The organism is Rahnella woolbedingensis (assembly GCF_003602095.1).
In the GTDB taxonomy this organism is placed as follows: domain Bacteria; phylum Pseudomonadota; class Gammaproteobacteria; order Enterobacterales; family Enterobacteriaceae; genus Rahnella; species Rahnella woolbedingensis.
The window spans coordinates 1-57,671 of the sequence record NZ_RAHH01000013.1 but is presented as its reverse complement, the minus strand read 5'-3'; the positions used below and the strand labels follow the sequence as shown (position 1 = coordinate 57,671).

Sequence of the window (57,671 nt, the reverse complement as noted above, 5' to 3'; positions counted from 1 at the left end):
ACTGAACCGCCAGCGCGGTGGCGTAACCTTCGGTAATTACGATGTCGGTATTACCTTCACTGGCAGGCAAAACAATAAAACTACCCTTCAGCCGCGAACCGGGCAGAAAACGCTTATCACCTGTGGGGCTGATAAGCTGTGCTCCGGTCATATTGCCTTCGCTATCCTGAATCGTTAACACCGATGAACCTGGCCCAAAGGTGGCATCGGCAATATGGATGGGTTCCCCCTCAGTCAGTATGTTTTCGCTTCGAGAATAGCCTTTATCCCGCAAATAAGGTGACTGACCGATGACACAGCGAGACAGCAATGCTGCAACCTTCGCCCTGATATCTGGCAGTGATGATTGCACCTTTTCTCTGGCTGGCGATGTGGCCTGCCTATCTCCCACCGATGCGACCAGCTTTGCAGCCTCCGTCAGGGAATGCCTATGCACTTTCGCCACCAAATCCAGACCATCACCGGCTCCACACTTATTGCAGAACCAAGTGCCCCGACCTTCAAGGTCATCGAAACGAAAGCGATCTTTTCCACCACAAATAGGACAAGGACCATGGCGATGGTGAGCTGGTAAACGAACATCCAGTGCCGAAAGAATAGCCGACCAGTGATAGCGCGCCCTGAGGGATATATCGGTAACAAACGTGCCCGTCATTACGCCACCCCCTTGCTATACACCTGCCGAATGTAACGACCTCGACCATCACCATGACCTAAATCCATAGAAACCAGCGCGCAGGCATCTTTAGGGCTGAATCCACGTTGCTGGTAATGACGAAGTGCATCCTGCGCCCACGCATAACGCAGACTATGCGGTGAGTATTGCCCTTTCAGCCCAGCCAATGTGGTTTGGGAATGCCAGCGATTCATAGCGGTTTTAAGGTCTGGTTTGTCAATCAGGCGACCATTGCACGTAGCAGCAATCGCTAACGCTTCGTGGACAATCTCGGTTACGGCCTCCCGGTTCAACACTATAGTCTGACGTGGACGCCCGCCCTTAGTGCCGTAAATAACAGGCAGGCGTTCATCTCCTCTCGCCAATGCGGCGGCCCAACAGGATAACGATTGTGAACATTGCACCGCTTCCTGTGAGCGCAAACCCATCAGTCGGGCCAGTTGTAGCGTGACGGCCAGCCCGGCATCTTTCTGCCGCAGGGTACTCAGGACGGCCTGATAATGTTCAGAGGTAATGGCAACACGCGTACCAGCCCGACTGGCACCACTCAATCCCAACGCTTTGTTACTTATCCTGCTGGACTCGGCCAACTTTTCCCGCCCGGCCTCGCGCAAAATAACTCGCACGGCCGCCATCTCATTGTGCAAAGTGCGCAGAGATATTCCCTGTATAAGGCGGTCAGTGATGTAACTCTCAATATGTTTGCCTTTCAGGTGCTGCACGGAACGCACCTGAATATTTAGCGACAGCAAATGACGGCTGATTCTCTCGGCCATTTTCAGCCGATCATGAATGGTCTTGTAACTTCCTGCGGCCTGTCGGGCCAATTTCTGCATCTCACGGCTTAACTGTGACATAGCGTTAACCTCAGTCTCCGGCGCGCGGTTGCCCACAGCACAGGACTATCCTGTGCTGGGCTGAACAATACCTGTGCGCCGAAGTTTCTGGAGTTTAGGTATTACGGGAACCGGTAATGCACTCAATGCAACCGCCTGCGTCAGCAGGAAGTTCCCCAGGCTAAAAGCCTGCCTCAGGTATTAGTTCAGTCCTCATTAGTTGAATAGGTTGATAAGCGTTGACGCAGAAAACAGAGCGTCAGATGACAGGTCGCGCAGGAAAACAAGGCACCACAAGGGCTGGCGCGGTGGCTGGGGCAACGTCACTTCGAGCCGCGTCGCGGACGAAGTGACGTTGCTGCCTCATGTACAGTTACGTTGTGGCAGTAAAAGACCATGACGAGGCAATTGCGCCAGTACCAAATGGTTGGGAAAAGCAGACATGCAGCAAGGATGACGTAACGTTAAGAGAGAGCGGGACGCACGATTTCGGGCTGACGAAAGCCGCAAGTGCGCGAAGAACATAAACAGAAATGCAGTCTGCTGGCGCAGTGAGATAAGAGAGCTACCACCGCAGAAGCGGTCACCCGCACTGCCAGTAGCGTCAGCGGGTTAGGTGTTGACCACACAGGTTATACCTATGCGTTGCCTGGAAGGTCGTGGCAACATGGGAGTGCTGCTTACAGCAGCGGTGTAACAACGATAATTTACTGCGCTAAAATCCGTATATCAAGCGGCTAACGCGCTTCGCTTGTTGGCTCCTGAACGGATTTCCATTCCATAGAAATCCATTCAGGAGCGTCGGAATCTACATGCAGCGTGATAAAGAATTTTGTAAATTTCAGCCGAATTTGTTTTCAATCCCCCTTTATTTGCCCTGCCTACTCCCGGGTTACCAATTTCACTCCAACCTTGTTTTTCCAAGACTCCTGAAATGTCCGCTCAATGCCAACGTCAGGAGAGAGGGAAAACATCACCATATTGTTATTCAGGAAGAGTATACACACTGCCTTTGTCATCCCGCTTCAGCAGCTTCCAGCAGGCGCGGTGTTGCTTACCGTACTTATCCTCAAAGGCTGGCATCTTCTGCCCTTCGCGGGTCTGGATGTATTCAGTTGTGCCATTAACAATAGAGGCCCATTGCCCGGCATAGGGCGCTGTTTCGTCGGTCCAGCGGGTGATGCGTACCGGTTCGTAGGATTTCCCGATGTCCTCTTTATCCAGCAGGGCGCTGGCTTCGTCGAAGCGGGCAAACCATTTCATTGAGGATTCTTCGTCAAACTGAAGGTTTTCGTATTCAGAGTAAAAATGCAGGCCATTATGGCCATCGTAGCGCACAGGGCGAATAATCTGGTTCACCTTGACCAACAAAGGCGGCAAGCCCTCGGTTTGCATCTCGCCCAGTGCAGGCGGCAGTTCCCCGGCTTTAAGGATCACCCCGTTATTATAGGGAAACGGGCTGATTTCGGGCGTTTTCGCTAAACGATGTTTTAACTTTTCTGCACCCCCCAGCTTTTCCAGCCACGGCGTACCCAGAATGGTGTACCAGCAGGCACCTTTCAGGCCTTCAACGGCTTCCCCACCTTCAAGTGTTCCGAGAGAATCCACCATCACACCGGAAAAACGCTGGGCTAGTGCAAACTCGTAAGGAAATAAACGATAAAACTCCTGCGGTAATGCAAAGGAAAGTCCTGCATATCCACTTTCCACAGGAAAGGTATCGCTCAGCCATAACAACCAGTTCTGAAAACGAACTTTACCAGCAGGTTCTTTCAGCAAAGAGAATGGAAAAGTCAGCTTGACTACTGATCTATCGTTTTCGTTATGGAAAACTCGCTGTCCTATTAATGCGATTTCATAATCTGGAGCAATAAATTTCTCTGCCGCACTGGTTAAATACCAATCAATGACCTCTTCAGGCCCAGAGTCCAAAATCTCTTGTCGATACTTTTTATAGTTATTTTCCGTAATACCAACCCAATTATCTGTAATTTGTTTCTTCAGGTGTGGCTTAAATTCTGTATAGAAGCGATCCACGCACTCCACCATCTTGCGGCGGACTTCCGGCGTATGTCCGTCCTTAAAAAACACCGTGATAATCAGACCGAGATTAACCGCCGGACTGCCATCTTTGTACTTAACAGAGGCTTCCGGTAACCATTTCTCGATGTAGTTCAGCTCAAAATCCTGCAATTCCATATCTGCTCCTGTTTAACCGGCTACCAGCGCCGCCGTACCTGTCCCTGCACCGAGAATGGTTGCAAGGGTTCCCCAGGCGCTTATCGCCAAACGAACAATCAGTAAAAATGCCCCAATAATGGCTTCCGGGATACCCAACATCACGACAAGTGCGCCAATACCCACGGCAACCAGAATAACGCCCACCGTTTTGGCAATATTGGTCAGCACCTGCACCCAGTCCACCTGTTTCAGCATATCAAGCGTCATATCCGTGGCTTTTTGTATTTCCGCCCACGCAGCCTTAATCTGTTCATTAGTCCAGGACTTCACATACTTACCGGTTTTACTGGCCCATGCCCAGGCCTGATCACCCTTCTGGTAAACCCATTCGCCGCTGTCGTTAAGCCAGCCCGCAGCTGAGTTCAGGACCATCTGCGTCTCTTTCGATAACGCATTCCAGCCTTCAGCAACGCCACGCACAGCACCTTCACTGAGATCGGCCACGGCTTTACCCATATGCGTCCAAGGCTCGACCTTGGCGGCAACAGGCGTGGAAGGTGGACGAGGCATAAAAATGGGTGGGTAGAGGACAAGTGGCCAGTACTTCGCCTCACTGGTTTTCCACGCTTTCATCGTCACATTCACCACCTGATCCACCCACTGCTGCTCTTCCGGGCGGCAGTCGTGGATCTCCAGAATGGTCATCCTGGCTCGGTTTCTGCCGACAATACGCATATAGTCACCATATTGTCCCCCTTTGAAGGAGTCTTCTGGAAATTTCACTTCCACCAGGCGGGCCAGATTGTCGCCATGCATATTGCCTTCGGTATCCGGCCCCGCCAGTCCCGGCCAGCGATCCTGCTTGTTCTTGACAATAATCACGTCAGGGCGGCGGTAAATGCCCTTGCCGGGCACCGGGAAGGGATTAAGCGTATGACGGCGGCCTGCACCATTTTTCAGCAATGAACTGCTGAGAAATGGGCGCGGTGGTGTAGTTCGCATATCAAACGCCACCTCCGCCTTGTAATACCAATAATAATCGCGGGCAATTTCATCAGCACGGATCAACCCACTCATCATCAACTGCTTGAGACTCATCTGATACGAGCGGCCTTCACGCCGAATTTCGGCAGACAGGCGAGGGAAACGCATGGCGTATTCCACCTTGATATGCAGATACTGGCGGCTTTCCGTGGTGGGTAGGCGCGACTGCTTCTCAACCATCTCCACACCTGTCGTGGTACAGTCCCACGGCTGGTTGTTCGCCCCGGTGGAGATATCAGGTGTGCCTGTCGGTAAATCGGGCATTTCCATTATGATTTTACCTCCCTGAGTTCGGTTTCCAGTTGGTGGGTATCGGTTTCGCCAATAAACCACATAGTCTCTTCTGGTTGCGGTGTTTTTTGCAGGATATGCAGCGCCACATCCTCCTGCTGACGGGTATAAACCGGTACGGAATGGCCTTGATTATCGCTGTAACCCGTTGCCGTCTGGCCTGATGGGGTGATAAGGCGATAAGGCGTGTTAGCCAGGATGTTGCCGTGTGGGTCCTGAAGTTGATAAATAGCCGAGTAAATATACGGTGTGCCCATGCGGGGCATGTTCATCGGCATAGACTGCGGGGCAGCGGTTGCAGTGCGTTTTACACGACGGAGATACTGGCCCAGTGTGCCATATTCGACTTTTCCTTGTTCAAGCTTCAGGTAGGTGCCGCCACCAATCAGCACGATGCGTTTCTTGCCGGTAAACGAGATATCTTCGGGGGAGGTGATAGTCAGTTTTTTCTCCGCAAACAGCCGCAGATTGCCGTTCTGCGCCTGCATCTCTATTGGGCCTTCGCCGGATTTCAGGCTCAGTTGTCCGGTTCTGGCAAACAGGCCGAGTTTGTCACCCGTCAGCGCGGTCATATTGCCCATCACGCCCATGCTGATATCGCCTCCGGCATTGATGGCGGCGTTCTTCGTTGCGGTCATTTGCAGATGTTCACCGCTGGTGAAGGCCATGCCCTGCGGGGCTGAGAAGTGCAGGACTTCATTCAGCGGTTTTAGCCGTTGCTCAAACATCGCTATCTGACTGTCGATATCCGCTTTTAGCGCCTGCGCCTGTTCGGCGGCCATTTCCAGTTGCCGGAGCTGTTGTTGCAGCTGGTCGATTTCCTTCAGCGCCGCAGCCATATCCAGCACTTCACCCTGCGCTTTGGACTGTTCGTCAACGCTGATAAACAGCCCTTTTCCGGCACGGATGGTGCCCCACTCATCAGTGCGCAGTTCGGTACCGGTACCGCGTGGTTTGCCCTGCGCGTCCACCAGATGGCCGCTGTTGAGCTGGGTTTTTCCGTATTCCGTGGCGAGCTTGATATGCTCCTCGCTGCGCTTGTCTTCCATGCGGAGTTTGGAATTGGCAGGCGTTCTGAGAATATTACGTGTGTGATTATCGCGATTTACGTGGTCCGGGTGTTTGGAGTCATGCAGTGCATAGGCGATATACGGCAGGTCAATATCGCCATTGCTGTAGGCTATCGCCACTTCCGTGCCATCAATCAGTGGGGTGTGCCAGCCGAACTGCTCGCCGCTGTACGGTTTCGCCATGCGCAGCCACAGATAGCCGTAGCCTGGCTCTGTCCCTTCGCGGTCAAAATCCAGCTTCACCCGATAGCGGCCTGTTTCATCGAGGTACGCGTAGGTATCGTGCTTCTCCCGGCTCTCGATTCTGGCCGGGAGCGTACCGTGGATTTCCGGGCGCAATATTTCAGGTGGGCGGAAACTGTACGCCTCACGGTACGGCATCCCCCAGACCGAGACGTGCAGCCGGGAATCGCGGGAGCCAATAAATGAGGCGAAAGTGATAATCACACCGTCGCTCAAGTCCTGCAAGTTAACGCCCTTGGGGTCAATCACCATCCCTGGCGTTAACCAGAAGGCATTGCTGAACAGATGCACACGGGCAGATTTATTTAGCTCTCGCTCATGGTGCAGACGGGCATAGAAGGCACCGCTTTCGGTTTCCGGCTCAGAGGTCGTATCGTCTCCGGCCTCGCGGTATGGTTTGGCGTAACAGTAATGCTCGCCGGTAGTGGCGGCAGGAGAACGCACGGAAACGACGGTGTCCATGGGTTCAGAAGCGGTGCGATAGTTGTAATCGCGGGTCGATACTTTTCCCGTTACTGTACTATGCCAGGTGCGCACCCCCCAGCAGCACAGCTCTGCACCGTCATACAGGCCAGACGGCTCGTGATAGGGCAACGCCCCCTTGAAGATATAGTGAAGCTGGCTGTCGCCAAACACGGTGACATCCAGCCCCGTGACGTCATTCATCTCCTGCCGAAACCAGATACCCACCTCAGACAAAATGCGCTGAATAAATTCCAGGTCAGTCTCTCGCCACTGGGTAATCAACTCGCGAACCGGATACTGCCGCGACAGCGTAAACTCGAAGTCAGCACCCTCCATACCATGAGCACGCAGCACCAGCTCCACCACGTCCGGTACGGAGAGGCCCTGATAAATGGCACAGCGGCGAGTATAGGAAAGAAGAGCCAGACGGGATTCGAGGATGACACTGTAGTGGGATTCATCGGCATTGGTGGAGAGCCATTCCAGACGGGTGAGAATACCGTGAACCACTTTGCCGTTACGCATCGTGAAACTGGCATATTTCATCAACACCTGTTCAGGGCGAATATTGCTCTGTGGGGTAGTGAATTCAATTCGCCAGCTAAAAGGTTTGCTTAATGCTTCAGTACCCCGAAAACGCAGCACATCGGGGATAACTGGACTGTCATTAATGTCGAGCGTATAGACGTTACCTGTTACTGCTGTTACATCCGTCAGCATAGTATCATCCTGAATGTGATTATCCGGTCATATCCGACAGGAAAAGACTTTTCATTTCATCCGAGTATTGTCCTCATATTGAACAATATTAATATAGTTTTTTTACATTCTTATTAACCCAAAGGGGTAGTACATCGGGTAGTAAACTGCCGCAACCACAGACAAAATCATACTAATAAACTAATTTTTAATACCTTTTATTTATATTCAATAAACAGATTCAGAATATCGAGTAAAGTTTCACTGCGTCTCGATGCATAACAAAACCCCTTTAAAGCCCGTAATTTACGGGCTTTCTTTATCTCATCACATCACATATCATCCTATGAAATTTCACTAAAACCGTGTACCAAAACATGTACCAATCAGCTCTTTGGTACAGTTGAATTTGGTACATAGTGGGTATTAGCGAGCTCAAATGGGAAAATTAACAGATTTACAGATCAAAGCATGGCTAAAAGCTGGAGAACGCTTTGAAGGACGCTCTGATGGTGGTGGGTTATATCTCTGCCATAGAGAAAGCTTTGCTGTACCAAAATGGCGTTTTCGTTACCGCTTCGCGGGGAAAGCGAGGGCTATGTGGATCGGATCATATGCAGAGCTATCGCTTGCTAAGGCTCGCGAAACGGTTAAATTGCTATCCGCCCGCGTTTCTTTGGGATATGACGTCGCTGGAGAGAAGCAAGAACGTAAAGCAGATGCTCTGGCAAAAATGGAATCTGATAGAAATGCGTTGCGGGTCTCCAATCTGGCAACCGAATATTTTGAACGGCAAATACTGGGGCGCTGGAAGCATCCTGAAATCCTCCGCCGCCGGATTGATAAAGACATCAATCCGAACATTGGCCATCTTAAGGCCGATGAAGTTAAACCCCGTCATATTGACGATATGTTGCAGAGTATCCTCGCCAGAGGCGCGCCGACTGTAGCCAATGATGTACTGCGTTGGACAAGACGAATATTTAATTACGGTATTAAACGCCATGCACTTGAAGTAAATCCCACTGCTGCCTTTGATTTATCTGATGCAGGAGGGCAGGAGAAAACCAGAGAACGTTATTTAGATACAGAGGAGCTTAAGCAGCTATTTACCGCAATGAAGCGAGCTAAGGGCTTTAGCATTCAAAATGAATTAACAATGAAGCTGCTCTTGTTGCTCTGCTGTCGAAAAATGGAGCTATGTGCAGCCAGATGGGAAGACATTGATTTTGAAACTGCCGTTTGGCATCTAACAGGTACCAAAAATGGCGATCCTATAGATATCCCTCTACCGCCGGTGGGCATCGAGTGGCTCCTTCAGCTTAAAAATATGTCATTGAACAGTGAATGGGTTCTACCTGCACGCAAAATGCAAAACCGCATGATCCCACATATCGTTGAAAGCACCCTGCCGGTTGCCTTAGCAAAAGTAAAAGCTGAGATGCCCGACGTCAATAATTTCACAGTACATGATTTCAGACGAACCGCACGTACTCACCTCGCATCTTTAGGCGTTGACCCTATCGTTGCAGAACGGTGTTTAAATCATAGAATCAGAGGAGTAGAAGGGATTTACAATAGGCATCAATATTTTGATGAACGCAAAAAAGCCTTAAATTTATGGGCAGAAAGATTAACAGATTTAGAATCAAAGGATTGAGGAATTAAATGAAAAGCTTCCAAAGAATGAACGAATTTGAGAGGTTAACTACTCTCCCGTCAATCACAATCGATGAACTAGCTAAATGCCTTGTTGGCATATCCCCCACGATGGCTAAAAAATATATTATTAAAGAAAAACTTGAAATAATTACACATATTCACATGCGAATGACTAGAACATTAGAAGAAATATTTAAGTCGAATAGCATCCCGAGAACAACACGGTACGGGCAATTTAGAACAACCAATCATCCTGTCAACTCTGATGAAAGAATTATTACTGACATAATTTGTGCCACAGGGTTTAATTGTACGGATGATGAATTCACGCCACCATCTATTTTAGAAAGGTGTAGAGTTGCAGTAAGTAATATTGCAATGAACAATAAAACACGCCCCCTCCTTGCTTTCGTCGGTGGGGAAGCAGAAGAGCTAGGGAAGACACTCATATCTGATAATCGCGGACTTTACAAGAAAGACGAAGAGATTATTAACATCAATAAACTATTAGGCATAACAGTTAGTTTATTAGCACTAGAGAAAAACAAAAAAAATCCATCTAAATGGATAAAGAAGGACAACATTGTATGTGTAGAACATATTAAAGAAATCATAGATGAATATATCGAAAAAAACGATCTTTCAAATGATGGCCTGAAATCATCATCGTTAAGAGCGAAGCTATCCTCTGCGTTAAACGCAATTTATGATTGACCCCATAAGAAACCGTTAGAGGAAATTTAAAGTATCACAGGAACAGAGATCTATTTCATTTCTTATAGACCCTTTAAAGGGTCTATAAGCTTACCTGACCACTTCCTAGCCCTAAATAGCCCTGCATAGCACCATACTGCACAAGAAAATGAGACTCTATTCTCATAAATCAACAAGTTAAGCATAATCTCGAACTATATTTTTTGATGGAACTTACTTTTTCTTGATGGAAAATCTACTTATTTGATGGAATTCCATTCTTACTGGAACTGTATATCTATAAACAATAATATAGTCATCTCACAACATATCAGGTAGTTAGATGAATAATAACATTAGTGAAACATACGGTTTGTTGCCTAAAACTGGATTTGTTAGACAGAGAACATTGATGCCTTGTCTGCCATTTTCACACGCTACACTATGGAGGAGAGTTTCTGCAGGAACCTTTCCTAAGCCTGTAAAAATATCGGCAAAAATTACTGCATGGCGAGCAGAAGACATTAGAGATTGGATGAATGAACAGAACAGTTTCTATTTAAATTAATAAGTGCGGCCAACTAAGCTAGCCGCAAAAAAAATTGATATTACTCAACCTCTTGGCTCAATCCCTCGGCGTTTTAATTCTTGCCGTGCGAGATCTTTTATCCAATTTGCAAGGCTAACGTTATCTTTACCGGCCTCGGCCTCTAATTGCTCTTTCAGCTCAGGAGTAATTCGCATTTTAAACTGTGGGGATTGACCGCTCCCTTTAGGACTACGATCTCTGGTTGTAACTGTTGACAAGTGGCCACCTATTGAATTACTGTTAACTCGTTAGGTGGCCACCTTAACACGGTATCCCCTAAAAAAAAAGCAGCCCCAATCGGTATTCGAAGTACCAATTGAGGCCTCACCATAAGCGAAACAGAGAGTAACTCTATGGCTACAACAAAGTGTACCTATATCTTTGCCGCAATCAACCGTACGCAACATGGAATTCGCCCGCAGATGCTGCGTATCACAGCATGCAATGAGAAAATTGCCCGTCAGCAGCTAATAAGTGATTACATTTTACTTTTCGCAGGTCGTGTACCAGTTATGGAGGTTCGGAATGCATAATCATTCAGAAGACTCCACCTTATCCTTTGATGATAATAAAAAAACAGAAAAGACACTCAGCCTTGAAGCATTTCGCAAGCTTAACCGCTCACAGGAGCTGACCTATTTTTTAGGATGTGATTTAAGAAAAAGAGAAATCGACGGGCTGACGCCATTTTACCTGCCTCATATTCTCAGCTATGTGGACGAAGATTTGTCCTTTGTATTGGCAGAACTAAAAGAGAAAGGGATGTGCGGGAATTTTTAAAAAATCAACGCCTCTACTCTTTCTTTAAAGGTATTTATTATGTCAATTAAAAAACTCACGGACGCTACATATCTTGTAGATATTCGGCCACAAGGCTGCGACGGAAAACGTATACGCCGCAAATTTAATACCAAAGGCGAGGCACAGATTTTCGAGCGCTATATTATTGCCCGTTATCAGGATAAAGCGTGGTTAGATAAAAGCGCTGACAGACGAAAACTGACCGAACTTCTCAGCCTCTGGTGGGTATATCACGGCAAGCATCATGTGCGGGGAGAGATTGACCGGAGCCGCCTGCACAGCATCGTCAATCATTTGTCAGAAATGGGTGTAACACGCGCAGACCAGCTTACCCATAAAGCGATCATTGATTACCGGATTATGATGCTGGATTTGGGGCTCAAACCCGCCAGCGTTAACCGGCATCAGGCCATTCTGAGCGGCATGTTCACCAAGTTAATCAGTGCCGGTGAGTACCACAATGCGCATCCTTTCAGGGAGGTCAAAAAACTCAGGGAAGGAACAACGGAGATGGCGTATTTAACCACGGATGAGATTAAGGCACTGCTGCAAACGCTTGAGGGCGATAATCTTAAAGTGGCTCAGTTATGTCTGGCCACCGGTGGCCGCTGGGGAGAAGTCTCTAACCTCAAAGGTGAGCATATTATCAAGAATGTCATCACGTTCATGAAAACTAAAAACGGCAAACGCAGGTCAGTCCCTGTTTCGGATGAATTAGTGCGCAATATAAAAACAAAAGCCAGCGGGCGACTTTTTGTTTCAAATTACAATACGGTTCGGATGACATTAAGAAAGGTAAAGCCCGATCTGCCAAAGGGACAGGCTGCGCACGTATTACGTCATACGTTTGCCACTCATTTTATGATGAACGGCGGGAATATTATTACGCTTCAGCGCGTATTAGGGCATGCCACTATCCAGCAAACGATGACCTACGCGCATTTTGCCCCCGGATATCTTCAGGATGCCATTACATTCAACCCGTTAAATTCCATCACGGTTTAAAGACTCATTAAGCTCCGGTAGCCCCGTTGAATAAACGGCTATTACTGATGCGCGAAAGCGCAGGGTCGCTTACATCTGAGGTATATGTTTATGAATATGCACGTCTCCGGCACATTAAAAAATGCCTGCGGAAACTGGCCTTTTATTTTGCCAGCGTTAGGGATAAATGTTCCTGAAAATAACAAACATGGAACCTGCCCTAAATGCGGTGGTAAAGACCGGTTTCGCTTCGACGATAAAGACGGACGCGGCACATGGTTTTGTAATCAGTGCGGGAACGGTGACGGTCTGGATTTACTCTGCCTGATATCAGGAAAGAATAAGTCAGCCGCGGCCGCTGAAATAGAAAAACTGCTGGCCGGTAAAGTGGTCACTGCCCCCGCGCCTGCCAAGAAAAAGGCCTCTGACGCACAAAAAAGGGCTCAGCTGATAAAAACATATCAGGCTCTTTCTGCTCAGTCCTCTCAGGGGGAAAGCCTTTATCTCAAAGGTAAGGGACTCATCGGTCATCAATATCCGCTGACCGCTCACCCTGTTTCACTGGCGGGAATGACCTTTGCGGAAGGCTCTCTCCTGCTGCCGCTGGTCACGCTGGATAACCAGACCACCGGCGCACAGCTCATCAGCCCTACGGGCGATAAATGCCTGCTCTCTGGCTCAAAAATGTCGGGGGCTTTTCTGGCCGTCACGCCCGTACCGGATGACTATCCTGAACGGGTCATTATTACCGAAGGTTTTGCCACGGCTATCACCGTCTCAGGCCTCAGTGAAGGCTGGTGCATCGCCGCCGTATCGGCAAACAATCTGCTCAACGTGGCCAAGGCGGTGAGGGAAAAGTGGCCTGACACCCGTCTGGTGATCGCCGGTGATAATGACTTTGCCGACGGGAAAGATAATCCCGGTCGGGAGAAAGCATTTCAGGCCGCACAGGCCGTCAACGGGTGGGTAACCATCCCCTTTGGCCAGTTTAAAGCGGACTGGGATGATTTCCGGCGTGAATTTGGCGTCCAGCGAGCCCGTGACGCCTTTACCGATGAAATGGTGAATCCTAACGACACTGAAACCCGTCTGCCTCACGGCTTTCGCCTGACAAAGGATTTTCTGTGGTTCGATAAGCCGGTCAACGACGACGGCGACAGCGGTCAGGTCAGGCAAATCAAAATTTGCAGCCCGCTGCGGGTGACGGCCATCAGCTGTGATGCCGACGGCGGAAAGTTTGGCCGCCTGCTGGAATGGGAAGACTCAAACGGGATTAATCATCAGTGGGCAATGCCCATGACCGTATTGGCCGGTAGCGGTCAGGAGCTGCGGGAGGTGCTGCTGGAAAACGGCCTGCACTTTATCAGCGTGAACGGTTCAGCGCGGGGCTATCTGATGGAATATATCTCCACCTGCCGCCCCGTGCGTAAGGTCACCTGCGTGAACAAAACCGGCTGGCACGGCTCCGTGTATGTTTTGCAGGATGAGGTCATAGGCAGCGGTGCCGAGTCCGTGATTTTACAGTCGGCCTATTCTTCCAAGAACGATTTCAGAACGGCGGGCACCACGGCGGAATGGATCGAACAGATAGGCCGTTACTGTATTCATAACTCACGCCTGACCTTTTGCGTCAGCCTCGCACTGGCGGCGCCGCTGCTCCACTTAATCGGCGCGGGCGGCGGTGGCTATCACCTGAAAGGCGAGTCTACCGACGGGAAAACCACCACCATGAAGGTTGCCGCTTCACTGTGCGGCAGTCCCGACTTCTGGAAGACGTGGCGCGCCACCGGTAACGCGCTGGAAGGTATCGCCCTGCGGCGCAATGATGCCGCCCTGATGCTCGATGAGATCAGCGAAGTAGACGGCAAAGAGGCCAGCCGGATTGCTTACATGCTGGGTAACGGTCAGGGTAAGGCGCGCGGTCGCGTCGATGGCAGCGTACGTGATCCGGTGACGTGGTCGATGCTCTACATGTCTACTGGCGAAGTCTCCATTATGGAGCATGCCGCAGAGGCAGGCGAAAAACGCACCGGCGCGGGCGTGGGGGTGCGCATGGTGCAAATCCCCAGTGATACCGGCGTACACGGTGCCTTTGAAAACCTGCACGGCTTCGACAGCGGTAAGGATTTTGCGGAACATCTTGAACAAGCCAGCAAGCAGTACCACGGCGCGCCTTTTCGCGACTGGATACGCTACCTGACCGCGAACCTTCAGGACGTCACGCACCGCGCCAAGACGCTGAAAAAAGAGTATGAACGAACCCTGCTTCCTGCCGAATCGGGTAAACAAGTGGGGCGCATCGTAGATCGCTTTGCCCTGCTGGCCGTGGCGGGCGAGCTGGCCTCGCTCACAGGCATTACCGGATGGCCATCAGGCGAGGCGCTTCGCGCCGCACAGGCCTGTCTTGATGCGTGGCTGAAAGACCGTGGCCACTCAGCCAATCAGGAAGAAGCGGATGCGCTGGAGCGGATAAGGCGTTTCATCACGGCCAATCAGTTCACCCGTTTTGCAGACTGGAATGATGATAAAAACCGGCCTGCCAATATGGTGGGATATCGCAGAGTGGTAAGGGGTGATAATGCCAGTGACGCAGTGACCACTTTTTACGTATTGCCAAGCGGCTGGAAAGAGATTTGCGGCACATCAGACCAGAAGAAAACCGCCCTGCTGTGCCGTGAAAATGGCTGGATCACGGAAACCAGCGAAAACCGGATACAAAAGCAAATTCGCCTGCCAGAAATAGGGCCGAAGTTTGTTTACGTGCTCAATCAGGAGGTCATCGGCTGAGGTCAGTGCCTCGCGTATCTTATATTATTATTAATCCATGTAGTACATGTCGTACACCGCGTACAAGCGCTGATATTTAAAGGGTTTTTCATGTACTACATCGGCAACACCGTGTAGTACATGTCGTACACGGCTGATTTGTCATTACATGTCCCCAACTGTACTACATGTACGCGGTGTAAATGTGGCATGTAGTACAGTATTTTACATTGCAAATCATAGGTGTACGCACCTGTACTACATGTACGCGCCGAGAATTACTGAATAATACAGAAACCCGAAGCGTTTATTTCTGGCAGGCGTTTTTTTCATCGTCCGACGGGTAACAAATACCCTCAACAGTTTGTCAGCGTGTCCTTCGCGCCTGAAGAGTAATTTACCGGCTTATTCACAGACTGCGGCTGAGAGGAAAGAGTCAAATCCCCAAGATGTAGCGCATTCCTGCCCGCGCCGGCAGGGTCTTTGATTGCTAACATCATGCCTTCAATTAACCGCATGGCATCACGCTGAGTGAGTGTGATTTGCTGGGTGCCGAGTTTGAGTGTGAGCATTGATATTTCCCCTTTCTTTTCTGAAGTTATTAGCGATATGCTTAGATTACAGCATTGAAAAATATGCGTTAGCTTCCGCCGTTCTGCCGTCTACAGTACGTCCTGCCTCAATAGAAACGCTCTCCGGTCAGGCTCATAATTATTGATATTAACCGACCCAACGTGAGAGCCATTTATGAAACCCAATACGCCTGAGTCAGAATTATCGCCTGCCGTTCAGCAGGCTATTTCGCGTTATCTCGATACCAAGCAGACCCAGCAGGGGAATGTGAATAAAATGGAGGAGATAATTGCCGACATGACCCGCTGCAAAAATCAAAAAGAGGAAATAGATAATCTCAGTGAGCAGTCCGGTGGCCAGTGGCGCGAGGCCTTTTTGAAAATGCGCGGTCAGGTCAGTGACGAAATGAAAGCGCAGCAACTGCAACGTCTGGCAAATCAGGAAATGTCACGCGAGCTGGGACACCTGCTTCTCAGTTTGGACATTGAAAAAGACCGTCAGGAAATTACCTGTTCAGGCTCTGGCAAAGCGCTTTTAGACAGCCATGAAAGTGCGTTAATGGCCTATGCAGAACAGGAACTAAAAAAGGCGCTGTCAGCAGGCCTTGAGACGCTTATCCGGGCAGTATCATTGAAACGTACAGCCTTAAGATACCAGCAGGCTACCGTAACGCTGGGCGGCAGGCTGAGCGACTACGAAGTCAGTCCGGACGCCGTCATTTTTGAAGAAATTAATCAGTATCTGAAAGATGAAATGACGCGCTACAGATTCGACATGGCTCAGGAACCCGTTTTAGCACAACTTGGCGTTCACCGGCCTGAGACGAAGTTTTTCAGCGCGAAACTTGCCAGCGGCGGCGGTCGTTCAATGGCTTTTGCAGCCGTCAAGCGTAAGGAGGAACAGCTCAGCGTAACGGAGAAATAACCTCCCAAATTCCCAATCACATAAATGGGTATCTCGGCGCAATGACTCCTGCGAGATACTCATTTTTACTGAAAAACCTGCCACTTTCTTTGTTCTTGCACTGTGTTGCCTCCCTTCAAAAATTCACCATAAAAACCGATTAAATCATTGATTTTATAAAAATGTGTGGTGCATTCTTACTGCATGCTTTTGCATTTTAAAATGAGTATTTTTCAATACCTTCCAAGCCTGTACTGGCGCGCTCTGAGAGCGACCATGCACATGCATTAAAAGCGATATGAAAAGCGGGCAGGCGTGGCGGGGATAGCATTGCGCACAAGGGGTAATTAATAATAATTAAGCAAGCTTCCTCACAAAAACTATCTTCACCCTCTACAATCCTTGCAGGGAGATGGCCGGTTTGAGTAGGATGAATTACAGAACCTTAATTTTGAATACTAGGGAGTGGTTATGATTGGTACTGCAGGATTAACTAAACTATCAGAAATGATATGTGGTGATGATCCTTTTTCTTTTTTTCCTTACCGTAGCTCATCATACCTTACAAGATTCTTTATAGATATTGACCTAGAATATGTTCACGATGGCTCCACTCGTAGACATTGGGTTAATGACGTTCTTAAAGAGTTAAACCAGAGAAAACCGACCTCTAATGGTCTACCTTCTAAAGAAATGATAAAAGTAATCGAGTACTTACTCCATCCTGATCATTTCTTATTTAATGAAAACGTTGATAGACCTAAAGCTCTTGAATCTGTAAAGAAATGCTTGAAGAGCTATAATCTATCTATAGCTGAATCACCTTCTGGTTTGATAAGGGTCTGCCAAGTACATGGCGAGTTTATATCTACAGATCATCAAGAGATACCCACCGAAAGGTTGATAACATTTAAACCATCTGTTTTCCAAATACCGCAAAAACCATTAAACTCTCGATTAGTTTCAGTAATGATGCCATTTAACTCATCTTTCTCGGGCACATATACAGCTATAAAAAATGTGACTGATTATATGAAAATAGAATGTTTTCGAGCCGATGATTTATGGGATAACTCAACATTCATACAAGATATTTTTGATTTGATATACTGTTCAAAGGTGGTTATTGTAGATTACACAGGTAGAAATCCGAATGTAATGTATGAAACGGGCATTGCTCATACTTTAGGTAAAATAGTCATTCCTATAACACAGTCCATAAATGATATACCCTCTGACCTAGGACATCATCGAGCATTAATATATTTAGCTAACTCTCAAGGACTTAAAGACTTAAGTGGAGATCTCTACAAAAGGTTAAAACAAGTTTTAATTAGTTAAAAATTAACTCTGGTGGAATACTCAGTATGAAAATAAATGCGTTAGTAAAGATCAATAATAGTGAACCCCCTATGGAAGCAGACCTAGATCCGGACTCAGATTCAGAGCTAGTTATTGGATTAGTTGGAGCAGTAGGCACTGATTTAGAAATAATAAAAACTTCTATAAAGGAAAGGTTAGTTGCCTTTGGTTATAAAACAGAAGAAATAAGAATATCCACTGATATAATTTCTGCGTTAAGGGACATTCCAGATATTCAAGACAACTATGAAAAAATAAATAACCTTATGAGTGAAGGGAATAACCTAAGGCGAATCAGTGAAGATAATTCAATATTAGCCCTTGCTGCAGCAGCAAAAATAAACCAAAAGCGATCTAAAATAGATGATACCCCCGTCCCTTCACCCAAAAAAGCATACATAATTAGTTCGCTTAAGCACCCGGATGAAGTCAATACCTTACGTAAAATTTATACCAATGGATTTTATCTTATTGGTGTTTATGCAGATGAAAAAAGACGTTTGGATTTTTTAAGAAAAAATAAATTCATCAGTGAAGATAACGCGAAGCTACTTATTGAACGAGATTCAGAGGAAGAAGATAAATGGGGTCAGCACACAAGAGACACTTATGAACTATCAGATTTCTTTATAAATCACACAGGAAGCATTGATAGGATTAACAATGACTTATGGAGGGTATTAGACCTAATATTTGGTAATCCATATGTTACGCCAACCTTTGATGAATATTCTATGTTTATGGCATTTTCGGCATCATTAAGATCTGGCGACCTTTCAAGGCAAGTTGGGGCAGTATTAACTAAAAATAAAAACATTATATCTACTGGCGCTAATGATGTCCCCAAATTTGGTGGGGGATTATACTGGCCAGAATACAAAGATGGAGAAATAATAGATGCAGAACTTGGCAGGGATTATAAAGTTGGAGTAGATTCGAATGTAAAAGAAAAAAATATTATAATAGAAGATATCTTGAAAAATGTTGAAGAAGAGAATAGAGATGAACTAAGGAAGCATTTATCCAAAAGCAAAATAAAATACATCACTGAATATGGTAGGGTTGTACATGCAGAAATGGAAGCAATTCTTGCATGTGCACGGAGCAATATTAGTACATATGATGGCATCCTATATTGTACGACATTCCCATGTCATAACTGTGCAAAGCATATTGTCGCGAGTGGCATTAAAAGAGTAGTTTATATTGAACCTTATCCAAAAAGTAAGGCTTTTGATTTTCATCCGGATTCGATATCAACACCAGAACAAGCTCAAGCTAGCGAACATGTTATCTTTGAACCGTTTGTAGGCGTAGGCCCACGATGCTTCTTCAATCTATTTTCAATCAGTCTCGGAATTGGCTATAAAGTTAAACGAAAAGATAATGACGGTAACGTTGTAGAATGGGAGAGGAAATCTGGCAAACTTAGAATGCAGATGCTACCATCTTCCTATATCGAGCGAGAATCTGTGTCAGCAGGAATCGTTGCTAAATTGGTGGAGAAATTACAAAATGACGAATAAAGAAGAATTTCTTGCTTATCTGAAAGAGGCAAGCGAACAGGTTAATAAATGGCCAACTTGGAAAAAATCTGGGTTAAGTGATACCGGCTCTGCGCGCTCCTCATCTCCTTCTGTTGTACAAGGGCGTAGCTCTGCAAAAAGCGGAAAAACACGCTTAGCTTGAACCATGTTAGTAATTTTATAAAACAGAGGAGCGAGGTTTCTTCTGTTTTTTTAGCCTAAATTATTGTACCAAAACATGTACCAATAAAATTCATAATCGAAAAATAACATTTAATATCAATGAATTAGTTTAAATCCCATAGACAGATCCAGAATATTGAGTAAAGTTTCAAAGCGTAATATTAAGCCGCGCTAACATTGGAAAGTCCGCATACTGGCGGGCTTTTTTTTATTCTCAGGAGTTATCATGAAGGCGCCTTAAAACGCGCCAGCCATTCCCATGTTCTGGCCAGCAGTATCTGCAATATGGAGATTGGAATGAACGAACACCACCAGCCTTTTGAAGACCTTCGTCTGAACAGCGAAGATGGAAGTGAGTATTAGTCAGCAAGAGAGCTGGCTCCTTTACTGGATTATAAAGACTGGAGGAGTTTTCAGAAGGTTTTATCCAGAGCCATGCAAGCCTGTGAGACAAGTAACCAGGAGATCGCAGACCATTTCGTTGACGCCACCAAAATGGTGACTCTGGGTTCCGCAGCTTTGCGTGAATTAGATGACGTTCATCTGTCGAGATACGCATGTTATCTGGTTGTCCAAAATGGTGATCCCAGCAAACCCGTGATCGCTGCCGGACAGACTTACTTTGCTCTGCAAACCAGACGAATAGCAGCACAGGTTCAGTTTCTCCGCATAATAAAAAACGCCTCAGGTCATCACAACCGGAGGCGTTTTTTTAGGCTTCAACGCAGAAGAAAATTAGTTTTCCCAGCGTTTCAGCAGTACGCAGGCGTTCACGCCACCGAAACCGAAGCCGTTTGACAGAGCATACGTAATGGCATGTTTCTGCGCGATATTGCCGACAATGTTGAGATCTGCAGCCGCTTCATCTTTGTTTTCCAGATTCAGCGTCGGAGGAACTATCTGATCACGCACGGCCAGAATAGTGAAGATGGTTTCCAGACCGCCAGCCGCGCCCAGCAGATGGCCGGTCGCAGATTTAGTGGACGTCACCGCCAGCTTACCGTCAGTGCCGAACAGGGTTTTAATCGCATTGATTTCACCCAGATCACCCACCGGCGTGGAAGTAGCATGAGCATTCAGGTGCTGAACATCTGAAGGCTGGATACCCGCCTGACGCAGAGCGATTTTCATCGCGCGACCGGCACCGTTACCATCTTCCGCACCAGAAGTCATGTGGTAAGCGTCGCCGCTGGTACCGTAACCGACAATCTCAGCCAGGATTTTGGCACCACGGGCTTTCGCGTGTTCCAGTTCTTCGATGACCAGCATGCCCGCGCCTTCGCCCATGACGAAGCCATCACGCGCGCTGTCGAACGGGCGGGATGCTTTTTCCGGATGATCTTCATGACCGGTGGACATCGCTTTCGCCGCAGCAAAACCACCCAGGCTGACGGTATCGATAGCGGCTTCAGCACCACCACAAAGTGCAACATCCGCCTCGTCATTACGAATCAGACGTACTGCATCACCAATTGCCTGAACACCCGCCGCGCAAGCCGTTACCGGTGCGCCGATTGGGCCCTTAAACTGATGCTTAATGGAAACCTGACCAGACGCCAGATTCACCAAGAACGAAGGAATAGTGAAAGGGGAAAGACGCTTAGCACCACGGCTGTCATTGGTGCGCACAGCATGCGCGATCGCCGGGAAACCACCGATACCAGAACCGATGACGGTTGCAGTACGTTCTTGTTGTTCCTGCGTTTCTGCTTTCCAGCCCGCATCCGCAACAGCCATATCCGCAGCAGCCATTGCGAAAAGAATGAAACGGTCCATTTTTTTCTGGTCTTTCGGCACCACAAACTGGTCCGGATCGAATCCTGATTCAGGGTCCTGTTCTTTGGTTTGTACCTGACCACCAATTTTCACGGTCAGGGTTTCAACAATTTCTTCCGGCAAAACACGGATACCGGACTGACCGGCGAGCAGACGCTTCCAGATCGTTTCGATATCACAGCCCAGAGGACTCACAGCCCCCATGCCGGTTATAACTACTCGACGATGAGTCATAAAACATTCCTTTCTGTCTATTTAGGACTTAAGTTTCTGCGGGTGCTTTTATGAACCGGCCAGAAACGGGTTTCTGAAAATATGGCTGACAGTATGTGACGAATTACGATTTTGCAAACCCGTAACAAAAAATTTCGTTATGGCTATTTTGCCAGACTACGCAAAACCAGACTGGTGATGGCCTGAACACGTTCTTCCAGCTGTTCCGGCGTTTTTTGCTCCAGCAACAACGGGTGCGAGAACGGCGTCATTACGCTGGTAATCGCCATGCAAACCTCATCCAATGGCGTTTTACGCTCAAACTCACCGGATTCGCGCCCGTCGGTGACCACTTTTTCAACAATGCTGTACATCATAGCCCGGTGATTCAGGGTCGATTTCCACTGCTGAGCCGAAGCTGTGGCAGCCAGGTCATGCAATTTTCTGTCCTGGAAGAAGAGATCCAGACTACGGGTCAGCAGCGTTTTAAAAATAGAGCGCAGGCGCAGAGTCGCACTTTGATCAGTTTGTGCAATCAGCATCAAAGCCTCATCTATTTGCCCGACACGTTGCGAGCAAATCGCTTCACCAATGGCCTGTTTCGATTCGAAAAACTTGTAAATATAGGCACCTGAAACACCTATTGATTTAGCCAGATCGGCTACTGACGTCTTGGCGTACCCATACAGACGGAAGTGCTCGAATGCCGCATCAATAATCTGTTCACGCCGTTCATGCTCGGCAGGTCCACGTTGTGTTAACGCAACCGGAATATCGGGCTTCATACACTCCTCCGGGCAGATAAAACAATTAAGCTGAGCGTCAGTGAGTGACGATTTCAATTAATCGTAACCTATAAACAAAAAAAATTCACTTCTGAAAAGAAAGCGGGGGATTACATAAAGAGAAAGAGGAAAGCTAAAGTAACGAGCAATTACGATTTTTCTAATCTAAAATAACCCGGCATTCATACTCACCCTTATGCACAGGCTAGTTTCAGGGGTGACCGCATTAGATTTAGTTATTTCAAAATCAATGCAAAAGAAAAACTCAGTCGAGAAGCAAGGGGAAACTCCTTACTCTACGCGGCTACCGTTTTCTCATTACTGATTCGTCTGGCGCACATCGATGTTACTCACTGTTCTTTATATTATTGGGATCACCGCAGAGGCCATGACCGGTGCTCTTGCTGCCGGACGTCGCAAAATGGACTCCTTTGGCGTCATTATTATTGCATCTGCGACGGCTATTGGCGGCGGCTCTGTCCGCGACATGCTGTTGGGGCACTATCCTTTGGGATGGGTCAAGCATCCGGAATACATTGTCATTGTGGCCGTTGCCGCACTCATGACCACCTGGCTGGCACCGCTGATGCAACACCTGCGCCGTCTCTTTTTAGTACTCGATGCGTTGGGGCTGGTAGTGTTTTCTATTATTGGGACACAAGTGGCACTCGATATGGGACATGGTCCTATAATCGCTTCCGTTTGCGCAGTTATTACCGGCGTTTTCGGTGGTGTCCTGCGGGATATGATGTGTAATCAGATCCCGCTGGTCTTCCAGAAAGAAATTTACGCAGGCGTTTCTTTTGCCTCTGCCTGGGTCTACATCGGGCTGCAATATTTCTCGTTGCCGCACAATCTGGTGGTGATCATCACCCTGCTGGTCGGCTTTATTGCCCGCCTGATAGCGCTGCGGTTCCGTCTTGGATTGCCCGTCTTCAATTATCCGCATTCAGATCATTAGCCCGCTTTTGATACCTCACTGAAAGGCAGGCAGATGCACCTGCCTTAATGCCCCGACGATAGCGATCACTTGCGGGTGATGAATAAATTCAAAAATCTGATCCGCTCGCGTCTTCCCTATCCCTGCGGTCGCTTCCCACTCCGGCGAGGTCAATGCTTTCAGCTGATCCCAGGTATGCTGATTCTCTGCAAATTTCAGTGCAGATGATGGAAAGCCCATTGCTGAGAGCCAGTGGCGAAAATCTTTTTGACGCGCCAAAGAAATCTGGGCCACCAGTTTCTGAGCCTGTTTTGCGCCGATCCCCGGAACCGCCGCCATCTCTTTTTCGGTGATATTTATCCAGCTTATCAGCGAATCAGCTGGAAGAGCATCGAGCAATTTTTGCCAGGTTGCCCCGCCAAATCCGGCCATATCTAAAGCCTCAGGCCCGCTTAGCCAGATCAGACGGGACATGAACTGCTGCGTACAACCAAGCTCAGGGGTGAAACAGGAAAAGGCATTGTAAAGCTGCGGATCTGGCAGTTGCAGGATTTGGCGCTCACTGACGCGCCATACCACTTCGTCAAGACGCGGTATCCCCTGCCCGGCCAGTGTAATGGCCACCTGATCGCCGGGGAGCACATCCCATTCCCTGAAACGACTGACGGATCCCACGCTCACCTTATTCACCCATTTGTCATCCAGCCTGAGGCTTTTCAGATTCAGAATGACGGTGACTTTCCCACTTCGCCCGATAGTCGTCGTGATACCCGCGACTTCTGTAAGCTGTCTTGCCGGAGGATATTTCCAGGCTACAGCCCAGCTTGCCGGCTTATTTTTCCAATATTTACCCGCAGGTTCTTCTTCCTGGCGGATGACTACGCCATCGGTTGCAAAAGGCAAAGGCTGGAGAAACCAGGCATCCCGCCATTTTTCCACATCATCTACAGAACTCACGGGCAGAGTGTATTGAGAAACAGCAGGAAAACCGAACTGACTGAGTTTCTCAAGGTGAGAGGCCATACTGATGGGCCCATCCGGCCACGACCAGATAAAAATACCCAGCTGATTCAATATGTCAGAGGCAGCAGTGCGCATCATTGCTCCCGCGACTTTCGATCGTGCATTCACGCCGCCATCCGCACTTTGCTGATGACCGGTCATCTTCAGATAAAGTTCGCCCTGTAATACCAGTTCAGGACTGATGTCCGCGATAGTGAGCGGGATAGCCGGGATCAATGCCGCTTTTGCCGTCCAGCTTTGCCCTTTTTCACCATCACCGCGGCTTAACAACGCTGCCAGTTGTCCGTATCGATATACCAGTGACACGGCTACGCCATCTATTTTGGGCTGCACCCAAAGGTTTTTACGCCCCTGCATCCAGTTAGCAACAGCCTGCTTGTCTCTCATTTTATTCAGCCCGGTGTGAGAAACCGGATGAACGGAAATGGCATCATCTGCACGGGGGATCACGGGTGCGGGAAGCGCCTGACCGGCACATTGCAGCCAGAAACTTTGTTTCTGACGCAAACTGTCATACACCGAATCCTCTACCGGGCTGATGCCAGACTGATGATAAGCAGTGTCCCATTGCGCGAGTTGTAACGTGAGTTTAAGCGTTTCCATTTCCAGATGTGTTGCTGGCCAGTCTGGACATACGCCATCAGGTAACTCTGCGCAAAGAGAAGAAAAATGGATAAATAACAGGCTGATAATCATTAACTGGCGCATTAGCACCTCCTTGTGGGTGCCAGTAAGCGCCGCGGGGATGTCCTGCGCCAGTCTCATTTTCGATTCCTGCGAGATGCTTTCACAGATATTTTGCGGGTTGCTGTAAAGAAAAGAAATTTTGGAAGACGGCACGTAAATCTACAAAGAAAGGCTATTTTCCCGTGCGAAGTTGCGATGAAATACGTCTGGGCGCTGCACCGAATGCGGCGAGCGTGTATACTGTGCGAGAGATCACTCTTCGCATACTTCCTATCAACCCATTCAGTTGAAACGTCATCATGGTTCAAGGCACGCTATATATTGTCTCCGCCCCAAGTGGAGCAGGTAAATCAAGTCTGATTCAGGCTTTACTTAAAACACAACCGCTCTACGACACACAGGTTTCTATTTCTCATACCACCCGTTCAATGCGACCGGGCGAGAAAGACAGCGAACATTACTTCTTTGTGTCTAAAGAAGAGTTTCGCGAGATGATTGGACGTGATGACTTTTTAGAACACGCAGAAGTTTTCGGTAATTACTACGGCACTTCACGTGAAACCATTGAGCAGGTTTTAGCTTCTGGTGTGGATGTTTTCCTGGATATCGACTGGCAAGGTGCTCAGCAAATCCGGAAAAAAATGCCTCAGGCACGCAGTATCTTTGTATTGCCGCCATCAAAAGATGAGCTTGACCGTCGCCTGCGTGGCCGTGGTCAGGACAGCGAAGAAGTTATCGCAAAACGTATGGCGCAGGCTGTTGCAGAAATGACGCACTTTGCCGAATACGACTATTTAATTGTGAATGATGATTTTGATCTGGCGTTATCGGATTTAAAAACCATTATTCGCGCCGAACGTCTGCGTCTGAGCCGTCAGCGGCTCCGTCATGACGGATTAATCACCAAACTATTGGCAGACTGAAGTCACTTTCAGTATTATGCCCAGTCTTTCGTCACCCTGTGGAGTAGCACATATATGGCACGCGTAACTGTTCAAGACGCTGTTGAGAAAATTGGTAACCGTTTTGACCTGGTGTTGGTGGCTGCTCGTCGCGCACGCCAGCTGCAATCTGGTGGTAAAGATCCACTGGTCGCTGAAGAAAACGATAAATTCACCGTTATTGCCCTGCGCGAAATTGAAGAAGGCCTGATCACTAATCAGATCCTCGACGTTCGTGACCGTCAGGAGCAACAGGAGCAGGAAGCCGCAGAGATTCAGGCAGTGACTGCCATCGCTGAAGGCCGTCGTTAATTAACGAAACGGATCTCACTTGTATATCTTTGAAAGCCTGAATCAACTGATTCAAAAATACCTGCCGGAGGAGCAAATTAAGCGCCTCGTGCAGGCTTACCTCGTTGCGCGGGATGCGCACGAGGGGCAGACGCGCTCCAGCGGTGAGCCTTATATCACTCACCCGGTAGCCGTGGCCTGTATTTTGGCTGAAATGAGGCTCGATCATGAGACTCTGATGGCGGCGTTATTACACGACGTTATCGAAGACACGCCTGCAACTTACCAGGATATGGAACAACTGTTTGGCAAGAGCGTGGCTGAGCTGGTTGAAGGCGTTTCAAAGTTAGACAAGCTGAAGTTCCGCGATAAGAAAGAAGCGCAGGCGGAAAACTTCCGCAAAATGGTCATGGCGATGGTGCAAGACATCCGCGTCATCTTGATCAAACTCGCTGACCGTACACATAACATGCGCACGCTGGGCTCTTTGCGCCCGGATAAACGTCGCCGCATTGCCCGCGAAACGCTGGAAATTTACAGCCCGCTGGCACACCGTTTGGGTATTCACCATCTGAAAACCGAGCTCGAAGAGCTGGGCTTCGAAGCACTCTATCCAAACCGTTATCGCGTCATTAAAGAAGTGGTGAAAGCCGCACGTGGTAACCGTAAAGAGATGATCCAAAAAATCCTCTCTGAGATTGAGGGCCGTTTAACCGAAGCCGGTATTCAGTGTCGCGTGAGTGGTCGTGAGAAACACCTGTATTCTATCTATTGCAAAATGCACCTCAAGGAACAGCGTTTCCATTCCATCATGGATATTTACGCTTTCCGGGTGATCGTTAAAGACCTCGATACCTGCTATCGCGTGTTAGGACAGGCTCACAGCCTGTACAAACCGCGTCCGGGCCGGGTCAAAGATTACATCGCAATCCCAAAAGCCAACGGCTATCAATCTTTGCATACTTCGCTTATCGGCCCGCACGGCGTACCGGTTGAAGTGCAGATCCGTACTGAAGATATGGATCAGATGGCAGAGATGGGGGTTGCGGCTCACTGGGCTTATAAAGAGAACAGTGAAACCAGCACCACAGCGCAGATCCGCGCTCAACGCTGGTTACAGAGTTTGCTTGAGCTGCAACAAAGCGCAGGTAACTCCTTTGAATTTATCGAAAGCGTGAAATCGGATCTGTTCCCGGACGAGATTTATGTCTTTACGCCGGAAGGTCGCATCGTCGAATTGCCTGCGGGCGCGACGCCGGTCGACTTTGCTTACGCCGTGCATACCGATATCGGTCATGCCTGCGTGGGTGCCCGCGTTGACCGCCAGCCTTATCCGCTTTCGCAGCCGCTGACCAGCGGCCAGACTATCGAAATCATTACCGCACCGGGTGCCCGCCCGAATGCCGCCTGGCTGAATTTTGTCGTCAGTTCACGCGCCCGGGCTAAAATCCGCCAGATGCTTAAAAACCTGAAACGTGATGACTCCGTTTCACTGGGTCGCCGTCTGCTGAACCACGCGCTGGGTGCCGGTAAAAAACTGTCAGATATTCCGCCAGAAAACATCAAAAATGAGCTGGATCGAATGAAGCTCGCCGCGATGGATGATCTGCTGGCTGAAATCGGCCTCGGCAATGCCATGAGCGTTGTTGTCGCAAAAAATCTGATGGGTGATCAGTCTTCAATGGCAACATCAGGTACACGCAATCTGCCAATTAAAGGCGCTGATGGCGTGCTGATCACGTTCGCAAAATGCTGCCGTCCGATCCCGGGCGACCCGATTATTGCCCATGTCAGTCCGGGCAAAGGTCTGGTTATCCACCATGAATCCTGCCGTAACATTCGTGGCTATCAGAAAGAACCTGAGAAATTCATGGCCGTAGACTGGGATAACCATCAGGAAACGGATCAGGAATTTATCGCCGAAATCAAAGTTGATATGTTCAATCATCAGGGTGCTTTAGCGAACCTGACCGCCGCCATTAACGCAGCACAGTCGAACATTCAGAGTCTGAGCACCGAAGAAAAAGACGGTCGCGTCTACAGCGCCTTTATCCGCCTGACGACCCGCGATCGCGTTCATCTGGCGAATATCATGCGTAAAATTCGTATCATGCCGGATGTCATCAAAGTTACCCGTAACCGAAACTGATTGTTATGACTCCAGAACGTTATGCGCGCATCCGCGAAATGCTTGCGGCCCGACAGCCAGACCTGACGGTCTGCATGGAACAGGTGCATAAACCGCATAACGTTTCTGCTGTCATTCGCACGGCAGACGCCGTCGGCGTTCACGAAATCCACGCGGTCTGGCCGACGACCCGAATGAAGACGCTGGTCTCTTCGGCAGCGGGCAGCAACAGCTGGGTTCAGGTTAAAACGCACAAAACCATTCAGGATGCCGTCGCTAAAATGAAGGCAAAGGGTATGCAAATACTCGCCACGAATCTTTCTGAAAAAGCCGTCGATTTCCGCGCGATTGATTACACCCGCCCGACCTGCATTTTGCTGGGTCAGGAAAAAACCGGTATCACACCTGAAGCATTAGCACTGGCAGACAGCGATATCATCATTCCGATGATCGGTATGGTGCAATCTCTGAACGTGTCTGTCGCCTCGGCGCTTATCCTGTACGAAGCCCAGCGCCAGCGCGAAAATGCCGGTCTGTATCGCCGCGAAACCAGTCTGCTGAGCGAGAAAGAGCAGCAGCGCTTGTTGTTTGAAGGTGGTTATCCGGTTCTGTCAAATGTGGCGAAGCGAAAGAAACTTCCGCGCCCTTTCATTGATGAACACGGGCAAATCGTTGCCGATGAGGAATGGTGGTCTGCGATGCAAATGACGGTTAAAAAAAGATGAAAGGCCGCCTGCTCGACGCCATCCCGCTGACGTCGCTTTCCGGCGTCGGAGCCAGTCAGGCAGACAAACTCGCTAAGCTTGGCCTTGAAACTATTCAGGATTTACTGCTTCATCTCCCTTTACGTTACGAAGACCGCACCCGCCTTTACACCATCAATGATTTACAGCCCGGTATTTTGGCGACGATAGAAGGCGAAGTGCTGCGCAGTGATATCAGTTTTGGCCGCCGCAGAATGCTGACCTGTCAGATAAGTGACGGCACCGGCATGGTGACGTTGCGCTTCTTCAATTTTAACGCGGCGATGAAGAACAGTCTCGCCGCAGGCCGTCGGGTCACGGCTTATGGCGAAATTAAACGCGGTACCATCGGCGCCGAAATCATTCATCCGGAATACCGTATTCAGGGTGAAAACAGCGAAGTCGTTTTACAGGAGTCACTGACGCCGGTCTATCCGACAACGGAAGGTATTCGCCAGGCAACACTGCGTAAGCTGACCGATCAGGCGCTGGAATTGCTCGATACCGTCCCTATCGCTGAATTATTGCCCGAAGAACTGAGCCGTTCGCTGATACCACTTCCTCAGGCGCTGCATTTACTGCATCGTCCGCCGCCAGATATCCAGCTCGCCGATCTTGAGAAAGGCCATCATCCGGCTCAACGCCGCCTGATTATGGAAGAACTGCTGGCGCACAATCTCAGTATGCTGGCCGTTCGCGCTGGCACACAAAGCTATAAAGCGCTGCCGCTGCATCATGACGACCGGCTGAAAAATCAGTTCCTCGCATCCCTCCCTTTTAGCCCGACCAGTGCCCAGCAGCGCGTGGTGGCTGAAATCGAGCAGGACTTAGCGAAAAGCTACCCGATGATGCGATTGGTTCAGGGGGATGTGGGTTCTGGCAAAACGCTGGTGGCGGCTCTCGCCGCACTTTGCGCTATTGCTCAGGGGCAACAGGTCGGGTTAATGGCACCGACAGAATTACTGGCCGAACAACATGCCAATAATTTTCGTCAGTGGTTTGAACCGCTGGGGATCCAGGTTGGCTGGCTGGCCGGTAAACAAAAGGGTAAAGCCCGACAGGCGCAGCAGGAAGCGATCGCCAGTGGTCAGGTTTCGATGGTGGTGGGCACACACGCTATTTTCCAGGAGCAGGTGCTGTTCTCGTCATTGTCTCTGGTCATCATTGATGAACAACACCGGTTCGGCGTACATCAGCGTCTGGCGCTGTGGGAAAAGGGGCTGCAACAGGGCTTCCATCCTCATCAACTGATCATGACGGCGACACCAATCCCGCGAACGCTGGCTATGACTGCCTATGCCGACCTTGATACCTCAGTGATCGACGAACTGCCACCGGGCCGTACGCCGGTGACCACTGTCGCCATTCCTGATACACGCCGAAGTGACATTATCAGCCGCGTCAAAAGTGCCTGCGAGCAGGAAAATCGTCAGGCCTATTGGGTTTGTACGCTGATTGAAGAATCGGAAATGCTCGAAGCTCAGGCGGCAGAAGCGACCTGGGAAGGGCTGAAAGAAGCGCTTCCGGCACTGAATATCGGGCTGGTGCATGGCCGTATGAAAGCGCAGGAAAAGCAGGCCGTCATGCAGGCGTTTAAACAAGGCGAAGTGCAGCTTCTGGTGGCAACGACCGTTATTGAAGTCGGCGTTGACGTGCCGAATGCCAGCCTGATGATCATCGAAAACCCGGAACGTTTAGGGCTGGCGCAGCTGCATCAGCTGCGCGGACGCGTCGGGCGTGGCGCAGTGGCCTCGCACTGTGTTCTGCTCTATAAAACTCCGCTGAGCAAAACCGCACAGAAGCGATTGCAGGTTCTGCGTGACAGCAATGATGGCTTTGTCATCGCCCAGCAGGATTTAGAGATCCGTGGACCAGGCGAGCTGCTCGGTACGCGCCAGACCGGCAGTGCCGAGTTCAAAGTCGCGGACTTGCTGCGCGATCAGGCGATGATCCCCGACGTCCAGCGCATTGCGCGTTATCTCCAGCAGCAGTTCCCGGAACATGCCAAGGCATTGATTGAGCGCTGGCTGCCGGAAAGTGTCAGATACACCAACGCCTGATCCACTCCCCATAATCTCATGCTGCCAAAACATTATTAAAACTGATGCTTTGGCATCCCTGCATTCATGCAAATTTTAATCTGACCGCAGCTGAACCGCTTTCTTCATTGGTTATTTGATGACCTTCACAGACTGAGGCAAAGTCGGTAACCGGTTTCATACCCCACCACTACACTGATGATAATTAAGGCAACCGTGTTTGAACTCTTCAACATAAGGCCAGAATATTATGAGCATCAGCCAGTCACTCTTTAACTTTATAGAACAAAAGATCAGCCCTTTTGCTGCCCGGCTTTCCTCACAGCGACACGTCATGGCAGTGCGTGACGGGTTTATTTCAGCAATGCCGTTTATGATTGTCGGCTCATTCTTACTGGTTTTTGTCCATCCGCCCTTCTCGCCTGAATCCTCATGGGGTTTTGCCAGAAGCTGGCTGGCGCTTTCGGCAAAATATGAAGTGCAGATCCTGACACCGTTCAATATGACGATGGGGATCATGTCGATCTACATTTCGGCATCGATTGCCTACAATCTGGCGAGAAGTTACAAACTTGACCCGTTCATGACGGCGATGCTGGCGCTGATGTCGTTTCTGCTGGTCGCAGCGCCTCAGGTGGACGAGAAAATGTCGACCGTTGCGCTGGGTGGAGTGGGAATATTTACCGCCATACTGGTGGCTATATATGTGACAGAGCTGACGCGGTTGCTGAAAAAATACAATATCGGCATACGTTTACCCGAACAGGTCCCTTCAAACATTAAGCATTCGTTTGATTTGCTGATCCCGATTATTGCGGTGGTTTTGACCCTTTTCCCGCTGAGTTTGCTGGTGCAGTCCGGATTCGACATGTTGTTGCCGCAGGCCATTATGGCGCTGTTCGAGCCTCTGATTTCCGCCGCTGACTCACTGCCTGCGGTGCTGCTTGCCGTACTGATTTGTCATCTGTTGTGGTTTGCCGGTATTCACGGTTCAGCCATCGTTTCTGGCATGTTGCAGGCTTTCTGGTTAACCAACCTCGGCCTGAATCAAACCGATCTCGCCGCAGGTTTACCGATGACGCACATCATGACCGAAGCGTTCTGGAACTTCCTGATTGTCATCGGCGGCTCCGGCGCGACCATCGGGCTGGTGTTACTGTTCTGTCGCAGTAAGTCGGCGCACCTGCGCACGATGGGTAAACTGAGTCTGGTTCCCAGCTGCTTTAACATCAATGAGCCGGTTATCTTTGGCACACCGATTGTCATGAATCCGGTATTTTTCATCCCCTTCCTGCTGGCACCGATGGTGAATGCTGTTATTGCCTACACCACGGTTAAAACTAATCTTCTGCCGCATATGATTTCACTGGTGCCGTGGACATCTCCGGCGCCCATTGGCGCAGCCTGGGCGATGGGCTGGGATTTCAAAGTGTCGATTCTGGTCGTCATGCTGATGGCGCTTTCGATGGTGATTTACTATCCGTTCTTCAAGGTTTATGAGAAACAGTTAATGGCGCAGGAAAAAGCGGCTGAAGCGCAAGATCAGGTATTTACTGAAAAGGCAGATGTCGCGCAATAAGGGATAAAAAAGCGGGAAGAAGTCAGGCACAGAAACATAGCTTCTGTGCCTGTTTTTTAGCTGATAGCCGGGAAAAGTGGCAACATGAGATAGAGTTTAATCACGATCGCATTGGCGATATCAATGAAGAACGCGCCCACCATAGGCACGACCAGAAATGCGAGATGAGAAGGGCCAAATTGGTTGGTGATTGCCTGCATATTCGCAATGGCCGTTGGCGTAGCGCCAAGCCCGAAACCGCAATGCCCGGCAGCCAGTACCGCTGCATCGTAGTTTTTCCCCATGACGCGATAAGTCACGAATATCGCGTAAAGCGCCATCGCAATGGTTTGCACGATCAAAATAGCCATCATCGGCAAAGCCAGTGACGCCATTTCCCAAAGCTTCAGACTCATCAGGGCCATCGCCAGAAACAGCGACAGGCTCACGTTACCGAGCACCGAAACTGCACGGTCGAATACCCGGTAAAAACCCAGCCATGCCAGCAGGTTGCTGAGGATCACACCGACAAACAGCACACAAACAAAGGTTGGTATTTCGAATGCAGAACCCTGCAACAAATGGGCTGCGTGAGTTCCTGCCAGCAGACAAATCGCGATCAACGCGATAGTTTCCACCATCACCAGTGGCGTGATCATCCGCCCGATGGTCGGTTTTTCGAATGCGCTCGGATCAATCGTATCTTCAGGTGTTCCGTTGGGAGTGGAGGAATGGCTTACTAAATAGCGCGCCACCGGCCCGCCAATAATTCCGCCCAGTACCAGCCCGAAGGTTGCGCAGGCCATCGCGACTTCTGTCGCGTTTTCAAAGCCATAACGCTCGATAAACAGCTTGCTCCATGCCGCACCCGTTCCGTGACCGCCGGAAAGTGTAATCGAACCGGCCAGCAGACCCATCAGCGGATCCAGCCCCAGCATTTTCGCCATACCGATACCGATGGCGTTTTGCATGAGCAACAGGCCGATGACGACAAAGACCAGAAGGAACAGAGATTTGCCACCGGCGCGCAGGCTGGCAAGATTAGCGTTCAGACCGATTGTCGCAAAGAACGTCAGCATCAGAGGTTCTTTCAGGGACATATCAAATCCGATTTCCCAACCGAACACCTGATTGGCGATCAGTAACAGCAAAGCGACCAGCAATCCGCCAGCTACTGGCTCAGGAATAGTATATTTCTTTAGAAATTTGACCGACTGGACGCATTTTCGCCCTAAAAGGAGTACCAACGTGGCAGCAACCAGGGTGCCGTAGGTGTCGAGTTGAATCATTGAAAAACTCCTTTTTAAAAAATATCCAATAGTATTATTTAGTTACAAACATCTTATTTAATTATCATTTCCCCAGAGGCTGAATTAGAAGTCATTAAAGCTTCTATAAGCAAGAAAAACAGGTGGTAAATCTCCAACTAACCTAAATATCCCCTCTAAAATTGCTGATAGCAAACGATTGCTTTTATCGCCAATTTCAATAAAAATGCCCGCTTTGCCGCTTATTGGAATGCCACAACATGAGTTCGCAAACAGCAGAACAAGAAACACAACAACCAGACCTCTCCCGCCAGCAAAAGAGTGAACTGATTTACCGGCTCGAAGATCGTCCGCCACTTCCTCAGACGTTATTTGCCGCCTGTCAGCATTTGCTGGCGATGTTTGTTGCGGTTATCACACCGGCATTACTGATTTGCCAGGCACTGGGTTTACCCGCGCAAGACACGCAACACATCATCAGCATGTCGCTGTTTGCCTCCGGTCTGGCTTCAATTTTGCAGATTAAAACCTGGGGGCCGGTCGGTTCAGGCTTACTCTCTATTCAGGGCACCAGTTTTAACTTTGTCGCGCCGCTTATCATGGGCGGAATGGCGCTGAAAAATGGCGGCGCCGATGTCCCGACCATGATGGCGGCCCTGTTCGGCACGCTGATGCTGGCTTCCTGCACCGAAATCATTCTTTCCCGTTTCCTGCACCTCGCGCGCCGCATTATTACGCCGCTCGTTTCCGGTATTGTGGTAATGATTATCGGGCTGTCACTGATTCAGGTCGGACTGACCTCTATTGGCGGCGGTTACTCCGCGATGAGTGATCACACGTTCGGCGCGCCGAAAAATCTGCTGCTGGCCGCCGTCGTGCTGGTAGTGATTGTTCTGCTGAACCGCCAGCGCAACCCTTACCTGCGCGTGGCATCTCTGGTTATCGCGATGGCCGTAGGTTATCTGGCGGCCTGGATGACGGGGATGTTGCCAAACGTCGCACCATCCACACAGACAAACTGGATAACCTTGCCGACACCGCTTTATTACGGACTGGGCTTTGACTGGAACCTGCTGATCCCTCTGATGCTGATTTTCATGGTCACATCACTGGAAACTATCGGTGATATTACCGCGACCTCAGACGTATCGGAGCAGCCGGTCAGTGGCCCGCTTTATATGAAGCGCATCAAAGGCGGCGTTCTGGCAAATGGCCTGAACTCGATGCTTTCTGCGGTATTTAACACCTTCCCGAATTCATGCTTCGGGCAGAACAACGGCGTCATTCAACTGACCGGCGTTGCCAGCCGTTACGTTGGTTTTGTCGTCGCGCTGATGTTGATCATCCTCGGTCTGTTCCCTGCCGTAGCGGGCTTTGTGCAGCATATTCCTGAACCGGTACTGGGCGGCGCGACCATTGTGATGTTCGGTACGATTGCGGCTTCCGGCGTACGTATTGTTTCCCGAGAGCGCCTGAACCGCCGCGCGATTATGATCATGGCGCTTTCCCTCGCCGTCGGCATGGGTGTTTCTCAACAGCCGCTGATCCTGCAATTCGCGCCAGACTGGCTGAAAACCCTCCTGTCTTCAGGCATCGCCGCCGGGGGTATCACTGCGATTGTTCTGAATCTGGTTTTCCCTCACGAAAAGTAATCACCGGATGTAATCCGCGTGCAACAGCGGCAGTGGGTCTGGAACCCCTGCCGCTTTTTATTGTCTCCATTCTGCTAACCTGTTGAGAAAAGTCGCTGTTTGCGGCATAAACAAAGAATCTTTTTTCCATTTTCCCGTTACAGGGCTCCAGACGATGAGATTTATCGGTAAAATTTTGCTGACGTTCGCCTTACTTCTGGTGCTGGCGATCGTACTGTTGTACGTCCTATTACAAACCCGCTGGGCGGCTGGCTGGGTCAGCCACTGGATTAGCGATAACAGCGAGTACCGCGTCTCCGTTGAGAAAATCGACCATAGCTGGTCTTCTCCGGGGCGTGTGACGTTAAACAATGTCGTCTTCGGGCAAAAGAATCAGTCGGAAATTCTCAACGCTGGCGAAGTCGATTTAGATTTGAGCTGGCGTCAGATAACTGAGCCGCGCTTTTTCGATCGCGTGGTTCTGGCTAACGGGCGTCTTAACGTCAGCCCTTCCTCAATGAATTTACCGTTGCAGGCCAATACCCTTCAGCTCAGCAAAATGGCGCTCACCGGGAATACCGGCGGATTAGATATTCAGGGGCAGCAGATTAATGCCGGTATTTCGCCGTGGCAGCCAAAACCAGCTCAGCTGCTGGGAGACAAAGCCGATTTCCAGCTCAGTGCCGCCAGCCTGACGGTCAACGGGCTTGCGACCGAAAATGTGCTGATTCAGGGCAACATCAATAATAAGGCTCTGACGCTGAGCAATTTTGGCGGCGATCTGGCGCGCGGTCAGCTGACCGGTAAAGCCACGCAGGCCGCTGACGGTAGCTGGAACATTGAAAACCTGCGTCTGAGCAATGTGCGTCTGCAAACATCCAAACCGCTTTCTGCATTCTTCGATGATTTCCAGACGCTGCCCAAAGTAACCATCCAGCGTTTTGATCTGATCGACGCCCGTTTACAGGGGACTGACTGGGCATTCAGCGACGTTGATTTATCCGTGCAGGATCTGACGCTTGAAAAAGGTGACTGGCAAAGCGATGACGGTGAAATCACCCTGAATGCGACCGATATGATTAACGGTAATCTGCATATTCAGGACCCGATTATCAGTCTTGATCTTTCTCAGCAGGGGATTGCCATCAGGCAGGCCACGGCGCGCTGGGAGCGCAGTTTGCTGCGCACCACCGGTAACTGGTTGCGCGCCAATAAACGGCTGCAACTTGATGAAGTTTCCGTCGCGGGTCTGGAATATACGCTGCCGGAAAACTGGAAGCAGCTGTGGAATCAGGCTCTGCCGGATTCGCTTTCAGAAGTGTTCGTCAGCCGGTTTATTGCCAACCGCAACCTGATTATTGATATCAATCCGCAGTTCCCGTTCCAGCTGACCGCACTCGATGGTCTGGGTAATAACCTGCTGCTGGCACGTAATCATCAGTGGGGGATCTGGAGCGGTACGCTGAATCTGAATGCCAGTGAAGCTACGTTTAACCGCAATGATGTACGTCGTCCTTCCATTACGCTGAATGCAAACGACAGCCAGGTGAATATTTCCGAGCTGAGCGCATTTACCAAAGAAGGTTTGCTGGAAGCTACTGCGACCGTGAATCAGCAGCCGCAGCGCCATTTTTCCGTGAAGATGACCGGCCGTTCCGTACCGGCAAATCAGCTGGAAAACTGGGGATGGCCGCACATTTCGCTGGAGGGTAACGCCAATATGCAGCTCAATCTGCAAGGGCAAATGCCAGCGAATGTCGATTACAAACCGACGTTGAACGGGACGTTGCAGGTTAATGGCAGCCAGACAATTGATCAGAGAATGGTAAACGGACTGGTAACAGGTGCATCAGCGCCAGCCCAGACGCCAGTGACACCTTAGCTCTTTACGTTATCATGTAAAAAGGCACCGCGATTTGCAGTGCCTTTTCTATTTATATACCTGATAAATCAGTTAATTTCAGGCTCCAGCGGTGCACCAGGGGCAGCAGGAAGAACCAGATAAGTACCTTCAAACACCGCGCCATCCACTTCATCGCCGTATAAATTCACTTCAAGCTGAACGCGGGCTTTGCGCCCACGTGCCAGACGGTCAAGGTCACCACTGACAGAGCCGAGATCGGCCACCGCACGCGGTCTGCCGGTCACCGGAGAACTGTAGCGGATATGGGCATCGGCCAGCACGATGGTGCCGCCCAGATGGCGCTCACGCAGCAGCAGCCAGATCAACCCCCAGCCGGTCAGCGTGGCCAGCGAAAATAAACTCCCGGCGAATAACGTATGGTGCGGATTCTGGTTGCCCGTTTCCGGCATGGTGGTCACAAAACGCTGGCCGGTATACTGACTGATCCGCACCCCCATTTTTTCACTCAGAGGAATATGATCGTACCAGGCTTGTTGCAGCTGCCCGCACCAGTCGGGGCGATGGAGAATGTCGTCCAGCGTTTCGATTGGTTTAATCATCAGGAAATGGCGGACCGGCGTAGTTTGCGGCGTGGTAATTTCGCCCTGATTCACAAAACCCAGTTTGGCAAAAAAGTCCACAGCGTCTTCACGGGCGCTACAGACGACGCGCTTTACCCCTTCCTGACGCGCCACAGACTCCAGGGTCATCGCCACCAGCGTTCCTAACCCTTTGTCCTGCACATTGGGATCAACGGCCAGGAAGCGGATTGAGGCTTCGTTATCGGCATTTATATATAAACGACCAACCGCGACCGGCTCGCCGCTTTCATCCACGACCATCTGATGATGCGCAATAGAATCGTAGGCATCACGTTCGGAACCTTCAGGCTGGCGCAGGGGTTGGCGCAGCATTTCCCAGCGAAACCGGTAATAGGCAGCCAGTTCTTTTTCGGTCGTCGGTACTCTCAGGTGATACATAGATGCTTTCTCTCCGGCGTTATGCCTTATCGATCAGACTTGTAGCCAGAAGGTCACCGGCCCGTCGTTCACCAGCGCCACTTTCATATCCGCAGCGAAACGCCCGGTTTCGGTCACAATGCCTTTCTCACGACACTGTCCGCAAAAATACTGGTACAAACGGTCGGCTTCCTGTGGCTCAGCACCGCGCGAGAACCCCGGACGCATGCCTTTTTGTGTGTCGGCCGCCAGCGTGAATTGCGACACCACCAGCAGACTGCCACCAGCCTGCTGCACGTTAAGATTCATTTTGTCATTTTCGTCACCGAAAATTCGGTACCCGATCACCCGTTCACAAAGGCGCTTAGCTTTTTGTTCGTCATCGCCCTGTTCAACACCCAGTAAAACCAGTAATCCCGGCCCTATCTGGCCGCAAACGTCGCCATCGATAGTCACGCTGGCATTCAAAACCCGCTGAATTAACGCAATCATACAAATCCTTCGGACTGATTATTCTTCTGCCTTGTATTGGGCAGACTGTAATTTTCTCACGGAACGAAACTCGCCAAGCGTGACGGTAATTTCGGCTCCAAGCAGCACGATACACCAGCTTACATAGACCCACAGAAATAAAATGGGGATCACAGCCAGTACACCGTAAATCAACTGATAAGATGGGAAAAGCTGAATATACAAGGTGAAGATTTTTTTACTTAATTCAAATAATGCGCCGGAAACCAGAGCGCCAACCAGGGCATCTTTTGCCGGAACTCTGACCGTTGGCACCACCTGATATAAGAGCCAGAACGTCACCCACGAAATCAGTAAAGGCAGAATTCTCAGCGCATGGTCGATGAGAGAATGCACCCCGCTAAGGTTCAGCCAGTTCAGAGAAAGCAGATAAGAACTGACTGCGACGCTGGCCACCAGAAGGATTGGCCCGAGCGTTAATACCATCCAGTACACCGCAAATGAGAACACAATCGGGCGCTTGGTTTTGCTGTCCCAGATTTTATTCAGCACGCTGTCCACTGAAGCTATCAACAGCAGCGCAGTGACAATTAACCCGCAGGTGCCCACCGCCGTCATTTTGCTGGAGTTGGCAACGAACTGTTCGAGATACCGCTGAATGGTATTGCCCGTCGCCGGCATGAAGTTAGAAAAGATGAAAGATTTAAGCTGAACGCTGATATCCGAAAACACCGGGAATAACGCAAAGAGAGAAAATACTACAGCGATCAGCGGAACCAGCGAAAGCAAAGAGACATAGGCCAGATGGCCCGCCAGAAGCGTCAGGCCATCTTTATCTGAACGCTTTAAGAGCAGGATTGTGAACTTCCACAATGATTTTGGATAGTGGCTCAATGCCCTTTGCTGCATCCTTACACCCTTCAGGAAAAGTATTTCGGTACCGTCTGGTTATCTTCCACCCACACAGCTTCAATGCCTGCCGCGCGGGCGGCTTCTATATTCTCTGCCACATCATCAAAGAAGACTGCCTGACTGGCAGTAAAGCCCTCTTTCTCCAGCACATGCTGGAAGATTTCCGGTTCAGGTTTTCGCATACCCAGATTTTGCGAAAGATACATCGCATCGGTATTGGCTTCGATTTCCGGATAGTGCTGAGGCCAGAAATCCAGATGTAAGCGGTTAGTATTCGACAGAACGACAACACGATGGCCTTCTTCGTGCAGCTTCTGGAATAACGTGATGACTTCAGGACGCAGGCCTACGAAAACAGCGTGCCAGCCCGCACTGAACTGTTCGAAGCTGAGCGCAATGCCCATTTCATTGCACAGATCGGCGGCAAACTGCTCGTCGCTGATTTCACCCCGTTCGTGCTTCTGGAACACCTCGCCCATTTTAAAACGCTCGGTCAGCGTGGCCAGCGGCGTTCCGCTGAGATGGCTCCACACGCCAAGGACACGTTTGAAATCAATATCAATAATGACGTTTCCCATATCAAAAATGTACAGCATTGCACGCTCCTGATTTCAAAGATGACGTTTAACTTTAGCGGTAAAACGTACACCTGAACAGTGACAGAGTTGCGGTGTTTACCTCAGCGTTAGAAAAAAAGACAAAAAAAACAGGGTACCCAAAGGCACCCTGTTTCTGTGTAACGGCGAGCGTTAAAGAAGATTAACCTTCTTTAGGACCACGCATAGCACGTTTACGATCGTTCTCGGTCAGGTGACGTTTACGGATACGTACAGACTGAGGAGTTACTTCGACCAATTCGTCATCATCGATGAATTCCAGAGCTTGCTCCAGAGACATTTTGATAGCAGGAACCAGAGTCGTTGCTTCGTCAGTACCAGACGCACGCATGTTGGTCAGTTTCTTACCGGTCAGGCAGTTCACGGTCAGGTCGTTAGAACGTGAGTGAATACCGATGATCTGGCCTTCATACACTTCTGCGCCGTGGCCCAGGAACAGTTTACCGCGGTCTTGCAGGCTAAACAGTGCGAACGCAACTGCTTTACCCTGACCGTTGGAGATCAGCACGCCGTTCTGACGCTGGCCGATTTCGCCCGGACGAACGTCATCGTAATGACTGAACGTGGAGTACAGCAGACCGGTACCAGAAGTCATAGTCATGAATTCTGTACGGAAGCCGATCAGGCCACGTGCAGGGATCAGGTAATCAAGACGGATACGACCTTTGCCGTCAGGGATCATGTCTTTGACATCGCCTTTACGCTCACCCATGGCCTGCATAACAGAACCCTGGTGTTGCTCTTCGATATCCAGTGTCACGTTCTCGAATGGCTCTTGCATGCGGCCATCGATTTTACGGTTGATTACTTTAGGACGGGAAACCGCCAGCTCGAAACCTTCACGACGCATGTTTTCGATCAGAACCGACAGGTGAAGTTCACCACGGCCTGAAACGCGGAATGCATCAGCATCTTCAGTTTCTTCTACACGCAATGCCACGTTGTGCACCAGTTCTTTGTTCAGACGGTCAAGGATCTGACGTGAAGTCACATACTTACCTTCTTTACCACAGAACGGAGAGGTGTTAACGCAGAAATACATGGTCACTGTTGGTTCATCAACGCTCAGCGCTGGCAGAGCTTCAACATTCGCCGGATCACAGATAGTGTCGGAGATGTTCAGTTCGCCCAGGCCGGTGATTGCGATGATGTCGCCCGCTTCAGCAATGGTCGCTTCGATACGCTCAAGACCCATGTGGGTCAGAACTTTACCGACTTTACCATTACGGGTTTTGCCTTCGCTGTCGATGACAGTGATTTGCTGGTTAGGCTTAACGGTACCGCGTTTGATGCGGCCGATGCCGATGACGCCAACATAGTTGTTGTAGTCCAGCTGAGAGATTTGCATCTGGAAAGGTGCTTCCATCTCAACTTGTGGCGGAGATACGTGGTCAACGATCGCCTGGTACAACGGGGTCATGTCTTCGGCCATATCGTTATGGTCGTTACCCGCGATACCCATCAGTGCTGATGCATAGATGATTGGGAAATCGAGTTGTTCGTCGGTTGCGTCCAGGTTTACGAACAGGTCGAAGACCTGATCAACAACCCAGTCAGGACGCGCGCCAGGGCGGTCAACCTTGTTGATTACCACGATCGGCTTCAGACCATTAGCGAATGCTTTTTTGGTCACGAAACGGGTTTGCGGCATTGGGCCATCCATTGCATCCACAACCAGCAGCACCGAGTCGACCATTGACATCACACGCTCTACCTCACCGCCGAAGTCGGCGTGTCCTGGGGTATCCACGATGTTGATGCGGTAGTCTTTCCAATTAATGGCGGTGTTTTTTGCGAGGATGGTAATCCCACGCTCTTTCTCCAAATCGTTGGAGTCCATTACGCGTTCGGTGGCTTCTACACGCTCTCCGAAAGTACCGGATTGTTGCAGCAGCTTGTCGACCAGGGTGGTTTTACCATGGTCAACGTGGGCAATAATGGCGATGTTACGCAAATTTTCGATCACAGCTTTGCCTCAGGCATTAGAAATAGCGCGCTATTGTACACGTATTAAGCGAGGTTCTAAACAAGATCACAAGGATCTTGATGAAACAACTTATGGATGGTTACTTTGTGATCCCTTTCACGGTGCAAAAAGACTACTGAACCATTATGACGCACCTTTTTGGTGCTAAACGTCTCACAGTTGGCACCATTATAGTGCAGAAATTCCGTTATGGTGCATACTTATTGAGTGCAAGAGCCCTGTAAAATGGCGTTGTTTGCATTTTCTCAAAGTTGGCACACTTTTCGCTAATAGTTTTTAGGGTAAAAAAAAGTTTTTACAGGGTGAAGCGTCTGACCAGTCAAATAATAGCGCTGTTCAGTCCACACGCCAGTTCAAGTAAAGCTGTTATTTCCAACTAAAGACCAAAAATGGTTATTCGTTCCACGACGATAATGAGAAATTCGGGAGAACTAGTATGTCCGCTGAACACGTTTTGACGATGCTGAATGAGCATGAAGTGAAATTCGTAGATTTACGTTTCACAGATACCAAAGGCAAAGAACAGCACGTCACCATTCCTGCACACCAGGTTAGCGCTGACTTCTTCGAAGAAGGCAAAATGTTCGATGGCTCTTCAATCGGTGGCTGGAAAGGCATCAACGAATCTGACATGGTTTTGATGCCAGATGCGAGCACTGCTGTTCTTGACCCGTTCTACGAAGAAACCACTTTGATCATTCGTTGCGACATCCTTGAGCCAACCACGCTGCAAGGTTATGACCGTGACCCACGTTCTACCGCAAAACGCGCAGAAGATTTCCTGCGCTCTTCCGGGATCGCGGACACTGTGCTGTTCGGGCCAGAGCCAGAATTCTTCCTGTTTGATGATGTGCGCTTCGGCAGCAGCATCTCTGGTTCTCACGTTGCTATCGATGATATCGAAGGCGCATGGAACTCCAGCACCAAATACGAAGGCGGCAACAAAGGCCACCGTCCTGCAGTTAAAGGCGGCTACTTCCCGGTTCCTCCGGTCGACTCCTCCCAGGATCTGCGTTCTACCATGTGTCTGACCATGGAAGAAATGGGTCTGGTTGTTGAAGCTCACCACCACGAAGTGGCCACTGCTGGTCAGAACGAAGTGGCAACCCGCTTCAACACCCTGACTAAAAAAGCTGACGAAATCCAAATCTACAAATACGTGGTTCACAACGTGGCTCACGCATTTGGCAAAACTGCGACCTTTATGCCTAAACCAATGTTTGGCGATAACGGTTCCGGTATGCACTGCCACATGTCTCTGTCCAAGAACGGCAACAACCTGTTCTCTGGCGACAAGTACGGCGGCCTGTCTGAAATGGCACTGTTCTACATCGGCGGTATCATCAAACACGCTAAAGCGATCAACGCCTACGCTAACCCGACTACCAACTCCTATAAGCGTTTGGTCCCGGGCTACGAAGCGCCAGTCATGCTGGCTTACTCTGCGCGTAACCGTTCTGCATCCATCCGTATTCCACACGTATCTACGCCTAAAGCAATGCGTATCGAAGCACGCTTCCCTGATCCAGCGGCTAACCCATACCTGGCGTTTGCTGCACTGATGATGGCTGGCCTGGACGGTATCATTAACAAGATCCACCCTGGCGATGCGATGGACAAAAACCTGTATGACCTGCCACCGGAAGAAGAAGCAGAAATTCCAAAAGTTGCAGGTTCACTGGAAGAAGCGCTGAACGCACTGAACGAAGACCGCGAGTTCCTGACACGTGGCGGCGTGTTCACTGACGACGCTATCGATGCTTACATCGGCCTGCGTAAAGAAGAAATGGACCGCGTGCGTATGACTCCGCATCCGGTTGAGTTCGAACTGTATTACAGCGTTTAATAAAAACAGCGTTTAATTTTCGAATTGAACCTGAACTCAGCGCCCGTCCTCTGACCGGCGCTGAAAAAAATACCCGGCTGGAGGTCTGGCTGTAAGAAAACCTTCAGCATCAAAATTAAGTAAAACGATTTTATTTGTTGCCGTGGAAACTTTCAGCCCATCTCCGGATGGGCTTTTTTCTCCACACTCTTTCCTGCTTAACCCCTCTGACCCGTGATTTCGCCGGGTAGCGAGATAACATGCACCCATCCGGTGCGGGAGACTGCGGTATGGCAACTGGCAAGCTGCCCGATGCTGGGCAGATCCTGAATTCTTTAATCAACAGCGTTCTGCTGTTGGACGACGATTTGGCTGTGCATTACGCCAACCCGGCGGCTCAGCAGTTACTGGCGCAAAGTTCCCGCAAACTTTTTGGCACCCCTTTGCCAGAGCTAGTGGGATATTTTTCGCTCAACATCGAGTTAATGCGTGAAAGTCTGACTGCCGGACAGGGCTTTACAGACAGCGAAGTGACTCTGGTGGTCGATGGCCGCGCTCATGTGTTGTCACTGACTGCCCAGATGCTGCCGGAAGGCTTCATTTTGGTCGAACTTGCGCCGATGGATAATCAGCGACGTCTCAGCCAGGAACAATTGCAGCATGCTCAACAAGTTGCGGCCCGTGATTTGATACGCGGTCTGGCGCATGAAATTAAAAACCCGCTTGGCGGTTTGCGGGGTGCGGCACAGTTGTTATCAAGAGCGCTGCCGGATCCGGCCCTGCTGGAATATACCAAAGTCATTATTGAGCAAGCTGACCGTCTGCGGAATCTGGTGGACAGATTGCTGGGGCCACAGCGCCCGAGCCAGCACATTACACAAAGTATTCATCAGGTTGCAGAGCGCGTTTGTCAGCTGGTATCGATGGAAAAACCCGATAACGTTCAGCTGGTGCGGGACTATGACCCGAGCCTGCCGGAACTGGCACACGACCCTGATCAGATAGAACAAATTTTACTGAATATCACCCGCAATGCCTTGCAGGCGCTGGGGGAGGAAGGCGGCACAATAACACTGCGCACGCGGACTGCTTTCCAGATTACGTTACACGGCGTGCGTTACCGTCTGGCGGCAAGAATCGATATTGAAGATGACGGCCCCGGCGTACCGGCACATTTGCAGGACACTCTTTTTTACCCCATGGTCAGTGGCCGCGAGGGGGGCACCGGTTTGGGCCTTTCTATCGCGCGCAGTTTGATTGACCAGCATTCGGGTAAAGTTGAATTTAACAGTTGGCCAGGACATACCGAATTCTCGGTTTTCCTGCCTATTCGCCAGTGAGGTTCTTATGCAACGAGGGATAGTCTGGATCGTCGATGACGATAGCTCCATCCGCTGGGTACTTGAACGTGCGCTCACTGGAGCCGGTTTGACCTGCACCACGTTTGACAGCGGCAATGAAGTGCTTGATGCCATTGCGACTCAAACCCCTGACGTTTTGTTATCAGATATCCGTATGCCGGGGATGGACGGTTTAGCGCTGTTAAAGCAGATTAAACAACGTCACCCGATGCTTCCGGTCATCATAATGACAGCGCACTCCGATCTGGATGCCGCGGTCAGCGCCTATCAGCAAGGTGCTTTTGATTATCTGCCAAAACCCTTCGACATTGACGAAGCCGTGGCACTGGTTGAACGCGCCATCAGCCATTATCAGGAACAACAGCAACCGGCACGCAGCCAGCCGGCGAGCGGCCCGACGGCGGATATCATCGGTGAAGCGCCAGCCATGCAGGACGTGTTCCGCATTATTGGCCGTTTGTCCCGCTCTTCAATCAGCGTGCTGATTAACGGCGAATCAGGTACTGGTAAAGAGCTGGTGGCTCATGCCTTACACCGCCACAGCCCGCGCACCAAAGCGCCATTTATCGCGCTGAATATGGCGGCAATCCCGAAAGATTTGATCGAGTCCGAATTATTCGGTCACGAGAAAGGGGCGTTTACCGGTGCAAACACCATCCGTCAGGGACGTTTTGAGCAGGCCGATAACGGCACGCTGTTCCTGGATGAAATCGGTGATATGCCGCTCGATGTGCAAACCCGTCTGCTGCGCGTGCTGGCAGACGGTCAGTTCTATCGTGTAGGCGGTTATGCGCCGGTGAAAGTGGACGTGCGTATTATCGCCGCGACCCACCAGAATCTGGAGTTACGGGTTCAGGAAGGGAAATTCCGTGAGGATTTATTCCACCGTCTGAACGTTATCCGCGTCCATCTGCCACCGCTGCGTGAACGTCGCGAAGATATTCCGCGTCTGGCGCGTTATTTCCTGCAAGTCGCAGCGAAAGAGCTCGGCGTCGAAGCGAAAAATCTGCACCCGGAAACGGAGACAGCGCTGACGCGTCTGCCATGGCAGGGGAACGTGCGCCAGCTGGAAAACACCTGTCGCTGGTTAACGGTGATGGCGGCCGGTCAGGAAGTCCTGATTCAGGATTTACCGAGCGAGCTGTTTGAAACTTCGGCCCCGGAAACCGGTGGTCAGAGTCTGCCGGACAGCTGGGCGACATTGCTGGCTCAGTGGGCAGATCGCGCCCTGCGTTCCGGTCATCAAAACCTGTTATCAGAAGCACAGCCTGAAATGGAGCGCACCTTACTGACTACGGCGCTGCGCCATACTCAGGGTCATAAACAGGAAGCCGCACGTTTGCTGGGCTGGGGACGAAATACCCTGACCCGCAAGCTGAAAGAACTGGGCATGGAATAAAAGCCAGCTGCCAGAAAACAAAACAGCCGCTCATGCGGCTGTTTTTATTTGCAGTGAATAAAATTTCCAGCGAAAAATCAGATCACGCGGGAGAACTGCTGCTGGCGCACCTGGCGGCGCAGATAAATATCAAAGCACATGCAGATATTGCGGATCAGCAAACGTCCGCGTGGCGTGACCTGAATATGCGTATCGCTCACTTCAACCAGCCCGTCTTCAGCCAGCGGTTTGAGCAGCGCCAGATCGTCGGCGAAATAGTCGGTAAAGCGGATATCATAGCGCTGTTCGATATCGGCAAAACTCAGCTCGAAATGGCAGATCAGTGATTTAATCACATCGCGGCGCAGACAATCGTCATCGCTCATTTCCAGACCGCGCCATAACGCATTCCCCTGCTCTTCCACTCTGGCGTAATAGGTTTTCAGGTCTTTCTCGTTCTGCGCGTAGGTATCGCCCAGCATACTGATGGCCGATACGCCCATGCCCAGCAAATCGCTGTCGCCCTGCGTGGTATATCCCTGGAAATTACGGTGCAGTTTGCCTTCGCGCTGGGCAATCGCCAGTTCGTCGTCAGGACGGGCAAAGTGATCCATGCCGATAAATCGGTAACCGGACGCCGTCAGCGAGGCGATAGTTTCCTGCAGGATTTTCAGTTTCTCTTCCGCACCAGGCAAATCGGCATCTTTGATTTTGCGCTGTGCGGCAAACAATTTTGGCATGTGCGCGTAATTGAACACGCTCAGGCGATCCGGATTCAGCTCTGCCACGCGTTGCAGCGTATAAGCGAAACTCTCCGCTGTTTGTTTCGGCAGGCCATAAATCAGGTCGATATTGGTGGAATTGAAACCCAGCGCACGGGCGCGTTCAATCAGGGCAAAAATGAAATCTTCGTCCTGCTCGCGATTAACCAGCCGCTGCACTTCTTTATTGAAATCCTGCACGCCCATGCTCAGACGGTTAAAGCCTTCGCTGCGCAAATGGTCGAGCACATCCAGCTCGATTTCGCGGGGATCGATTTCAAGAGACATTTCAGCATCGGGCAGGATATCAAACTGTGCCCGCAGAAGGCCCATCAGACGGCTTATCTGCGTTTTATTGAGATAAGTCGGTGTACCACCGCCCCAGTGCAACTGACTGACCTGACGGCCCTTAAAGAGCCGCGCACGGTGACTTATCTCTTTCTCAAGCACGTTAAGATAGTCTTCGGCTTTATGCTGCTGGCGCGTGACCAGTTTATTGCAGCCGCAGAAATAGCAAAGCTTATGGCAGAAAGGAATGTGCACATACAGCGAAAGGGAGCGCTCAGGGTAACGGACAGCCGCTTTTTTAAAAGCCGCATCGTCGTAGCTTTCGCTAAATTCGAGTGCTGTTGGATAGGATGTGTATCGCGGACCTGAATAGTTGTACTTCTGGATCAGCGCTAAATCCCAGACGGTTGTCTGTTCTGACATGGGTGACTTACTCCTTCCGGCGTCGGATGCTGCCGGTTCCCCTTGAAGGCAGGCTTTTGGCCTGCCTTACAAAGGTCGCTCTGCGCAAACGTGCTTTAGTTTTCGATAACCGTCGTAGTTTACCGAATAACCAAAGGAGATAACATGCAAAGAGTAAGGCTATTGCCGGGAGAACCCAGCGCATCGCTTAGAAACCTTCTTTAGGAGTCCCGCGCTTGAGCAGCTGCATCATATCTTCGTTCTTCTCTTCTTCTTCGTCATCTTCGTCGTCGCCGAGTTCGATACCGAGGATTTCCATCAGAACATCAATACGATCCAGAGTCTGGTCAACATAAGCCTGATCTTCTGCGCTCAGCGCTTTGCCGTCGTCAATAAGATCGAGCAGTGAATCCAGACGCTCATCATTTTCCAGTAATGTCAGTTCTTCTTGCGGAGACATTTTTGGTTTTTCTTCCGGCTTCGCCTGCGCCGCTTTCTTCGCTTTCGCTGCATTGTTCGTGACGGTTTCCACGATCAATGGCACAGCTTTCTTACTGCCGATACGCGGATCGGTTTTCTTCGCGCCAGCACCGCCTTGGTTCTGACCGCCTTCCGGGTTCGCGCGTGAGCCTGCTTTGTGGCCACGGCGCTTATTGTCACGCTTGCGTTCGCGCGCTTCGATATCAAGCTCTACACGACTTTTCTTCTTCGTTTTAGCTGTCGCGGTATTGGCGCGCGGTGCTTTCGCTGGCTGTTTCATGGCATCTGCTCTTAGGTGTGTACATTTAGTATAGATTTGCGGCGGAATCTAGCAGAAAGCGAACAAAGAAAAAAGGCAGCAAGTTAACCTTGCTGCCTTTTTCTTTCCTTCCGGAGAAGGATATTCCTCAAACACTCTCCCTGTCTGGCGTCAACGTCCCGGTTTTTCCTTTGCCTTTCAGAGCCTCCGGCTCCGTTCGTCCTTAAAACGCGATGCATTTCCCGTGATCCCTGAATGCAATATTCGTCCTTGTTTCCATTCTCGCCTTCACCGCGTAAGAAATACTTTACCCGACTGGCACAAAGGCTCAAGATACCCGCCTGCCGTCTTGTGGGTTTCAGAACCACATTATTTTTATCTTATTGAAATTTAATGACATTAAAAAACACGGCGACAAAACAAGCGAAATAACCCGCATCATGAATAGCAAATGTCTTACATCATGAAGGCAATTTCCCCCGCCTTCATCTCTGTGGTCCCTTCGCCTCATCATTCGGAATTTAAAAACACGAACGCATCTCGGCTCTGTTGCAGTTATAATCGCCAGCCAGATACTCATGCCTCACGGAGACGCACGCTTTGACCAGCCAAACTTACAACTATCATATGACCCATTTCGTCATGAGCGCCCCGGATATCCGGCATTTGCCATCTGACGCAGGCATTGAAGTCGCATTTGCTGGTCGTTCAAACGCCGGCAAATCCAGCGCATTAAATACTTTGACGCAGCAGAAAAGCCTCGCCCGTACCAGTAAAACACCCGGCCGTACTCAGCTCATCAACCTGTTCGAAGTCACACCGGGCATTCGTCTGGTCGACCTGCCGGGTTATGGTTACGCTCAAGTGCCGGAAGAGATGAAGCGTAAATGGCAGCGCGCGCTGGGCGAATACCTGCAAATGCGTAACTCTTTGAAAGGTCTGGTGGTGTTGATGGATATCCGCCATCCGCTGAAAGATCTCGATCAGCAGATGATTCAATGGGCTGTTGATGTAGGAACACCGGTGATGTTGTTGCTGACGAAAGCCGACAAACTGGCATCCGGTGCGCGTCAGGCGCAAATCAAAATGGTTCGCGAAGCCGTGAAAGAATTCATGGGCGATATTCAGGTAGAAGCGTTCTCTTCAACGAAGAAAATCGGTGTGGATAAACTGAGTGACAAACTGAACACCTGGTTCAGCGAAATCCCGCCGGAAGTTTTGGAAGATGTTTTGTCTGACGAAGGCGAGTAATTAACCGCGCTTTAACGAAGAAAACTGTAAGTAAAGAACATGTCAGGGTAGCCAACAGGCTGCCCTTTTTTATGGATACGGTTTGATGACAGGTCGTCAAAAAATAGGTGTAACTCTGTGAAAAGCCCAATAAAAAACGCCCCAGACATAAATGCCTGGGGCGGCTAAAATATTCAGCCAAATCCGATTACGTGAAGTAAAAGGTCTGAAAGATAGAACATCTTACCTCTGTACCCTACGAGAGAAACTTTACCCTATTTCCTGACAGGGAAAAAGAACTTTTTGTAGTTTACTTACACAAAAATCGCGGTTTATGCGATCACCTTCATGGTCTGAACACAAAATTCTGTAGCTTAATTACAATAAAAGCTTAATAACTATCCACTTAGTGAGCCTGATCCCAGTTTTGGCCAGTCCCGACTTCAACCTTCAATGGAACCGCCAGCGTCATGCTTGCTTCCATCAGATTGCGAATTTTTTCACTTGCTGCTTCAACATCATCTTTATGCACTTCAAATACCAGTTCATCGTGTACCTGCATGATGATGCGGGCACGCGGAGCATCTGACTGTTTCAGCCAGGCATCGACGCTTATCATTGCGCGTTTGATAATGTCAGCTGCCGTACCCTGCATCGGGGCGTTGATCGCGGCACGTTCAGCTCCTTTACGGCGCATCGCGTTGCTGGATTTAATGTCCGGCAGATACAGACGGCGACCATCCAGTGTTTCCACGTAACCCTGCTCAGATGCCTGAGTACGCGTACGTTCCATATATTCCAGCACGCCCGGATAACGCTCGAAGTATAAATCCATATAACGCTGAGATTCCTTGCGCGGAATGTTCAGCTGGCGTGACAGACCAAAGGCGCTCATGCCGTAAATCAGACCAAAGTTAATCGCTTTCGCGCTGCGACGTTGTTCGCCGGAGACTTTCTCCAGCGGAGTGCCGAAGACTTCTGCGGCGGTTGCGCGGTGAATATCTTTGCCTTCAGCAAAGGCTGTCAGCAAGCCTTCATCTTTCGATAAATGCGCCATGATACGCAATTCAATCTGCGAGTAGTCGGCAGCCAGAATGATGTAGTCTTTTGGCGCGATAAACGCCTGACGGATGCGACGCCCTTCGTCATTACGCACCGGAATGTTTTGCAGATTGGGATCGCTGGAAGACAGACGGCCGGTAGCCGTTACCGCCTGATGGTAAGACGTATGCACGCGACCAGACTGCGGGTTGATCATCAATGGCAGTTTGTCGGTGTAAGTTGATTTCAGTTTCGCCAGACCACGATATTCCAGAATAACTTTCGGCAATGGATAATCGAGTGCCAGTTCAGCCAGAACTTCTTCATTAGTTGAGGGTGCGCCACCCGGAGTTTTCTTCAGGATCGGCAATTTCTGTTTTTCATACAGAATGGCCTGAAGCTGTTTGGTCGAAGAAAGGTTAAAAGGCTCTTCGGCCAGTTCATGCGCTTTGTTTTCCAGCTCGTTCAGACGAATAGCCAGCTCTTTCGAGTGAGCAGCGAGGATGTTTTGATCAATCAACACACCGGTGCGTTCGATATGGGACAGAACAGGCACCAGCGGCATTTCAATATCCGTGAACACCCTGGTCAGGGATTCGCTTTGCTGAATACGTGGCCAGAGTGTCTGATGCAATTGCAGCGTGACATCGGCATCTTCTGCCGCGTAAGGCGCTGCCTGCTCAAGCGCAATCTGGTTGAAAGTCAGCTGATTTTTGCCCTTACCGGCAATCTCTTCAAAGCCTACGGTTTTATGACCGAGATAGCGATCGGCCAAACTGTCCATGTCATGACGGCCAGATACGCTGTCGAGCACGTAAGATTCAAGCATGGTATCGAAGGCGATGCCTTTCAATTCGATGTCATAACGCAGTAAAACGCCGCGGTCGAACTTCAGGTTCTGCCCGACTTTGCGCTGCTTTTCATCTTCGAGTAACGGTTTAAGTTGTTTAAGCACATCATCGCGATCCAGCTGCGCCGGTGCATCCAGATAGTCATGCGCCACAGGAAGATAAGCCGCTTTGCCCGCTTGTGTAGCGAAAGACAAACCAATCAGATTGGCCGTCAGCGTATCCAGACCATCTGTTTCGGTATCGAAAGCGAAAACGTCCGATGCTTTCAGATAACCGATCCACTCATCGAGAGTCGCCTGATCCAGAATGGTGACGTAACCCTCCTGAGAGAGCTGATTAGGTTCGACTGCAGATGCTGAAACCGTTTCTTCAGCCTGCGCGCCTTTCTTCGCCGATGCCGGCGCTTTGCCAGCAGATTTTTTGCTGCTCAGCCAAGTGCCAGATTCCACATCTGCCAGCCAGCGTTTGAATTCATAGCGACCAAAAAGCTTATGGAGTTCGTCGGCATCAGGCTCTGAAACCGTCAGTTCTGCACAGGTCAGATCCAGCTTAACGTCCGTTTTAATAGTCGCCAGCTGGTAAGAGAGGTAAGCCACCTCTTTATTATCCGCCAGTTTTGCAGCCATGGTTTTTGAACCACGGAAGCTTAATGTCGAGACTTTATCGAGATCAGCATACAACGCATCAAGGCCACCAATGCCTTGTAAAAGCGCCTGTGCTGTTTTCTCACCCACGCCCGGTACACCCGGAATGTTATCCGAGGAGTCGCCCATCAGCGCGAGGAAATCAATAATGAGTTCCGGCGGAACACCATACTTCTCGACAACTTCATCTGGCCCCAGGATCGCGTTGTTCATGGTGTTGATCAGGGTGACGCCCGGCGTAACCAGCTGCGCCATATCTTTATCACCAGTACTGATCAGAACCGCATGACCCGCTTTCTCGGCTTCAAGTGCCAGCGTACCGATCACGTCATCTGCCTCTACGCCGGAAACGACCAGTAACGGCAGCCCCATCGCTTTCACCATTTGATGAAGTGGCTCAATCTGAGAGCGCAGATCATCCGGCATCGGAGGGCGGTGAGATTTATACTGTTCAAACAGTTCATCACGGAAGGTTTTGCCTTTCGCGTCAAAAACCACAGCAACGTGGCTTGGGGTGTATTGCAGCAACAGGCTGCGCAACATATTCAGCACACCGTACATCGCGCCGGTCGGTTCGCCCGCAGAGTTGGTCAGCGGAGGGAACGCATGGTAAGCGCGATAAAGGTAGGACGAGCCGTCCACCAGGATTAAGGGGTTTTCTGCTATCTGGGCCATAACTCTTCTTTATTCGTGATCAGACATGCTCTAAGGATGCCATAGCCAGCGGGAAAGACGAACCTTGAGAAGGAAATTCATTGCGAAGTTGCGAGGGATCTCGAAGGATCATCCTGTGGATAACTTTGTGAATAGTTTTTATAGGAAATTAATAAAGGATGTTAATTCAAAAGCACATCAAAATTTTAGCTACGTGTTTCATCAGGTTATACGATTGCTTAATGAAATATTGATGTAATAGAAGTTTAATAGCTATTGTGGATAGTAATATTTACGGGGAAATTTTCTGAGGGGAGTTTTTTATATTTACGTCTGAGAACATTTCCATTTTCTCATTTCTTTTAAAATATAACGCCAGCCCGAAAGCTGGCGTTGAAATCAGAAATTCTTATTTTTTGGTCGCTAAGAAGTTGATCACATCAGAATATTGTTTGACGTACATATCCATTGAGCTGGTATCAAGTCCGTCATTTTTAACCATATATTTGCCGTTCACAAATACAGAAGGAACACCTTGCAGACCCAGGTCAGCAGCGGCTTTCTCCTGTTGAACAACCAGAGATTTCACGACAAAGCTGTTAAGTGCGGCATCATAATCTTCGCCCTTCACACCCGCCTGAATAAAGACTTTACGGATATCGTCAGCATTCTGAACTGATTGCTGTTTCTGTACAGCATCAAACATCAGCGGGCTCACTTTGTCTTCAACACCCAGAGCAATCGCAACAGCCCAGGCTTGAGTTAATTGTTTACCCAATGGCCCCAGGAATTCGACGTGATACTTGGTGTATTTAACATCTTTAGGCAAGTTCTTACGGATACTGTCAGAGACATGCCAGACTTGTTCAAACTGGTAGCAGTGCGGGCAATAAAATGAGAAGAACTCGAGTACCTGTGGCTCATTAGCAACGGTTTTATCTAAAGTAACGTACTGTGCGCCATCAGAGAATTGCGCGGCAGACACACTGAAGGCCATAACCATACCAACCAGTGCCAGGAATATCTTTTTCATATAAAGCCTATCTCCATTTAATTAAACTTCGAACATTAATCATGACTCAATACATTGGCATCAGCTGTAAAGGAGGTGCCTGTAATTTCTTAACTTGCTCAGTAAAAGCCGCTATCTGACTACGCCAGAAATCTTCGTCCTGCATCCAGGGGAAACTCTTAGGAAATGCAGGATCTTCCCAGCGACGGGCAACCCAGGCCAGATAATAAACCATGCGCATAGCGCGAAGTGGTTCAATCAAAGACAGTTCGCGAGTGTCTATATCTGCAAACTCTCCGTAAGCTTCCAGCAAGATATCTAACTGGAGCCTTTGCTCACTTTGGGGGCCATGCAGAAGCATCCAGAGATCCTGTATCGCCGGGCCATTGCGGGCATCATCCATATCAACAAACAGCGGCCCGTCACGCCAGAGAATGTTGCCCGGGTGGCAATCACCATGTAAGCGTAGAGGCTGCCAGTCAGTATGCCAATATTCACATGTCGTGCGAATCAGCTGATCGGTTGCAGATAAAAAAGGTTCGCGCAAACTTTTGGGGATCAGCGGACATTGGGCGAGAACCTCTCGCGGGCGGAAAAGATATTCGTCCACCCCAATAGTCGGACGTGCCGAAAACAGGCTCTCGCTGCCCACCTGATGAATGCGTCCAAGAAAACGTCCTACCCACTCCAGTTGGTCGAGATTGTCGATCTCATACTGGCGTCCACCCACGCTGGGAAATACGGTGAACATATATCCCTGATAGTGATGCAGTGTGTTTTCGTTGATAGAAAGAGGGGCAACCGCAGGAATTTCAGCATCGGACATATCCAGAGAAAACTGATGCTCTTCGTGGATCTGCTCTTGCGTCCATCGCTCAGGACGGTAAAATTTCACCACATAGCGTTTCCTGTCTTCACCGAGAAACTGGTAAACACGGTTTTCATAACTGTTTAATGCAGTGAGGCCGGACTCAGCAATAAGACCGACACTCTCTAACGCATCAAGGATAAGATCCGGCGACAATGCCTGAAAATTAAAAGCTGAATTGTTCATAACTTCATTCGGATTGGCCGCACAGAAAAATGACAATGGGAAATAGTATCATCTATTTTTGGCGGTTCGCATGAAGTTCACATAAGTTTACATCAATCTTTAATCACACCACGGGCACGTAAAAGTGCGGTTTTAAAATCATCCTCATAGTCTTTCTTCAAACCTGGGATTTCAGCCGTGCTGTCAGTACCACGCATTTTCAGGTGATAAATCAATGTGTCATCACTGAGTTCGCCTAATGGTCCCTGATATCCACATTCTGTGACCAGTTTCTGAATAAACTCCATCAGGTTCAGATCGCAATCCTCTTTCCATGCCGGATGCAGTAGTTCGATCAGCTCGTTCACACGATGTTCTTTCATGATAATCCTTCTCCACTTGTTTTCAGACCTTAAAAATAACAGGGTTATTTCGTCAGGGAAAGTACAAGCTCACCCCAGACAAGTTTAACCTGCCCGGAGGTAAATTAAGGCGTTACAATAATGGGATAATGGTGTTTTGACGGGCAGGTATTATGGATCGCAACAGTATTACGGGCGTTATTTTAGCAGGCGGTCGTTCGAGCAGGATGGGTGAAGATAAGGGACTGGTCGAAATTAATGGTAGGCCTTTATTTGAACTCATCGCTGAAAGATTATGCCCGCAGGTCGGAGAAATTCTGATCAGCTGCAATCAGAATTCTGAACGCTATGGGAAGGATTTCCAGACAGTCCCGGACATCGAACAGGATTTCTCAGGCCCTCTTGCCGGTATGCTTGCCGCGTTATCGGTGAGTAAAACCGAATGGGTACTTTTCGTTCCCTGCGACGTTCCGGCTTTCCCCGCAGGTCTTAGTAAATCATTGTCTGCCGGACTATCAGGACAGAAAGCGGCCTATGCGCGCGACACGGAGCGTGAGCATCCGACACTTTGCCTGTTAAACCGAAGTTTAATCCCAGCACTGACGGCGTATCTGGAAAACGGTGACAGGAAGCTGATGATTTTCCTTCATAACATTGGAGCAAAATCTGTACTGTTCAGTGAATCATTGGCGTTTTCCAACCTCAACACGCCTGAAGATGTGGCACTTTGGAAAACTCGCAATCAAGATCTCTCAAGATGATAAACAAACAAATTCCACTGCTTGGGATCGTCGCTTACAGCGGGACGGGAAAAACAACATTGCTGAAACAGCTCATTCCCTACCTTCGTCAGCGTGGCATACGAACCGGTCTGATCAAGCATACCCACCATGATGTCGACGTTGATACACCGGGAAAAGACAGTTTTGAACTGCGTAAAGCTGGCGCAGACCAGACGATGGTTGCCAGCAATAACCGGTGGGCACTGATGACTGAAACTCCGGGACAGGGCGAGCTCAGTCTGGAGTATCTGGCGACACGTTTCGACAGTAATAACCTGGATATGATTTTAGTAGAGGGATTTAAGCATGAAGAGATCGATAAAATCGTGCTACACAGGCAGGAAACAAGTAAATCACTTGAGAGTCTGATTAATATACATGTAGTTGCGGTGGCGAGTGATGATCTGTTCGTGCCTGTTTCACAGGCAATCAGCATCCTGAATATAAATGAGGTAGATGAAGTCGGAGAGTTTGTAATTCAGTGGCTGAAAAGTCAGCAAAACTAGAGGTTCTGTCCTCTTTTCTTCTCCTAAACTTCACATAGCAAAAAGCCCCGCACTTTCGTACGGGGCTTTTGTCTTTATTTGATGCCTGGCAGTTCCCTACTCTCGCATGGGGAGACCCCACACTACCATCGGCGCTACGGCGTTTCACTTCTGAGTTCGGCATGGGGTCAGGTGGGACCACCGCGCTACTGCCGCCAGGCAAATTCTGTTTCATTCATACCGCTCACCTTAAATCAGGATTGCACTACGAACCAATCTCGGAACATTCAGCTGAAAATCTACTCTTGCGAGCCTGTCTCTCAAATCAAAACACCTTTGGTGTTGTAAGGTTAAGCCTCTCGGGTCATTAGTACTGGTTAGCTCAATGCATCGCTGCACTTACA

General features: G+C 49.7%; 48 protein-coding genes, 1 rRNA gene and 2 pseudogenes (1 of these 51 running past the window's edge). 27 read left to right on the top strand and 24 right to left on the bottom strand.

Features of this window, described 5'->3' with window-relative positions; translation table 11 throughout:
- The 5 genes and pseudogenes from D6C13_RS25910 to D6C13_RS12595 form a co-directional block, all read right to left on the bottom strand.
- Positions 1–655: pseudogene (locus D6C13_RS25910) on the bottom strand (primase-helicase zinc-binding domain-containing protein); its annotated part reaches 236 nt to the left of the window's first position; the annotation flags it as partial.
- Complete coding sequence (locus tag D6C13_RS12610; protein ID WP_120133169.1) at positions 655–1,533, bottom strand: integrase domain-containing protein; 879 nt, start codon at positions 1,531–1,533, stop codon at positions 655–657. The gene D6C13_RS12610 and the pseudogene D6C13_RS25910, both read right to left, overlap by 1 nt.
- A gap of 963 nt (positions 1,534–2,496) precedes the next feature.
- Complete coding sequence (locus D6C13_RS12605) at positions 2,497–3,711, bottom strand: DUF3396 domain-containing protein (protein WP_120133090.1); 1,215 nt, start codon at positions 3,709–3,711, stop codon at positions 2,497–2,499.
- A gap of 12 nt (positions 3,712–3,723) precedes the next feature.
- Positions 3,724–5,007, bottom strand: a complete 1,284-nt coding sequence (locus tag D6C13_RS12600; RefSeq protein ID WP_120133089.1) for a VRR-NUC domain-containing protein — start codon at positions 5,005–5,007, stop codon at positions 3,724–3,726.
- The gene (locus tag D6C13_RS12595; protein ID WP_120133088.1) at positions 5,007–7,526 is read right to left on the bottom strand and encodes a type VI secretion system Vgr family protein; all 2,520 of its coding nucleotides are present in this window, start codon (positions 7,524–7,526) and stop codon (positions 5,007–5,009) included. Before D6C13_RS12595 ends, D6C13_RS12600 begins: the two co-directional genes overlap by 1 nt.
- Positions 7,527–7,944: 418 nt before the next feature.
- Between D6C13_RS12595 and D6C13_RS12590 the strand changes: the two genes are divergently transcribed.
- The 3 genes from D6C13_RS12590 to D6C13_RS12580 all read left to right on the top strand — a co-directional run bounded on the left by D6C13_RS12590 (position 7,945) and on the right by D6C13_RS12580 (position 10,428).
- Positions 7,945–9,165, top strand: a complete 1,221-nt coding sequence (locus D6C13_RS12590) for a tyrosine-type recombinase/integrase (RefSeq protein WP_120133087.1) — start codon at positions 7,945–7,947, stop codon at positions 9,163–9,165.
- A gap of 8 nt (positions 9,166–9,173) precedes the next feature.
- Positions 9,174–9,881, top strand: coding sequence for a hypothetical protein (locus tag D6C13_RS12585; protein ID WP_120133086.1), 708 nt, complete (start codon positions 9,174–9,176; stop codon positions 9,879–9,881).
- A gap of 322 nt (positions 9,882–10,203) precedes the next feature.
- Positions 10,204–10,428: a helix-turn-helix transcriptional regulator gene (locus D6C13_RS12580; RefSeq protein ID WP_120133085.1), complete on the top strand. Its 225-nt coding sequence runs from the start codon at positions 10,204–10,206 to the stop codon at positions 10,426–10,428.
- 44 nt (positions 10,429–10,472) lie between these two features.
- Here the strand turns inward: D6C13_RS12580 and D6C13_RS12575 are convergent, their stop codons facing one another.
- The gene (locus D6C13_RS12575; protein WP_425272713.1) at positions 10,473–10,604 is read right to left on the bottom strand and encodes a hypothetical protein; all 132 of its coding nucleotides are present in this window, start codon (positions 10,602–10,604) and stop codon (positions 10,473–10,475) included.
- A gap of 198 nt (positions 10,605–10,802) precedes the next feature.
- Here D6C13_RS12575 and D6C13_RS12570 point away from each other — a divergent pair, with 198 nt between their 5' ends.
- The 4 genes from D6C13_RS12570 to D6C13_RS12555 all read left to right on the top strand — a co-directional run bounded on the left by D6C13_RS12570 (position 10,803) and on the right by D6C13_RS12555 (position 15,021).
- Entirely contained in the window at positions 10,803–10,982 is a 180-nt protein-coding gene (locus D6C13_RS12570) for a host cell division inhibitor Icd-like protein (protein ID WP_120133083.1), read from the top strand.
- Positions 10,975–11,229 carry a derepression protein gene (locus D6C13_RS12565; protein WP_120133082.1) on the top strand — a complete coding sequence of 85 codons (255 nt, stop codon included), beginning with the start codon at positions 10,975–10,977 and terminating at the stop codon, positions 11,227–11,229. The genes D6C13_RS12570 and D6C13_RS12565 overlap by 8 nt, the downstream gene beginning before the upstream one ends.
- 39 nt (positions 11,230–11,268) lie before the next feature.
- Positions 11,269–12,255 (top strand): phage integrase, encoded by a 987-nt coding sequence (locus D6C13_RS12560; RefSeq protein ID WP_120133081.1) that lies wholly within the window; start codon positions 11,269–11,271, stop codon positions 12,253–12,255.
- Positions 12,256–12,345: 90 nt separating this feature from the next.
- Positions 12,346–15,021 (top strand): DUF927 domain-containing protein, encoded by a 2,676-nt coding sequence (locus tag D6C13_RS12555; protein WP_120133080.1) that lies wholly within the window; start codon positions 12,346–12,348, stop codon positions 15,019–15,021.
- A 335-nt stretch (positions 15,022–15,356) separates the two neighbouring features.
- On the opposite strand, the gene D6C13_RS12550 is transcribed toward D6C13_RS12555, so the two are convergent.
- Complete coding sequence (locus tag D6C13_RS12550; protein ID WP_120133079.1) at positions 15,357–15,572, bottom strand: hypothetical protein; 216 nt, start codon at positions 15,570–15,572, stop codon at positions 15,357–15,359.
- A gap of 175 nt (positions 15,573–15,747) precedes the next feature.
- Here D6C13_RS12550 and D6C13_RS12545 point away from each other — a divergent pair, with 175 nt between their 5' ends.
- From D6C13_RS12545 to D6C13_RS12530, 5 genes and pseudogenes are all read left to right on the top strand, one after another.
- Entirely contained in the window at positions 15,748–16,497 is a 750-nt protein-coding gene (locus D6C13_RS12545) for a hypothetical protein (RefSeq protein ID WP_120133078.1), read from the top strand.
- Positions 16,498–16,947: 450 nt separating this feature from the next.
- The gene (locus D6C13_RS12540; protein WP_120133077.1) at positions 16,948–17,817 is read left to right on the top strand and encodes a hypothetical protein; all 870 of its coding nucleotides are present in this window, start codon (positions 16,948–16,950) and stop codon (positions 17,815–17,817) included.
- Between the two features lie 26 nt (positions 17,818–17,843).
- The gene (locus tag D6C13_RS12535) at positions 17,844–19,364 is read left to right on the top strand and encodes an anti-phage dCTP deaminase (protein ID WP_120133076.1); all 1,521 of its coding nucleotides are present in this window, start codon (positions 17,844–17,846) and stop codon (positions 19,362–19,364) included.
- On the top strand, positions 19,354–19,527 hold the full coding sequence (locus D6C13_RS25640) for a hypothetical protein (RefSeq protein ID WP_167458024.1): 174 nt from the start codon (positions 19,354–19,356) through the stop codon (positions 19,525–19,527). Before D6C13_RS12535 ends, D6C13_RS25640 begins: the two co-directional genes overlap by 11 nt.
- Positions 19,528–19,844: 317 nt before the next feature.
- Positions 19,845–20,190: pseudogene (locus tag D6C13_RS12530) on the top strand (BRO family protein); the annotation flags it as partial.
- 92 nt (positions 20,191–20,282) lie between these two features.
- Here the strand turns inward: D6C13_RS12530 and fabF are convergent.
- Both fabF and D6C13_RS12520 read right to left on the bottom strand, forming a co-directional pair.
- Positions 20,283–21,557 (bottom strand): beta-ketoacyl-ACP synthase II, encoded by a 1,275-nt coding sequence (fabF, locus tag D6C13_RS12525; protein ID WP_120133075.1) that lies wholly within the window; start codon positions 21,555–21,557, stop codon positions 20,283–20,285.
- Between the two features lie 143 nt (positions 21,558–21,700).
- Positions 21,701–22,321 (bottom strand): TetR/AcrR family transcriptional regulator, encoded by a 621-nt coding sequence (locus tag D6C13_RS12520; RefSeq protein ID WP_120133074.1) that lies wholly within the window; start codon positions 22,319–22,321, stop codon positions 21,701–21,703.
- 343 nt (positions 22,322–22,664) lie between these two features.
- Here D6C13_RS12520 and D6C13_RS12515 point away from each other — a divergent pair, with 343 nt between their 5' ends.
- Positions 22,665–23,282 (top strand): trimeric intracellular cation channel family protein, encoded by a 618-nt coding sequence (locus tag D6C13_RS12515; protein WP_112289302.1) that lies wholly within the window; start codon positions 22,665–22,667, stop codon positions 23,280–23,282.
- A gap of 15 nt (positions 23,283–23,297) precedes the next feature.
- Here the strand turns inward: D6C13_RS12515 and ligB are convergent, their stop codons facing one another.
- Positions 23,298–24,992 carry an NAD-dependent DNA ligase LigB gene (gene ligB, locus D6C13_RS12510; RefSeq protein ID WP_120133073.1) on the bottom strand — a complete coding sequence of 565 codons (1,695 nt, stop codon included), beginning with the start codon at positions 24,990–24,992 and terminating at the stop codon, positions 23,298–23,300.
- A gap of 278 nt (positions 24,993–25,270) precedes the next feature.
- Between ligB and gmk the strand changes: the two genes are divergently transcribed.
- The 6 genes from gmk (at position 25,271) to D6C13_RS12480 (ending at position 32,692) form a co-directional block, all read left to right on the top strand.
- A complete protein-coding gene (gene gmk / locus D6C13_RS12505) occupies positions 25,271–25,894 on the top strand; it encodes a guanylate kinase (protein ID WP_120133072.1) in 624 nt (207 codons plus the stop codon).
- 54 nt (positions 25,895–25,948) lie between these two features.
- Complete coding sequence (gene rpoZ / locus D6C13_RS12500) at positions 25,949–26,224, top strand: DNA-directed RNA polymerase subunit omega (protein WP_015699238.1); 276 nt, start codon at positions 25,949–25,951, stop codon at positions 26,222–26,224.
- Between the two features lie 19 nt (positions 26,225–26,243).
- Positions 26,244–28,352, top strand: coding sequence for a bifunctional GTP diphosphokinase/guanosine-3',5'-bis pyrophosphate 3'-pyrophosphohydrolase (spoT, locus tag D6C13_RS12495; protein ID WP_120133071.1), 2,109 nt, complete (start codon positions 26,244–26,246; stop codon positions 28,350–28,352).
- 5 nt (positions 28,353–28,357) lie between these two features.
- Positions 28,358–29,056, top strand: a complete 699-nt coding sequence (gene trmH / locus D6C13_RS12490; protein ID WP_120133070.1) for a tRNA (guanosine(18)-2'-O)-methyltransferase TrmH — start codon at positions 28,358–28,360, stop codon at positions 29,054–29,056.
- Positions 29,053–31,134, top strand: coding sequence for an ATP-dependent DNA helicase RecG (gene recG, locus D6C13_RS12485; protein WP_120133069.1), 2,082 nt, complete (start codon positions 29,053–29,055; stop codon positions 31,132–31,134). Before trmH ends, recG begins: the two co-directional genes overlap by 4 nt.
- 229 nt (positions 31,135–31,363) lie before the next feature.
- Positions 31,364–32,692 (top strand): PTS sugar transporter subunit IIC, encoded by a 1,329-nt coding sequence (locus tag D6C13_RS12480; RefSeq protein WP_120133068.1) that lies wholly within the window; start codon positions 31,364–31,366, stop codon positions 32,690–32,692.
- 56 nt (positions 32,693–32,748) lie between these two features.
- Here the strand turns inward: D6C13_RS12480 and gltS are convergent, their stop codons facing one another.
- Entirely contained in the window at positions 32,749–33,960 is a 1,212-nt protein-coding gene (gene gltS, locus D6C13_RS12475; protein ID WP_120133067.1) for a sodium/glutamate symporter, read from the bottom strand.
- A gap of 239 nt (positions 33,961–34,199) precedes the next feature.
- Here gltS and D6C13_RS12470 point away from each other — a divergent pair, with 239 nt between their 5' ends.
- Together D6C13_RS12470 and D6C13_RS12465 are read left to right on the top strand one after the other, a co-directional pair.
- Complete coding sequence (locus D6C13_RS12470) at positions 34,200–35,591, top strand: nucleobase:cation symporter-2 family protein (protein ID WP_120133066.1); 1,392 nt, start codon at positions 34,200–34,202, stop codon at positions 35,589–35,591.
- A gap of 154 nt (positions 35,592–35,745) precedes the next feature.
- Positions 35,746–37,452 (top strand): AsmA family protein, encoded by a 1,707-nt coding sequence (locus D6C13_RS12465; protein WP_120133065.1) that lies wholly within the window; start codon positions 35,746–35,748, stop codon positions 37,450–37,452.
- Positions 37,453–37,520: 68 nt separating this feature from the next.
- Here the strand turns inward: D6C13_RS12465 and fabY are convergent, their stop codons facing one another.
- The 5 genes from fabY to typA form a co-directional block, all read right to left on the bottom strand.
- Positions 37,521–38,453: a fatty acid biosynthesis protein FabY gene (fabY, locus tag D6C13_RS12460; RefSeq protein ID WP_120133064.1), complete on the bottom strand. Its 933-nt coding sequence runs from the start codon at positions 38,451–38,453 to the stop codon at positions 37,521–37,523.
- A gap of 33 nt (positions 38,454–38,486) precedes the next feature.
- Positions 38,487–38,924, bottom strand: coding sequence for a D-aminoacyl-tRNA deacylase (dtd, locus tag D6C13_RS12455; protein WP_112289293.1), 438 nt, complete (start codon positions 38,922–38,924; stop codon positions 38,487–38,489).
- 18 nt (positions 38,925–38,942) lie between these two features.
- Positions 38,943–39,812, bottom strand: a complete 870-nt coding sequence (locus tag D6C13_RS12450; protein ID WP_120133063.1) for a virulence factor BrkB family protein — start codon at positions 39,810–39,812, stop codon at positions 38,943–38,945.
- Positions 39,813–39,823: 11 nt separating this feature from the next.
- On the bottom strand, positions 39,824–40,411 hold the full coding sequence (gene yihX, locus D6C13_RS12445; protein ID WP_120133062.1) for a glucose-1-phosphatase: 588 nt from the start codon (positions 40,409–40,411) through the stop codon (positions 39,824–39,826).
- A gap of 163 nt (positions 40,412–40,574) precedes the next feature.
- Positions 40,575–42,398 carry a ribosome-dependent GTPase TypA gene (gene typA, locus D6C13_RS12440; RefSeq protein WP_120133061.1) on the bottom strand — a complete coding sequence of 608 codons (1,824 nt, stop codon included), beginning with the start codon at positions 42,396–42,398 and terminating at the stop codon, positions 40,575–40,577.
- 457 nt (positions 42,399–42,855) lie between these two features.
- Here typA and glnA point away from each other — a divergent pair, with 457 nt between their 5' ends.
- From glnA to glnG, 3 genes are all read left to right on the top strand, one after another.
- Positions 42,856–44,265, top strand: a complete 1,410-nt coding sequence (gene glnA / locus D6C13_RS12435) for a glutamate--ammonia ligase (protein ID WP_120133060.1) — start codon at positions 42,856–42,858, stop codon at positions 44,263–44,265.
- Positions 44,266–44,534: 269 nt separating this feature from the next.
- On the top strand, positions 44,535–45,584 hold the full coding sequence (gene glnL, locus D6C13_RS12430) for a nitrogen regulation protein NR(II) (RefSeq protein ID WP_120133059.1): 1,050 nt from the start codon (positions 44,535–44,537) through the stop codon (positions 45,582–45,584).
- 7 nt (positions 45,585–45,591) lie between these two features.
- The gene (glnG, locus tag D6C13_RS12425; RefSeq protein WP_120133058.1) at positions 45,592–47,004 is read left to right on the top strand and encodes a nitrogen regulation protein NR(I); all 1,413 of its coding nucleotides are present in this window, start codon (positions 45,592–45,594) and stop codon (positions 47,002–47,004) included.
- 77 nt (positions 47,005–47,081) lie between these two features.
- On the opposite strand, the gene hemN is transcribed toward glnG, so the two are convergent.
- Both hemN and yihI read right to left on the bottom strand, forming a co-directional pair.
- The gene (gene hemN / locus D6C13_RS12420; RefSeq protein WP_120133057.1) at positions 47,082–48,455 is read right to left on the bottom strand and encodes an oxygen-independent coproporphyrinogen III oxidase; all 1,374 of its coding nucleotides are present in this window, start codon (positions 48,453–48,455) and stop codon (positions 47,082–47,084) included.
- Positions 48,456–48,642: 187 nt separating this feature from the next.
- A complete protein-coding gene (yihI, locus tag D6C13_RS12410; RefSeq protein WP_120133055.1) occupies positions 48,643–49,194 on the bottom strand; it encodes a Der GTPase-activating protein YihI in 552 nt (183 codons plus the stop codon).
- 579 nt (positions 49,195–49,773) lie between these two features.
- Here yihI and yihA point away from each other — a divergent pair.
- Entirely contained in the window at positions 49,774–50,424 is a 651-nt protein-coding gene (yihA, locus tag D6C13_RS12405; protein WP_120133054.1) for a ribosome biogenesis GTP-binding protein YihA/YsxC, read from the top strand.
- Positions 50,425–50,597: 173 nt separating this feature from the next.
- Here the strand turns inward: yihA and spfP are convergent, their stop codons facing one another.
- The 5 genes from spfP to D6C13_RS12385 all read right to left on the bottom strand — a co-directional run bounded on the left by spfP (position 50,598) and on the right by D6C13_RS12385 (position 56,021).
- A complete protein-coding gene (gene spfP, locus D6C13_RS26290; RefSeq protein WP_071892919.1) occupies positions 50,598–50,645 on the bottom strand; it encodes a small protein SpfP in 48 nt (15 codons plus the stop codon).
- 164 nt (positions 50,646–50,809) lie between these two features.
- A complete protein-coding gene (gene polA, locus D6C13_RS12400) occupies positions 50,810–53,614 on the bottom strand; it encodes a DNA polymerase I (protein ID WP_120133053.1) in 2,805 nt (934 codons plus the stop codon).
- A 388-nt stretch (positions 53,615–54,002) separates the two neighbouring features.
- Entirely contained in the window at positions 54,003–54,626 is a 624-nt protein-coding gene (gene dsbA, locus D6C13_RS12395) for a thiol:disulfide interchange protein DsbA (protein ID WP_056777623.1), read from the bottom strand.
- Positions 54,627–54,672: 46 nt separating this feature from the next.
- A complete protein-coding gene (locus tag D6C13_RS12390; protein ID WP_120133052.1) occupies positions 54,673–55,659 on the bottom strand; it encodes a serine/threonine protein kinase in 987 nt (328 codons plus the stop codon).
- Positions 55,660–55,751: 92 nt separating this feature from the next.
- Positions 55,752–56,021 carry a YihD family protein gene (locus D6C13_RS12385; RefSeq protein ID WP_120133051.1) on the bottom strand — a complete coding sequence of 90 codons (270 nt, stop codon included), beginning with the start codon at positions 56,019–56,021 and terminating at the stop codon, positions 55,752–55,754.
- 152 nt (positions 56,022–56,173) lie between these two features.
- Here D6C13_RS12385 and mobA point away from each other — a divergent pair, with 152 nt between their 5' ends.
- Positions 56,174–56,761 carry a molybdenum cofactor guanylyltransferase MobA gene (mobA, locus tag D6C13_RS12380; RefSeq protein WP_120133050.1) on the top strand — a complete coding sequence of 196 codons (588 nt, stop codon included), beginning with the start codon at positions 56,174–56,176 and terminating at the stop codon, positions 56,759–56,761.
- Complete coding sequence (gene mobB / locus D6C13_RS12375; protein WP_120133049.1) at positions 56,758–57,288, top strand: molybdopterin-guanine dinucleotide biosynthesis protein MobB; 531 nt, start codon at positions 56,758–56,760, stop codon at positions 57,286–57,288. Before mobA ends, mobB begins: the two co-directional genes overlap by 4 nt.
- 83 nt (positions 57,289–57,371) lie before the next feature.
- Here the strand turns inward: mobB and rrf are convergent.
- Positions 57,372–57,487, bottom strand: a 5S ribosomal RNA gene (gene rrf / locus D6C13_RS12370).
- Between the last annotated feature and the right edge of the window lie 184 nt (positions 57,488–57,671).

Bases quoted from the DNA above. Each gene is read 5' to 3' on its own strand.
- D6C13_RS12610 (WP_120133169.1), bottom strand. From the start codon at position 1,533: ATGTCACAGTTAAGCCGTGAGATGCAGAAATTGGCCCGACAGGCCGCA.
- D6C13_RS12605 (WP_120133090.1), bottom strand. From the start codon at position 3,711: ATGGAATTGCAGGATTTTGAGCTGAACTACATCGAGAAATGGTTACCG.
- D6C13_RS12600 (WP_120133089.1), bottom strand. From the start codon at position 5,007: ATGGAAATGCCCGATTTACCGACAGGCACACCTGATATCTCCACCGGG.
- D6C13_RS12595 (WP_120133088.1), bottom strand. From the start codon at position 7,526: ATGCTGACGGATGTAACAGCAGTAACAGGTAACGTCTATACGCTCGAC.
- D6C13_RS12590 (WP_120133087.1), top strand. From the start codon at position 7,945: ATGGGAAAATTAACAGATTTACAGATCAAAGCATGGCTAAAAGCTGGA.
- D6C13_RS12585 (WP_120133086.1), top strand. From the start codon at position 9,174: ATGAAAAGCTTCCAAAGAATGAACGAATTTGAGAGGTTAACTACTCTC.
- D6C13_RS12580 (WP_120133085.1), top strand. From the start codon at position 10,204: ATGAATAATAACATTAGTGAAACATACGGTTTGTTGCCTAAAACTGGA.
- D6C13_RS12575 (WP_425272713.1), bottom strand. From the start codon at position 10,604: ATGCGAATTACTCCTGAGCTGAAAGAGCAATTAGAGGCCGAGGCCGGT.
- D6C13_RS12570 (WP_120133083.1), top strand. From the start codon at position 10,803: ATGGCTACAACAAAGTGTACCTATATCTTTGCCGCAATCAACCGTACG.
- D6C13_RS12565 (WP_120133082.1), top strand. From the start codon at position 10,975: ATGCATAATCATTCAGAAGACTCCACCTTATCCTTTGATGATAATAAA.
- D6C13_RS12560 (WP_120133081.1), top strand. From the start codon at position 11,269: ATGTCAATTAAAAAACTCACGGACGCTACATATCTTGTAGATATTCGG.
- D6C13_RS12555 (WP_120133080.1), top strand. From the start codon at position 12,346: ATGAATATGCACGTCTCCGGCACATTAAAAAATGCCTGCGGAAACTGG.
- D6C13_RS12550 (WP_120133079.1), bottom strand. From the start codon at position 15,572: ATGCTCACACTCAAACTCGGCACCCAGCAAATCACACTCACTCAGCGT.
- D6C13_RS12545 (WP_120133078.1), top strand. From the start codon at position 15,748: ATGAAACCCAATACGCCTGAGTCAGAATTATCGCCTGCCGTTCAGCAG.
- D6C13_RS12540 (WP_120133077.1), top strand. From the start codon at position 16,948: ATGATTGGTACTGCAGGATTAACTAAACTATCAGAAATGATATGTGGT.
- D6C13_RS12535 (WP_120133076.1), top strand. From the start codon at position 17,844: ATGAAAATAAATGCGTTAGTAAAGATCAATAATAGTGAACCCCCTATG.
- D6C13_RS25640 (WP_167458024.1), top strand. From the start codon at position 19,354: ATGACGAATAAAGAAGAATTTCTTGCTTATCTGAAAGAGGCAAGCGAA.
- fabF (WP_120133075.1), bottom strand. From the start codon at position 21,557: ATGACTCATCGTCGAGTAGTTATAACCGGCATGGGGGCTGTGAGTCCT.
- D6C13_RS12520 (WP_120133074.1), bottom strand. From the start codon at position 22,321: ATGAAGCCCGATATTCCGGTTGCGTTAACACAACGTGGACCTGCCGAG.
- D6C13_RS12515 (WP_112289302.1), top strand. From the start codon at position 22,665: ATGTTACTCACTGTTCTTTATATTATTGGGATCACCGCAGAGGCCATG.
- ligB (WP_120133073.1), bottom strand. From the start codon at position 24,992: ATGCGCCAGTTAATGATTATCAGCCTGTTATTTATCCATTTTTCTTCT.
- gmk (WP_120133072.1), top strand. From the start codon at position 25,271: ATGGTTCAAGGCACGCTATATATTGTCTCCGCCCCAAGTGGAGCAGGT.
- rpoZ (WP_015699238.1), top strand. From the start codon at position 25,949: ATGGCACGCGTAACTGTTCAAGACGCTGTTGAGAAAATTGGTAACCGT.
- trmH (WP_120133070.1), top strand. From the start codon at position 28,358: ATGACTCCAGAACGTTATGCGCGCATCCGCGAAATGCTTGCGGCCCGA.
- recG (WP_120133069.1), top strand. From the start codon at position 29,053: ATGAAAGGCCGCCTGCTCGACGCCATCCCGCTGACGTCGCTTTCCGGC.
- D6C13_RS12480 (WP_120133068.1), top strand. From the start codon at position 31,364: ATGAGCATCAGCCAGTCACTCTTTAACTTTATAGAACAAAAGATCAGC.
- gltS (WP_120133067.1), bottom strand. From the start codon at position 33,960: ATGATTCAACTCGACACCTACGGCACCCTGGTTGCTGCCACGTTGGTA.
- D6C13_RS12470 (WP_120133066.1), top strand. From the start codon at position 34,200: ATGAGTTCGCAAACAGCAGAACAAGAAACACAACAACCAGACCTCTCC.
- D6C13_RS12465 (WP_120133065.1), top strand. From the start codon at position 35,746: ATGAGATTTATCGGTAAAATTTTGCTGACGTTCGCCTTACTTCTGGTG.
- fabY (WP_120133064.1), bottom strand. From the start codon at position 38,453: ATGTATCACCTGAGAGTACCGACGACCGAAAAAGAACTGGCTGCCTAT.
- dtd (WP_112289293.1), bottom strand. From the start codon at position 38,924: ATGATTGCGTTAATTCAGCGGGTTTTGAATGCCAGCGTGACTATCGAT.
- D6C13_RS12450 (WP_120133063.1), bottom strand. From the start codon at position 39,812: ATGCAGCAAAGGGCATTGAGCCACTATCCAAAATCATTGTGGAAGTTC.
- yihX (WP_120133062.1), bottom strand. From the start codon at position 40,411: ATGCTGTACATTTTTGATATGGGAAACGTCATTATTGATATTGATTTC.
- glnA (WP_120133060.1), top strand. From the start codon at position 42,856: ATGTCCGCTGAACACGTTTTGACGATGCTGAATGAGCATGAAGTGAAA.
- glnL (WP_120133059.1), top strand. From the start codon at position 44,535: ATGGCAACTGGCAAGCTGCCCGATGCTGGGCAGATCCTGAATTCTTTA.
- glnG (WP_120133058.1), top strand. From the start codon at position 45,592: ATGCAACGAGGGATAGTCTGGATCGTCGATGACGATAGCTCCATCCGC.
- hemN (WP_120133057.1), bottom strand. From the start codon at position 48,455: ATGTCAGAACAGACAACCGTCTGGGATTTAGCGCTGATCCAGAAGTAC.
- yihI (WP_120133055.1), bottom strand. From the start codon at position 49,194: ATGAAACAGCCAGCGAAAGCACCGCGCGCCAATACCGCGACAGCTAAA.
- polA (WP_120133053.1), bottom strand. From the start codon at position 53,614: ATGGCCCAGATAGCAGAAAACCCCTTAATCCTGGTGGACGGCTCGTCC.
- dsbA (WP_056777623.1), bottom strand. From the start codon at position 54,626: ATGAAAAAGATATTCCTGGCACTGGTTGGTATGGTTATGGCCTTCAGT.
- D6C13_RS12390 (WP_120133052.1), bottom strand. From the start codon at position 55,659: ATGAACAATTCAGCTTTTAATTTTCAGGCATTGTCGCCGGATCTTATC.
- D6C13_RS12385 (WP_120133051.1), bottom strand. From the start codon at position 56,021: ATGAAAGAACATCGTGTGAACGAGCTGATCGAACTACTGCATCCGGCA.
- mobA (WP_120133050.1), top strand. From the start codon at position 56,174: ATGGATCGCAACAGTATTACGGGCGTTATTTTAGCAGGCGGTCGTTCG.
- mobB (WP_120133049.1), top strand. From the start codon at position 56,758: ATGATAAACAAACAAATTCCACTGCTTGGGATCGTCGCTTACAGCGGG.